The organism is Streptomyces sp. NPDC047049, from assembly GCF_040643995.1.
GTDB lineage: Bacteria > Actinomycetota > Actinomycetes > Streptomycetales > Streptomycetaceae > Streptomyces > Streptomyces mooreae.
In genome coordinates this window covers 113,692-171,362 of the sequence record NZ_JBEYVM010000004.1, presented here as the reverse complement: position 1 = coordinate 171,362, position 57,671 = coordinate 113,692, and the positions used below count along the sequence as shown (strand labels likewise).

Annotated in this window: 47 protein-coding genes and 1 pseudogene (2 of these 48 only partly in view); 26 read left to right on the top strand and 22 right to left on the bottom strand. The window is 70.9% G+C overall.

Translation table 11 applies throughout. From position 1 onward, the window contains the following. Positions 1–482, bottom strand: partial view of an endonuclease gene (locus ABZ851_RS12160; protein WP_361125230.1) — the 5' portion only. Its footprint begins 415 nt before the window's first position; the window shows 482 of its 897 coding nt (coding positions 1–482); it begins with the start codon at positions 480–482; its stop codon lies beyond the left edge, outside the window. 459 nt (positions 483–941) lie between these two features. Here ABZ851_RS12160 and ABZ851_RS12155 point away from each other — a divergent pair, with 459 nt between their 5' ends. Further along, entirely contained in the window at positions 942–1,373 is a 432-nt protein-coding gene (locus ABZ851_RS12155; RefSeq protein ID WP_361125228.1) for a hypothetical protein, read from the top strand. A 106-nt stretch (positions 1,374–1,479) separates the two neighbouring features. Here ABZ851_RS12155 and murJ read toward each other — a convergent pair whose 3' ends face one another. Beyond that, a complete protein-coding gene (gene murJ, locus ABZ851_RS12150; RefSeq protein WP_361126207.1) occupies positions 1,480–3,048 on the bottom strand; it encodes a murein biosynthesis integral membrane protein MurJ in 1,569 nt (522 codons plus the stop codon). A 252-nt stretch (positions 3,049–3,300) separates the two neighbouring features. Further along, positions 3,301–4,248 (bottom strand): non-homologous end-joining DNA ligase, encoded by a 948-nt coding sequence (gene ligD / locus ABZ851_RS12145; protein ID WP_361125226.1) that lies wholly within the window; start codon positions 4,246–4,248, stop codon positions 3,301–3,303. A 30-nt stretch (positions 4,249–4,278) separates the two neighbouring features. Here ligD and ABZ851_RS12140 point away from each other — a divergent pair, with 30 nt between their 5' ends. Both ABZ851_RS12140 and ABZ851_RS12135 read left to right on the top strand, forming a co-directional pair. Next, complete coding sequence (locus ABZ851_RS12140) at positions 4,279–5,415, top strand: Ku protein (RefSeq protein ID WP_361125224.1); 1,137 nt, start codon at positions 4,279–4,281, stop codon at positions 5,413–5,415. A gap of 185 nt (positions 5,416–5,600) precedes the next feature. Beyond that, the gene (locus ABZ851_RS12135) at positions 5,601–5,975 is read left to right on the top strand and encodes a S4 domain-containing protein (protein WP_088801349.1); all 375 of its coding nucleotides are present in this window, start codon (positions 5,601–5,603) and stop codon (positions 5,973–5,975) included. Between the two features lie 12 nt (positions 5,976–5,987). On the opposite strand, the gene ABZ851_RS12130 is transcribed toward ABZ851_RS12135, so the two are convergent. Beyond that, positions 5,988–6,419 carry a YchJ family metal-binding protein gene (locus tag ABZ851_RS12130; RefSeq protein WP_361126204.1) on the bottom strand — a complete coding sequence of 144 codons (432 nt, stop codon included), beginning with the start codon at positions 6,417–6,419 and terminating at the stop codon, positions 5,988–5,990. Between the two features lie 249 nt (positions 6,420–6,668). On the opposite strand from ABZ851_RS12130, the gene ABZ851_RS12125 reads away from it, so the two are divergent. Next, positions 6,669–6,863 (top strand): hypothetical protein, encoded by a 195-nt coding sequence (locus tag ABZ851_RS12125; RefSeq protein WP_018092434.1) that lies wholly within the window; start codon positions 6,669–6,671, stop codon positions 6,861–6,863. Between the two features lie 241 nt (positions 6,864–7,104). Then, on the top strand, positions 7,105–8,985 hold the full coding sequence (locus tag ABZ851_RS12120; RefSeq protein ID WP_361125221.1) for a hypothetical protein: 1,881 nt from the start codon (positions 7,105–7,107) through the stop codon (positions 8,983–8,985). A 51-nt stretch (positions 8,986–9,036) separates the two neighbouring features. Here ABZ851_RS12120 and ABZ851_RS12115 read toward each other — a convergent pair whose 3' ends face one another. Further along, entirely contained in the window at positions 9,037–10,542 is a 1,506-nt protein-coding gene (locus ABZ851_RS12115; RefSeq protein ID WP_361125219.1) for a PLP-dependent aminotransferase family protein, read from the bottom strand. Between the two features lie 100 nt (positions 10,543–10,642). Between ABZ851_RS12115 and ABZ851_RS12110 the strand changes: the two genes are divergently transcribed. The 4 genes from ABZ851_RS12110 (at position 10,643) to ABZ851_RS12095 (ending at position 14,341) form a co-directional block, all read left to right on the top strand. Next, positions 10,643–11,326 (top strand): hypothetical protein, encoded by a 684-nt coding sequence (locus ABZ851_RS12110; RefSeq protein ID WP_361125217.1) that lies wholly within the window; start codon positions 10,643–10,645, stop codon positions 11,324–11,326. Then, positions 11,323–12,123 (top strand): glycerophosphodiester phosphodiesterase family protein, encoded by an 801-nt coding sequence (locus ABZ851_RS12105; protein ID WP_361125215.1) that lies wholly within the window; start codon positions 11,323–11,325, stop codon positions 12,121–12,123. The genes ABZ851_RS12110 and ABZ851_RS12105 overlap by 4 nt, the downstream gene beginning before the upstream one ends. A gap of 145 nt (positions 12,124–12,268) precedes the next feature. Then, positions 12,269–13,651 carry an MFS transporter gene (locus ABZ851_RS12100; RefSeq protein WP_361125213.1) on the top strand — a complete coding sequence of 461 codons (1,383 nt, stop codon included), beginning with the start codon at positions 12,269–12,271 and terminating at the stop codon, positions 13,649–13,651. A 312-nt stretch (positions 13,652–13,963) separates the two neighbouring features. Then, positions 13,964–14,341, top strand: coding sequence for an RNA polymerase-binding protein RbpA (locus ABZ851_RS12095; RefSeq protein WP_026170122.1), 378 nt, complete (start codon positions 13,964–13,966; stop codon positions 14,339–14,341). Positions 14,342–14,516: 175 nt separating this feature from the next. Here the strand turns inward: ABZ851_RS12095 and fxsA are convergent, their stop codons facing one another. The 5 genes from fxsA to ABZ851_RS12070 form a co-directional block, all read right to left on the bottom strand. Continuing rightward, on the bottom strand, positions 14,517–15,134 hold the full coding sequence (fxsA, locus tag ABZ851_RS12090) for an FxsA family membrane protein (RefSeq protein WP_361125211.1): 618 nt from the start codon (positions 15,132–15,134) through the stop codon (positions 14,517–14,519). Positions 15,135–15,253: 119 nt separating this feature from the next. Continuing rightward, a complete protein-coding gene (locus ABZ851_RS12085; RefSeq protein ID WP_361125209.1) occupies positions 15,254–16,009 on the bottom strand; it encodes a polyprenol monophosphomannose synthase in 756 nt (251 codons plus the stop codon). Next, the gene (gene lnt, locus ABZ851_RS12080; protein WP_361125207.1) at positions 16,006–17,679 is read right to left on the bottom strand and encodes an apolipoprotein N-acyltransferase; all 1,674 of its coding nucleotides are present in this window, start codon (positions 17,677–17,679) and stop codon (positions 16,006–16,008) included. Before lnt ends, ABZ851_RS12085 begins: the two co-directional genes overlap by 4 nt. 669 nt (positions 17,680–18,348) lie before the next feature. After that, positions 18,349–20,004, bottom strand: a complete 1,656-nt coding sequence (locus ABZ851_RS12075; protein WP_361125205.1) for an amidohydrolase — start codon at positions 20,002–20,004, stop codon at positions 18,349–18,351. Positions 20,005–20,061: 57 nt separating this feature from the next. Continuing rightward, positions 20,062–20,502: an Lrp/AsnC family transcriptional regulator gene (locus ABZ851_RS12070; RefSeq protein WP_026170119.1), complete on the bottom strand. Its 441-nt coding sequence runs from the start codon at positions 20,500–20,502 to the stop codon at positions 20,062–20,064. Between the two features lie 209 nt (positions 20,503–20,711). Between ABZ851_RS12070 and ABZ851_RS12065 the strand changes: the two genes are divergently transcribed. Next, entirely contained in the window at positions 20,712–21,140 is a 429-nt protein-coding gene (locus ABZ851_RS12065) for a hypothetical protein (protein ID WP_361125203.1), read from the top strand. Positions 21,141–21,185: 45 nt separating this feature from the next. On the opposite strand, the gene ABZ851_RS12060 is transcribed toward ABZ851_RS12065, so the two are convergent. Both ABZ851_RS12060 and ABZ851_RS12055 read right to left on the bottom strand, forming a co-directional pair. After that, a complete protein-coding gene (locus ABZ851_RS12060; RefSeq protein WP_361125201.1) occupies positions 21,186–22,295 on the bottom strand; it encodes a phosphotransferase family protein in 1,110 nt (369 codons plus the stop codon). Continuing rightward, complete coding sequence (locus tag ABZ851_RS12055) at positions 22,292–23,431, bottom strand: hypothetical protein (protein WP_361125199.1); 1,140 nt, start codon at positions 23,429–23,431, stop codon at positions 22,292–22,294. Before ABZ851_RS12055 ends, ABZ851_RS12060 begins: the two co-directional genes overlap by 4 nt. Before the next feature lie 251 nt (positions 23,432–23,682). Here ABZ851_RS12055 and ABZ851_RS12050 point away from each other — a divergent pair. Both ABZ851_RS12050 and ABZ851_RS12045 read left to right on the top strand, forming a co-directional pair. Continuing rightward, positions 23,683–24,033 (top strand): annotated as a pseudogene (locus ABZ851_RS12050) (pyridoxal-phosphate dependent enzyme); the annotation flags it as partial. Between the two features lie 25 nt (positions 24,034–24,058). Then, positions 24,059–24,226, top strand: a complete 168-nt coding sequence (locus ABZ851_RS12045; RefSeq protein ID WP_361126268.1) for a hypothetical protein — start codon at positions 24,059–24,061, stop codon at positions 24,224–24,226. A gap of 151 nt (positions 24,227–24,377) precedes the next feature. On the opposite strand, the gene ABZ851_RS12040 is transcribed toward ABZ851_RS12045, so the two are convergent. Beyond that, positions 24,378–25,550: an acyl-CoA dehydrogenase family protein gene (locus ABZ851_RS12040; protein WP_361125197.1), complete on the bottom strand. Its 1,173-nt coding sequence runs from the start codon at positions 25,548–25,550 to the stop codon at positions 24,378–24,380. Between the two features lie 336 nt (positions 25,551–25,886). Between ABZ851_RS12040 and ABZ851_RS12035 the strand changes: the two genes are divergently transcribed. From ABZ851_RS12035 to adh, 3 genes are all read left to right on the top strand, one after another. After that, positions 25,887–27,167 carry a glycoside hydrolase family 18 protein gene (locus ABZ851_RS12035; protein WP_361125195.1) on the top strand — a complete coding sequence of 427 codons (1,281 nt, stop codon included), beginning with the start codon at positions 25,887–25,889 and terminating at the stop codon, positions 27,165–27,167. A gap of 272 nt (positions 27,168–27,439) precedes the next feature. After that, positions 27,440–28,765, top strand: coding sequence for a GAF domain-containing protein (locus ABZ851_RS12030; RefSeq protein ID WP_361125193.1), 1,326 nt, complete (start codon positions 27,440–27,442; stop codon positions 28,763–28,765). Positions 28,766–28,832: 67 nt separating this feature from the next. Then, positions 28,833–30,356 (top strand): aldehyde dehydrogenase, encoded by a 1,524-nt coding sequence (gene adh, locus ABZ851_RS12025; RefSeq protein WP_361125191.1) that lies wholly within the window; start codon positions 28,833–28,835, stop codon positions 30,354–30,356. Positions 30,357–30,434: 78 nt separating this feature from the next. Here the strand turns inward: adh and ABZ851_RS12020 are convergent, their stop codons facing one another. Then, complete coding sequence (locus tag ABZ851_RS12020; protein WP_361125189.1) at positions 30,435–31,802, bottom strand: MFS transporter; 1,368 nt, start codon at positions 31,800–31,802, stop codon at positions 30,435–30,437. 1,061 nt (positions 31,803–32,863) lie between these two features. On the opposite strand from ABZ851_RS12020, the gene ABZ851_RS12015 reads away from it, so the two are divergent. The 6 genes from ABZ851_RS12015 to ABZ851_RS11990 are packed head-to-tail and all read left to right on the top strand — an operon-like array spanning position 32,864 to position 44,702. Next, positions 32,864–38,959, top strand: a complete 6,096-nt coding sequence (locus ABZ851_RS12015; RefSeq protein WP_361125187.1) for an acyltransferase domain-containing protein — start codon at positions 32,864–32,866, stop codon at positions 38,957–38,959. Further along, positions 38,956–40,776, top strand: coding sequence for a non-ribosomal peptide synthetase (locus tag ABZ851_RS12010; protein ID WP_361125185.1), 1,821 nt, complete (start codon positions 38,956–38,958; stop codon positions 40,774–40,776). Before ABZ851_RS12015 ends, ABZ851_RS12010 begins: the two co-directional genes overlap by 4 nt. A 33-nt stretch (positions 40,777–40,809) precedes the next feature. After that, the gene (locus ABZ851_RS12005) at positions 40,810–42,594 is read left to right on the top strand and encodes a type I polyketide synthase (protein ID WP_361125183.1); all 1,785 of its coding nucleotides are present in this window, start codon (positions 40,810–40,812) and stop codon (positions 42,592–42,594) included. Next, positions 42,591–43,832, top strand: a complete 1,242-nt coding sequence (locus ABZ851_RS12000) for a cytochrome P450 (protein WP_361125181.1) — start codon at positions 42,591–42,593, stop codon at positions 43,830–43,832. The genes ABZ851_RS12005 and ABZ851_RS12000 overlap by 4 nt, the downstream gene beginning before the upstream one ends. Continuing rightward, positions 43,829–43,969, top strand: a complete 141-nt coding sequence (locus ABZ851_RS11995; RefSeq protein ID WP_361125179.1) for a hypothetical protein — start codon at positions 43,829–43,831, stop codon at positions 43,967–43,969. The genes ABZ851_RS12000 and ABZ851_RS11995 overlap by 4 nt, the downstream gene beginning before the upstream one ends. 37 nt (positions 43,970–44,006) lie before the next feature. Beyond that, positions 44,007–44,702, top strand: a complete 696-nt coding sequence (locus ABZ851_RS11990) for a formyltransferase family protein (protein ID WP_361125177.1) — start codon at positions 44,007–44,009, stop codon at positions 44,700–44,702. Positions 44,703–44,817: 115 nt separating this feature from the next. Here ABZ851_RS11990 and ABZ851_RS11985 read toward each other — a convergent pair whose 3' ends face one another. The 4 genes from ABZ851_RS11985 to ABZ851_RS11970 all read right to left on the bottom strand — a co-directional run bounded on the left by ABZ851_RS11985 (position 44,818) and on the right by ABZ851_RS11970 (position 49,719). Next, positions 44,818–45,477, bottom strand: coding sequence for a YceI family protein (locus ABZ851_RS11985; protein ID WP_361125175.1), 660 nt, complete (start codon positions 45,475–45,477; stop codon positions 44,818–44,820). Between the two features lie 574 nt (positions 45,478–46,051). Continuing rightward, positions 46,052–47,242: an acyltransferase gene (locus ABZ851_RS11980; RefSeq protein WP_361125173.1), complete on the bottom strand. Its 1,191-nt coding sequence runs from the start codon at positions 47,240–47,242 to the stop codon at positions 46,052–46,054. 968 nt (positions 47,243–48,210) lie between these two features. Beyond that, positions 48,211–48,546 carry a hypothetical protein gene (locus ABZ851_RS11975; RefSeq protein WP_361125171.1) on the bottom strand — a complete coding sequence of 112 codons (336 nt, stop codon included), beginning with the start codon at positions 48,544–48,546 and terminating at the stop codon, positions 48,211–48,213. A 30-nt stretch (positions 48,547–48,576) separates the two neighbouring features. After that, positions 48,577–49,719 carry an FAD-dependent monooxygenase gene (locus ABZ851_RS11970; RefSeq protein ID WP_361125169.1) on the bottom strand — a complete coding sequence of 381 codons (1,143 nt, stop codon included), beginning with the start codon at positions 49,717–49,719 and terminating at the stop codon, positions 48,577–48,579. Between the two features lie 171 nt (positions 49,720–49,890). Here ABZ851_RS11970 and ABZ851_RS11965 point away from each other — a divergent pair, with 171 nt between their 5' ends. Next, the gene (locus tag ABZ851_RS11965; RefSeq protein WP_361125167.1) at positions 49,891–50,226 is read left to right on the top strand and encodes a winged helix-turn-helix domain-containing protein; all 336 of its coding nucleotides are present in this window, start codon (positions 49,891–49,893) and stop codon (positions 50,224–50,226) included. A 320-nt stretch (positions 50,227–50,546) separates the two neighbouring features. Then, positions 50,547–51,311: an IS5 family transposase gene (locus ABZ851_RS11960; RefSeq protein ID WP_361125165.1), complete on the top strand. Its 765-nt coding sequence runs from the start codon at positions 50,547–50,549 to the stop codon at positions 51,309–51,311. A gap of 51 nt (positions 51,312–51,362) precedes the next feature. On the opposite strand, the gene ABZ851_RS11955 is transcribed toward ABZ851_RS11960, so the two are convergent. Then, a complete protein-coding gene (locus ABZ851_RS11955) occupies positions 51,363–52,046 on the bottom strand; it encodes an HdeD family acid-resistance protein (RefSeq protein ID WP_361125163.1) in 684 nt (227 codons plus the stop codon). A 355-nt stretch (positions 52,047–52,401) separates the two neighbouring features. On the opposite strand from ABZ851_RS11955, the gene ABZ851_RS11950 reads away from it, so the two are divergent. Beyond that, complete coding sequence (locus tag ABZ851_RS11950; protein WP_336049227.1) at positions 52,402–52,854, top strand: VOC family protein; 453 nt, start codon at positions 52,402–52,404, stop codon at positions 52,852–52,854. A gap of 225 nt (positions 52,855–53,079) precedes the next feature. Here ABZ851_RS11950 and ABZ851_RS11945 read toward each other — a convergent pair whose 3' ends face one another. Beyond that, positions 53,080–53,886 (bottom strand): alpha/beta hydrolase, encoded by an 807-nt coding sequence (locus ABZ851_RS11945; RefSeq protein WP_361125161.1) that lies wholly within the window; start codon positions 53,884–53,886, stop codon positions 53,080–53,082. A gap of 135 nt (positions 53,887–54,021) precedes the next feature. Between ABZ851_RS11945 and ABZ851_RS11940 the strand changes: the two genes are divergently transcribed. Then, positions 54,022–54,975, top strand: coding sequence for a helix-turn-helix transcriptional regulator (locus ABZ851_RS11940; RefSeq protein ID WP_361125159.1), 954 nt, complete (start codon positions 54,022–54,024; stop codon positions 54,973–54,975). 84 nt (positions 54,976–55,059) lie between these two features. On the opposite strand, the gene ABZ851_RS11935 is transcribed toward ABZ851_RS11940, so the two are convergent. Both ABZ851_RS11935 and ABZ851_RS11930 read right to left on the bottom strand, forming a co-directional pair. Continuing rightward, positions 55,060–55,668 (bottom strand): YdcF family protein, encoded by a 609-nt coding sequence (locus tag ABZ851_RS11935; protein ID WP_361125157.1) that lies wholly within the window; start codon positions 55,666–55,668, stop codon positions 55,060–55,062. A 19-nt stretch (positions 55,669–55,687) separates the two neighbouring features. Next, positions 55,688–56,992, bottom strand: coding sequence for an erythromycin esterase family protein (locus tag ABZ851_RS11930; RefSeq protein WP_361125155.1), 1,305 nt, complete (start codon positions 56,990–56,992; stop codon positions 55,688–55,690). A gap of 278 nt (positions 56,993–57,270) precedes the next feature. On the opposite strand from ABZ851_RS11930, the gene ABZ851_RS11925 reads away from it, so the two are divergent. Further along, on the top strand, positions 57,271–57,671 hold the start of the coding sequence (locus ABZ851_RS11925; RefSeq protein WP_361125153.1) for a helix-turn-helix transcriptional regulator. The gene runs 466 nt beyond the window's last position; the window shows 401 of its 867 coding nt (coding positions 1–401); it begins with the start codon at positions 57,271–57,273; its stop codon lies beyond the right edge, outside the window.

Below are 57,671 nucleotides of genomic sequence, written 5' to 3'. Positions count from 1 at the left end.
GTGTCGGTACCGAAGTCGCCATGGGACTTCGCCCAGACGTGCTCGCGGTTCCAGTCGTCGGGATTTCCGCCGTGGGCTTCCTTGCTCTGCGACCGGCCGCTGTACAGCAGAATGACGTTCGCGCTGTTGTCGGGGTCCTGGTCGGTGTCCTTGAGGGCGTCCCAGACCTGGTCGTATGTCAGTTTTCCGGTCTGGGTGGTGCTGATGATCCGGTGCAGCGACTCCTTCAGTGCCTGGCCGGTCTTGCCGTCGGCGTCTTTGTAGTAGTCGTCGGCATCGGACGCGTCGTCATACGACGCGGCATCAGATGTGCCGGTGGATATGGACGCGTGCTGGGTGACGGACGCGGCAGCGGCACGGTGGGGGGCAGCCGGAGCGGCCGTCGCACCGGCCGGGAGCTGTCCGATCGTCACCGTCAATACCGTTCCGGCGGCGAGGGCCAGCGCGGTCCGGGCGCGGCGGTTCACGCGGGTGTTGTCCACGAAGGGTGTCCTTTCCCCGAATTGTGGCACCGGGTCGCGAAAGTGTGGGGCACGACCGGCACCGGCCGTTGGGAAATACGGCCGCAGGAAGCCTTCCATCGCGGTAATCACCACGGTGTGCACATCAGCGGAGAGTTATTTTTCCCACATCGTGAGAACCGAAGAATTCCGCCGAAACTGCCATTCCGTCGCCAATGGCCGATTCCTCGTCAGAAGTGCCGCACGGGGGCTGTTTTCCGTTCGGCGGCGTGGCGGGGTGAGGGTGGCAGCGAAGTCCAGGTGGTGGACGACGGCCACCGCGGCGATGACCGTGCGGCGAGCGGACTGCGCTCCTTGGGCCCATCGGGTGAACCCTCGTCCCGCCCGCAACCGGACGGGCACCTTCCGGCTTCCGGAGTACTGACACCATCTTCGCCGAAAGCCGGTGAACCCTTCGGACCGCGAGTTGTGGAGGCCGCCATGTCGCCTTTCCGCCCCACTCCCCCGCCGTACGGCGCGACGCCGGACTATGTGCTCGCTCCCCCGCGTCCCGAGGAGCGCCTCGGCGCGCCCGCGTCCCCGCACGAACCGTCGCGCCCGTCCGCCTCCGCCGCGCACCCCTTCCTCCCGCCGCCCCGCCCGGAGGACCGGCTGCCCTTCGAGCCGCCGCAGCCGTACGGTCTGTCCGCTCCCCCGCTTTCCGCGGAGCAGCGGCAGGGGCCGGTGGCGATGCCCGATTACCGGCGGCTGGACCTCCACGCCGCCTTGACCGCGGCCGGCGTCGCCCCGGCGGACGGGGACCTGGCCGCCCTGGCGGAGATCGCGAGCCTGGGTGACACCACCGTCGGTGCCGTCATCGGCTGGCTGGCGGCCGCCGCGCAGACGCCCTGGCCGCGGTCGCGCGCGGTGTGAGGGAGCCCGCCGACCGGGGCACCACCGACCGGGTCATCGCAGACCGGGGCGCCACCTACCGGGCCGCCGGGACCCGGTACGGAAATCCTGGTCACTGCGGACCTGCTCACCGCAGTCCGGGCAGGCTGCGCAGCTCACCGATCTTCAGGGCACGGGCCAGGGCCAGGAAGATCAGCGCCATGCCGGTACCGCCGGCGGCCAGGCCCAGGACGGGCGTCCAGGCCGCCGGGACGGGCACGCCCAAGCAGGCACGGGCCACGAGCCAGCCGGCCGCCGCGGCTGTGGCCGCGGCCCCGGTCAGCTTGCCGTAGGTGCGGCACAGGCGCCGGCCGTCGAGGCGGCCGGCGAGCCGCCGGCGCAGCAGCAGCGCGGTGACCAGCAGCCCGACGCCGTACGCGACGGCGTAGGCCGCGGCCATACCGGTCACCGCCCAGCGGGCGGGCAGCAGCAGATGACACGCGGTGGCCAGGGCGATGTTGACGGCCGCGATCCAGACGGCCATCCAGAACGGCGTGCGGGTGTCCTCGAAGGCGTAGAAGCCGCGCAGCAGCAGGTACTGGGCGGAGTACGGGATCAGGCCGAGCCCGAAGGCCTGCAGCATGTGCCCGGCAGGCACGGCCGACGCGGAGTCCACGGTGCCGTGCGCGAACAGGAACTGGGCGGTCTGCGGGCCGAGCGCGAGGAAGAAGAAGGCGGCCGGAACGATCACGACGCCGCTGATGCGCAGCGCACGGGAGAGGTCGGCACGCAGGTCGTCGAGACGGCTTTCGGCGACCGCCCGGCTCATCCGCGGCAGCAGCGCCGTCACCAGCGAGACGGTGACGATCGACTGCGGCAGCGTCCAGATGAGCTGGGCATAGCTGTAGACGCTGTATCCGACGCCCGCGGTGGGGAGTTGCTGGTCGGCGGCGACGGCGTAGTGCGTGACGACGACCATCGCGGCCAGGTTGGCGAGCACGAACAGCAGGGTCCAGCGGGCGGCCGTGAGGCTCTTGCGCAGACCGGTGCCGCGCCAGTCGAAGCGCGGCCGGAAGCGGAAGCCGGCGGCGCGGACGAAGGGGATCAGGGCCAGGCCCTGTACCGCGATGCCACCGGTGGTGACGATGCCGAGGAAGTCGATCTGGCCGGGGCTGATGTCCTCGATGCGGTCGGGGCCCGCCAGCAGGCCGAGGTAGATCCCGAACATCGTGATCAGCACGATGTTGTTGAGGACCGGCGTCCACATCATCGCGCCGAACTTGTTCCTGGCGTTGAGGACTTGACCGAGGATGAAGAACAAGCCGTAGAAGAAGAGCTGTGGCAGCAGGAACCGGGCGAACACCACGGTGAGCTCGAAGGCGGCGTGGTGGCCCGGTGTGTCCGGTGTGAAGACGGCGACGATCTGCGGCGCCGCCCAGAGCGACAGCACGGTGCCCACCGCCAGCACGCTCAGGACGAGGGTGACCAGGCGCTGTTCATGGGCCCGTCCGCCGTCCGCGTGCTCGGCCCTGGCGCGTACCAGCTGCGGCACCAGTACCGAGTTCAGCGCGCCGCCGATCAGCAGGGTGTAGATGCTCATCGGGACCATGTTGGCGGTGTTGTACGTCGTGGCGAGCAGGCCGGTGCCGAGTGCGGCCGCCTGGAGCACCTGGCGGATCATCCCCGTGCCACGGGAGATCACGGTCCCCAGCGCCATCAGGAGTGAGGAGCGCTGCAGGCCTTTGCCCTCGCCGTCCTGATGGCCCTCGTCATCCTGGTTGCTCGCGCCGCCCCGGGTGCCCGCGGCGGGCCGGCGCCGCCCCGGGTGCGGCGCCCGACCGACCGGTTCCCCCGCGTTGCCGGGCTCCGGTCCGTCGCCGGCGGCCTCGTCATCCGCCCACCGGTCCGGAAGACGGAGCGGCAGTGTGTCGTGTGGCGCGTGTGGTGTCCCCTCCAGCATGCCGCCAATCTACGTCGAACCCCGGCCGGACCCGGGCCTGTTGGGTGCCGCGGGCGCACGCGGGGGTGCGGCGCGCGGAAGCGGCCGGGCCCGGCCGGGGTCGAGGAGCGGGCCGAGCAGGTCGCCGTGGTGCGCGAGGCGGGGTGCGATCTCGCCGAAGAGGAAGCTGAGTTGCCGTGGATCGGTGCACTCGGCGATCTCGTCCCGCGTGACGGGGGTCGAGACGGTGGGGGTGGGGCGGGCACGCAGCGTGTAGGCGACGGCGGTGGTCTTGGCTGCGGCGTTCTGGGAGAAGTCGAGGAAGACCTTGCCGGGGCGAAGGGCCTTGGTCATCTTGGGCACGACAAGGTCCGGGAGGGCCGCCGCGGCCTCGGTGGCGAGGGTCTTGGCGTATGCGGTGGCCCGCTCGGAGGGGGTGGGTTCGATGGGCACGATGAGGTGCAGGCCCTTGGATCCGCTGGTCTTCGCGCAGACCTCCAGGCCGTCGGCTGCCAGCCGGTCGTACAGCCACTGTGCCGCGGCGCAGCACTCCACGATGGTGGCCGGAGCGCCGGGATCGAGATCGAGGACGAGGCGGTCCGCGAGGCCGGGAGCCTGGCACTTCCACTGCGGAGTGTGCAGTTCGACGACCAGGTTCGCCGCCCAGACCAGCGAGGGCAGGTCCTGCAGCAGAACCTGCCGGGCGGGCCCGGAGGTCGAGTGCGGGACCTCGCAGGTCTTCACCCAGGAGGGTGCCCCGGGCGGCACGTTCTTGGTGAAGAAGCACTGGCCTTCCGGCCCGTCGGGGTAGCGCAGGAAGGAGAGCGGACGGTCGTGGAGGTGGGCGAGCAGCGGGCCCGCGACGGTGGTGCAGTAGTGCAGCACCTCGCCCTTGGTGGTGGCGGTCTCGGCGTAGAGGACCTTGTCCAGGTTGGTCAGCGGGAGGCGCCGCCCCTCCACGTCGGTGATCGGCGACATACGATGAGAATCCCACATAAGGGATAAACGATGCGATCTATCTGGAATGGCTCCATCTCGTTCGGTCTGGTCACCATCCCCGTGAAGACCTACAGCGCCACCGACCGCACCTCGTCGGTCTCTTTCGTGCGCATTCACGAGAAGGACGGCGCGCAGATCCACTACCGGAAGATCTGCGAGCTGGACGGCGAGGAGGTCCCGAACGAGGAGGTCGGCAAGGGCTATCAGGCGCCGGGCGACGAGACCGTCGTACCGATCACCGACGACGATCTGTCCCAGCTGCCGATGCCGACCGCCAAGACGCTGTCGATCCTGTCCTTCGTCGACCCCGCCGAGATCGATCCGCTCCAGATGGACAAGGCCTACTACCTGGGCCCCAATGGAACCTCCGCCACCAAGCCGTACACCCTGCTGCGGGAGGCGCTGGAGCACCACCGGAAGGTCGCGGTCGGCAAGGTGGCGATGCGGGGGCGGGAGTCGCTGGCGATGCTGCGGGCGTACGACCGGGCGATCGTGATGCATACGCTGCTGTGGCCGGATCAGATCCGGCCCGCCACCGGGGTGGCACCCGACGATGTCGAGCTGCGCGAGAACGAGCTGACGCTGGCCGAGACGCTGATGGACTCCCTGGGCGAGCTGGACCCCGCCGAACTCCACGACGACTACCGCGAGGCCGTCGAGGAGCTGGTGGCCGCCAAGGTGGAGGGCGAGGAGCCGGCCGCCCCCGCCGCGTCGGGCAGCTCCGGCGCCCAGGTCATCGATCTCACGGCGGCCCTGGAGAAGAGCGTGCGGGCGGCGCGGGGCGGCGGGCCGCCCGACACCCGGGCAAAGTCGGCGCCCGTGACCTCCCTGCGGGGGCGGAAGCCGGCGAAGAAGAGCGAGGCCGGGCCGCGCGCCTCCGGACGGAGCGGCACTCCGGCGAAGAAGACGGCGAAGAAGACCGGCTCCGGCTCGGCCACCGCGAAGAAGACCCCCGGCAAGAAGACGGCGGCCGCGGCGAAGACCTCCGGCGGACGGGCCAGGGCCGCTTCGCCGGCCAAGAAGACCGGCACGAGCACCCGCGCCTCGACCGCCCGCACCTCGACCGCCGGCACCTCCGCGAAGAAGGCATCGAAGAGCACCGCCAAGAAGGCGACGGGCGGGAAGTCGGGCCGGAAGACGGGGTGACGGCCGTCGGCGGCGGACGGGTACGACGATCGCGCACGGCGCACGCGCAGGGCGGACGCGCAGGGCAGACGCGCAGGGCAGACGCGCAGGGCAGCCGCGTACGACGCACGCGTACGGCGAGCCGGAGCGACCAGGGGCCCGGCCGTCGGCCACCGCTCACCGGGCGGCCGTTCTAGAGTCTTGGTATGGCTTCAGACGAGGGGACCACCCGCATCGACAGCTGGATCTGGTCGGTACGGCTCACCAAGACGCGGTCGCTGGCCGCGGCGGCCTGTCGCGCGGGCCACGTACGGGTCAACGGCGAGCGGGTGAAACCGGCCCATGCGGTGCGCAACGGCGACGAGGTGCGGCTGCGGCACGCGGGCCGGGAGCGGATCGTGGTCGTCTCGCGCCTGGTGCGCAAGCGGGTGGGCGCGGCCGTTGCCGCCGAGTGCTTCATCGACAACAGTCCGCCGGTCCCGCCGCGCGAGGAGGTTCCGGTGATCGCAGTGCGCGAACGCGGCACCGGTCGGCCCACCAAGCGCGACCGCCGCGAGATCGACCAGTTGCGCGGGCTCTGAACCGGGCAGCGCCTACACCGACGGCAGGGCGTCGAGATAGACCCACTGGCCGCTCTCGCGGACGAAGCGGCTGTGCTCGTACTGGCTGTCGGCGTGGCCGTGCAGGGTGAAGTGGGCACGGAATTCCACGGTGCCCTCGGTGTGGAAGGCGCTGCCGCCGGTGGTGCCGAGGATGTCCAGGCCACTCCAGCGCAGGTCCGGGTCGAGTTCGAGGCCGCCGGGGCGGGTCGTCGGGTGCCAGGTGCGCAGCAGGTATCCGGTGTCACCGGCGGCGAAGGCGCTGTAGCGCGAGCGCATCAGGCGCTCCGCGGTCGGGGCGGTGGCGCGCCCCTGGTGGAAGGGGGCGCAGCAGTCGCCGTAGGTCTCGGTGCGCCCGCACGGGCACGGTGAGGCGGCGGTGACAGTGGCGGGCGGGCGGCGCGGCTCGCCCTTCGGCCTGCTCAGCTCGCTCGGCTTCTTCGGCTTGCCCGGCTTCTTCGGCTTGTTCGGCTTCGACACCCCACGATTGTGCCGGGTCGGCGGACCGGGGCCGCGACACGCCCAGCACACCCCGGAGCGGCACGCCCTGGAGCTGCACCCATTTGGGGAATTCCCACGACAAATCACCCATTTGCGGCTTTTCCTGGCTTGATACGTGCTGTGAGGCTGGAAGAACTCATGGTGTCCGTCCCCACCACCCAGGAGAGAACCCCCATGATTCTGTCCATTTCCGGCGTCGTCCTGCTCGGTGTCATCGTCTTCCTCTTCTTCCGCAAAGACGGCCTGAAGTTGTCGCATGCACTGGTCTCCGCGCTCTTCGGGTTCTATCTCGCCAGCTCCGCCATCGCCCCCAGCATCAAGGCCGGCGGGGCGAGCCTGGCGAGCCTCCTCGGGGGGATCAAGATCTAGCGCCTGCCCGCACAGTCCCGTCGTTCGCCGTCCGGAGTCGTCATCCGGTGTTCCGGCGTTGTCCGGAGCCGTCATCCACGGTCCGGAGTCGTCATCCGGTGCCACTCCACGGGTCCCGCCCGAACGGACCGCACCACCTCCCGTCCGGGCGGCTCCGTATGCAGCACGCTCCCGGCCGCCGCCCACACCGAGCCGCCCCCGAGCCCTCCCACGACCACCGCCACGAGCAACAGGAGACGATGTGGCCCGTCGACCCCTGCCCCGCATCCTGACCGACAGCGCACCGCTCGCCCGTATGACCCAGAGCACCTCGCTCGCCCGCGGCCGGGAACTCGCGCGGACCGCCGCCGACAGCGCCTGTGACGTGCTCCATCCGCTGATCACCATCGGCCGGGGGCTGCGCCGGCTGGGCGCGGCGGGCCGCGGACGCTGGGTCGACACGCCGCGGGAGAACCGCGGTCCGCTGGCCTTCTTCGTCGGCGCGTGTGTGCTGGTCATGTGCCTGGTCCCGTACGGTCCGCTGCTCGCCCTGATCGCGGTGATGGGCGCGGGCGCCTGGGCGGGCCGGGAGCGTACGCCCGTCGAGACCGGTCCCGGGGAGGCCGAGCGGGAGCGGCTGCAGGCGCTGTACGAGGCGCTGGTCCCGTACTTCTCCGTCGAGGGCGACCCCAGCCCCCTGTACGCGCACGACGGCGGCTGGGAGCGGGTCTTCACCGAGCACGCCTTCGACGACAGCGGGCGGATCGAACGGCTGCAGTTGAAGTATCCGGCGTACTTCACCGACGGTGAGGACCAGTCCCGGGTCCGTATCGAGCAGGTGCTGTACGCCAAGGCGGGCCGGGGCCGCGAGTACCACTTCGGATGGGACGAGCTGGCCAATCAGCTCACCGTGACCGTGCTCGGCGCGCTGCCCGCCGACATCGGAGCGCAGCGCTTCGTCACCTCACCGGGCGAGACGGTGCTCGGGTTCACGGACGCGGACGCCGTGCAGCGGACCCTGCCGGTCACCGCCGGGATGGAGACGCGGGATGCGCCGCCGGTGGTCTGGCGTACCGGGCCGCGCTCCACCGAACCGCATCTGCTCGTCCTGGGGCAGCCGGGGACGGGCGCCACGACCCTGCTGCGCTCGATCGCGCTGCAGGCGCTGCAGCACGGGGATGTGCTGGTCATCGACGGCGGCGGCACCGGTGAGTACGGCGCGCTGTCCGGACGCCGGGGGGTACTGGGCGTGGAGAGCGGCCTGGCGGGGGCGCTGGCGACCCTGGAGTGGGCGTCCCACGAGACCGAGCGGCGGCTGATCGCGGCGAACCGGGCCCGGCAGGCCGGCCGGCCTGCGCCGGAGGACACCCGGCGGCCCCTGTGGATCCTCGCGGACCGTCCGACGGCGCTGGCCCATGTGGCGGTCGCGGAGGGCCGGGACGATCCGCAGCGGTGGCTGCAGACGCCGCTGCGGCACGGCCGGGCCGCCCACGTCACGGTGGTCGTGGCCGACCAGTTCGAGAGCGCCGAGCTGCTGAGCGAGCCCGTACGGGCGCACACCAAGGCGCGGGTGGTACTCGGCCCCGCCACGGCGGAGGAGGTTCGGGCGGTGCTCGGGGCGCCGCCGCACACCACGCCGGCCGCGAGCGTCCCGCCGGGCCGCGGCTATGTGCGCCTGGGGTCCGCTCCGGTACTGCGACTCCAGGTGCCGGCCACGCCCGATCCGCTCGACGAGACCACCGGGCAGGCGCTGCGGCAGGCCGTTCTGTCGCTGCTGCCGGAGCGTACGGTCCCGGCCGACGGGGCAGGGGCGGCCACGACGGCGACCGACGGCAGGCCGGGTGACGAGGGCACGTCCGCGGATACCGGCCGACGGGTGAACATGAGCAAGTCCGCAGGCTCCGGGACCGGGGGCTCCGGAACCGGGGCCGCCGACACGGCGGAGCCGCACCGCGAGACCGTGGCGGCCGGCGGGTCCACAGGGGCCGGCGACACCGCGATGACCGGAGCGGCACGGAACGCCGGAAACGCCGTTCCCCCCGCCGAGCCGGTGGGCGCGGCGGGGCTCCGGGCGCGGGCCGTCAAGGGTGGCGAATCCCGCGTGGTCAACGGGTCGGCGGAGGCCGTCCCCACGGAGGGGTGAGGCCGCCGCGCCCCGAGGGCCCACCCGAGGGGCCGGCCCGCTGATCAGCCGTCAGGCCACGAACGCATGCCGCAGCTCCGTGTCCACGGGTGCGCCCGTCGCCACCAGTCGCGCGGCGCCGGCCAGCCGGACCGCGGCCTCTTCGGCGACGGCTCCGCTGACCGTGAAGGGCAGCCGTACGAATCCCTCGAAGGCACCGTCGACGCCGAACCTCGGGCCGGAGGGCACCCGCACCCCGAGCCGTTCCCCGGCCTCCGCGATCCGGGAGCCGGAGAGTCCGCCCGTACGCGCCCAGAGGGTGAGGCCGCCGCGGGGAACGCTGAATTCCCAGTCGGGGAGGTGCCGGCGCAGCGCCTCGACGATCGCGTCGCGGTTCTCACGGGCCTGCTCACGGCGGATGCCGACGGCCGCCTCCCAGCCGCCGCCCTCCAGGAGCGAGGCGATGGCGAGCTGTTCGAGCACCGGTGAGCCCAGGTCGGAGTAGGCGCGGGCGGCGACCAGACTGCGGATGATGTCGGGGGCGGCACGCACCCAGCCGATCCGCATCCCGGCCCAGAACGCCTTGCTCGCCGAGCCGACCGTGATCACGGCGCTGCCGGCGGGGTCGAACGCGCACACCTGACGGGGCGGTGCGGTGTCCTCGTCCAGCTGGAGTTCGGTCATGGTCTCGTCGACGACGAGCAGGGTGCCGGCCGACCGGGCGGCATCGACGAGGCGCCGGCGCTGGTCCTCGGTGGCAAGGGTGCCGGTGGGGTTGTGGAAATCGGCGACGACATACGCCATACGGGGCGCGGCATCACGCATCACCTGGCGCCAGACGGGGATGTCCCAGCCGGCCAGCTTGTCGGCGAGCGCGACCGGAACGAGCCGGGCGCCGGCGTCCCGCATCAGCTGGAGGATGTTGGCGTACGACGGGGAGTCGACGGCCACCCGCTCGCCGGGGCTCGTACACAGCCGGCAGATCGCGGCCACCGCGCCCATCGCGCCCGTGGTCACCATGATCTGCTCCGGCATGGTGGGGATACCGCGGGCGGTGTAGCGGTCGGCGAGGGCCTGGCGGAGGACCGGCAGACCGGCGGGGTAGTCGCCGTGGGTGTGGGCGTAGAGCGGAAGGTCGGCCATCGCGCCCTGGAAGGCGCGGGTGAGCCACGGCTCGGGAGCCGGGAGGGCGGCGCAGCCCAGGTCGATCATGGAGCCGGCGGCCTCCGGGGGCAGCGGTTCCAGACCGCGGGTGGGCAGCGGGTTGCCGGCCGGGACGGCGGTCCAACTGCCCGAGCCGCGCCGGGACTCCAGGAATCCCTCGGCGCGCAGCGCTTCATAGGCGGCGGCGACGGTGGTGCGGCTGACGCCGACGGCCGTGGCCAGCTCGCGCTCGGCGGGCAGGCGCGCCGCGACCGGCACCCGGCCCTCCAGCACGAGTCGGCGGACGCCGTCGGCAAGGCTGCGATAGGCCGGCAAACGGCGTCCGGCGGCGGTGAGTTGAGCCTCGGACGGGTCCTGCGACCGGAGCAGCCGGGCGAGTTGGGGTGCACCCACCGCTGAAGTCCACTGAGCCATGAAGATCAGTCCACCTTCCCCGAATTGGCTCTACTTCACGAGCCCGGACCTGCCACATGGTGTCATGCGTCGGTCCAATCCTGCCAGGAGGGGAAAATTCATGTCCATATTCAGGAAAACCGGACCGGGGAGGGGGCTGCCGGCGCGCCGCCTGATCCAGCTCTTCACGGGGCTGACGCTGTACGGCGTGAGCATGGGGCTGATGCTGCGGGCCGGGCTCGGCCTGGAGCCGTGGAGCGTGCTGAACCAGGGCATATCCCGCCATACGGGACTGTCGATCGGCACGGTCACCATCGTCGCCGGTGCGCTGATCCTGCTGCTGTGGATCCCGCTGCGCCAGCGTCCCGGCCTCGGCACGGTGGCCAATGTGGTGATCCTCGGGCTGGTGATGGACGCGACGCTGGCCTGGATGCCGCAGCTGCACTCGCTGGCCGCGCGCATCCCGCTGCTGGCGGGCGCCGTCCTGCTCAACGGTGTCGCGACCGGCCTGTACATCTCCGCCGACTTCGGTCCGGGCCCCCGGGACGGGCTGATGACCGGGCTGCATCTGCGGACCGGCCGTCCGGTGCGGCTGGTGCGGACCTGCATCGAGGTGACGGTACTGGCCACCGGCTTCCTGCTGGGCGGGTCCGCCGGGGTCGGCACGGTGGTCTATGCGCTGGCCATCGGGCCGCTGGCGCAGTTCTTCCTGCGGCGCTTCGCGATCAAGGACCGGCCCGTGAAGCCCTCACCGGTGGTGGCCCGCGGAGGTGCTTCACCCGAGCACGCAATACTGCCGGAGTGACCCCAGCGATACGCACCCGCCACGTCTATCTCGACCACCCCGTGCCGCTCCCCTTCGCCCACCGGGGCGGGGCGGCCGAGGGCCTGGAGAACACCGCCGCCGCCTTCCGCCGCGCGGTCGGCCTCGGCTACCGCTATCTGGAAACCGATGTGCATGCCACCTCGGACGGAGAGCTCGTCGCCTTCCATGACGCGACGCTCGACCGCGTCACCGACTCCCGTGGCGCGATCGGGCAGCTCCCCTGGCGCGCGGTGCGACAGGCCCGCGTCGGCGGCCACGAGCCGCTGCCACTGTTCGAGGAGCTGCTGGAGGAGTTCCCCGGGGCGCGCTGGAACGTCGACCTCAAGGCCGATGCCGCGCTCGCTCCGCTGCTCGCCCTGCTGCGCCGCACGAACGCCTGGGACCGGGTGTGCGTCGGCTCGTTCTCGGAGGCCCGGGTGGCCCGCGCCCAGCGGCTGGCCGGACGCCGGATGGCGACCTCGCTCGGCACCCGCGGCGTGGCCGGCCTGCGGCTGCGGTCGTACGGGCACGGGGTGCTGCCGCTGGACCGGCTGCTGGGTGCGGCGGTGCGGCGCAGCGCGGTCTGCGTCCAGGTTCCCGAGCGGCAGTCCGGCCTCCCCGTCGTCGATCCGCTCTTCCTGCGCGCCGCGCACGCGCTGGGCATGCAGGTCCACGTCTGGACGGTCAATGACGCGGACCGGATGGCGGCGCTCCTGGACCTCGGCGTGGATGGCATCATGACGGACCACATCGAGACGCTGCGGGCGGTGCTGACCGAGCGGGGGTGCTGGGTCTGACCGGGCGGGGATGCCGGTGCCGACCGAGCGGGGATGCGGGATCCGGGGGGCGTCGCGAACCGACGGCAGATGCGGACCCACGCGGCTCCGGGTCCGCCGGCCGTCGTCCGCCGCCGTGAACGGGGACAGGAAGACGGGGGTCGGCGTGGAGAGCACACGAGCCGTGGCCAAAGGCGTGGACGAGGGCGGGGACGAGACGGCCGCCCGGCGCCGGGAACAACGCGGCTGGTACTGGTACGACTGGGCCAACAGCGTCTATTCGACGACCGTGCTGACCGTGTTCCTGGGGCCGTATCTGACCTCGGTGGCGAAAGCCGCGGCGGACGCGGACGGCTTTGTGCACCCCCTGGGCGTTCCGGTGCGCGCGGGCTCCTTCTATGCCTATGCGGTGTCCGCGTCACTGTTGCTGTCGGTGCTGGCGATGCCGCTGGCCGGAGCGCTGGCCGACCGGACCGGCCGGAAGAAGCCGCTGCTGGGCTGGTGCGCCTACGTGGGGGCCGCGGCGACGACGGGGATGTTCTTCCTGGGCGGCGACCGCTACCTGCTGGGCGGGGCGCTGCTGATCCTCGCGAATGTCGCCTTCGTGGTGTCGATGATGCTCTACAACTCCTTCCTGCCGCAGATCGCCCGGCCCGAGGAGCGGGACGCGGTCTCCTCCCGCGGCTGGGCGTTCGGCTACGCGGCCGGAGCGCTGGTCCTGGTCGCCAACCTGGTGCTCTACGGCGCACACGGCTCCTTCGGCCTGTCCACGGGCGCCGCGGTGCGCATCTGCCTGGCGTCGGCGGGGCTGTGGTGGGGCGCGTTCTCGGTGATTCCGCTGCGCCGGCTGCGCGACCGGGGGGCAGCCGTCGCCAAGCAGCCCGCCGGGCCCGGCTCCGCCGCGCCCGGCCAGGGGTGGCGGCAGTTGCGGGGGACGCTGCGCCACATGCGCCGCCATCCCCTCACCCTCTCCTTCCTCCTCGCCTACCTCGTCTACAACGACGGCGTACAGACGGTGATCACCCAGGCCTCCGTGTACGGGTCCGAGGAGCTGGGCCTGGATCAGACGACGCTGATCGTGGCGGTCCTGCTGGTCCAGGTGCTGGCCGCGGCGGGCGCCCTGCTCATGGGGCGCCTGGCCGGACGGTACGGCGCACAGCGGACGATCCTGGGCTCCCTGGTGGCGTGGGTGCTGACGCTCGCGGCGGGATACTTCCTGCCCGCGAAGGCGCCCGGGTGGTTCTTCGGGCTGGCCGCCGGCATCGGTCTGGTCCTGGGCGGAAGCCAGGCGCTGTCCCGTTCGCTGTTCTCCCATCTGGTGCCGCACGGCAAAGAAGCGGAATATTTTTCCGCGTACGAGATGAGCGACCGGGGCGTGAGCTGGCTGGGGCCGCTGGTGTTCGGGGTGGCCTACCAGCTCACCGGGAGCTACCGGGACGCGATCGTGTCCCTGGTGGCGTTCTTTGTGATCGGTTTTGTCCTGTTGGCGAGGGTGCCGGTGGGACGGGCGATCGCCGCGGCGGGAAATCCTGTACCTGACCGGATTTAGCTCCAGGGCGTGCGGGCCGGTAGTGTACGCCTTTGGCTCACCAGGCGGACCGTTACTGCGCGCTTCACTCTCGATGGCGCTGGGTGACATCTGCTGCCAGATGTGACAAACCGGGCGCTGGTGGGTACAACAAGGGGCGGCACGAAGGAAGGCAGCGGCGCACAGCGCCTCCATCATGGGCGGTGGTGGGCGACGGGTGGGCGCATGTCCCGAATTTCGAATACGGGAATCTTCACCGCCGACCGGACGTTGACCGGATGACGACGACAGCGACACCTGTCCTGTGGGCGACAAGCCCGGGAGGCACGATTCATGAGTGAGCGAGCTCTCCGCGGCACGCGACTCGTGGTGACCAGCTACGAGACCGACCGCGGCATCGACCTGGCCCCGCGCCAGGCGGTGGAGTACGCATGCCAGAACGGACATCGATTCGAGATGCCGTTCTCGGTTGAGGCCGAGATTCCGCCGGAGTGGGAGTGCAAGGTATGCGGTGCACCTTCGCTTCTGGTGGATGGCGATGGCCCTGAGGAAAAGAAGGGTAAGCCCGCGCGTACGCACTGGGACATGCTCATGGAGCGGCGCACCCGCGAGGAGCTGGAGGAGGTGCTGGCCGAACGGCTGGCCGTCCTGCGCTCCGGCACCATGAACATTGCCGTGCATCCGCGCGACAGCAACCGCAAGTCCGCCTGACAACGGACCTGCGCCAAGCAGCACAAAGGGCCGGGCCACTGCACTGCGCAGTGGCCCGGCCCTTGCTGCGTCCGTGCCCGCACACACCTGGCGTGCGCACGCGCCGGGCACCGGCACATGCCAGGTGCCCGCACGCGCCGGGTGTCGTCCGCACGCATCGGGCGCCCGCCCGCGCTCAGCCGGTCAGCGGCGGGTCCTGGCGGCGCGGGGGAGAAGGCTCGTCCTCGTGGATGACCTCGCCCTGGACGACCTTGCCGTCGGGCCGGTGCATCCGCGCCTGCTGGAAGGCATCGCCGAACGAGCCCGGGGCGTAGCCCGCCCGCCGGTTCAGCAGCTTTTCGGCGCGGCGCTGGATCAGCTTCCCGGTCGGCGGGAAGAGGCAGAGCAGCCCCAGGGCGTCGGACACCAGCCCGGGGATCATCAGCAACAGCCCGCCGGCCATCGGGAGCGTATTGCCGCTGCCGGTTTTGCCGTCGCCGGATTTGGCCGGGCCCGAGGTGCCGTTACCGGAGGAGCCGGAGTTGCCGGGAGCCGCCGGGCCGCCGGTGGTCTGCAAGCTCTCGGTGAGGTTGCGCCAGGCACGACGGCCGGCCCGTTTGACCACATAGCCGCCGATGATCACTCCGGCGACCAGCAGGAGAAAGACCGTCAGGCCGTTGGCGGCCCCGGCGACCACGGTCAGCAGCCAGATCTCCAGCACCAGCCAGGCGGCGATGCCCAGGGGGACGAACCGGCGGGCGCGCGAGCGCTGGGGCGGGCGGGAACTCGGCGGTGGCGTGGCTCCGAACGTCATGCCTCAAGTGTGCCTGGCCCCTGCCGCCCCCCTTCCCGAGGGTCACGCGGGACGGATCGTCTCCGGGCGGCCCGGCGCAGCGGTCCCGGCCTCAGCGGGCCCGGTGCAGCGCCCCGGCGTCAGCGGCCGCGGATCTTGTCCACCCGGGAGCCGAGGCCCCAGGCCGTGACCCGCCACAGGGCCTCCACGACGATGTCACGGCTCATCTTGCTGTCGCCCAGCTCCCGCTCGACGAAGGTGATCGGCACCTCGACGACGTGATAGCCGGCCTGCACGGCACGGCGGGCGAGGTCGACCTGGAAGCAGTACCCCTGGGAGGCCACGTCATCCAGGCCCAGTCCTTTGAGCGCGTCCGCGCGAAAGGCCCGGAAACCACCGGTGAGGTCGCGCAGCGGGAGGTCCAGCACCAGCCGGGAGTACGTGCTGCCCCCGCGGGAGATGAGCCGGCGGTACGCCGGCCAGTTGACGGTGCGGCCGCCGGGCACCCAGCGCGATCCGAGGACGAGATCGGCGCTCTTGAGGGCGGTGAGCAGCCGCGGCAGCTCCTCGGGCTGGTGCGAGCCGTCGGCGTCCATCTCGACCAGCACGTCGTAGCCGTGGTCGATCCCCCAGCGGAAGCCCGCGAGGTAGGCGGCGCCGAGGCCTTCCTTGCCCTGGCGGTGCAGGACGTGGACCTGCTCGTCGGCGGCGGCCAGCTCGTCGGCGAACTTGCCGGTGCCGTCAGGGCTGTTGTCGTCCGCGACGAGGACGTGTGCCGTGGGTACGGCGGACCGCACCCGCGAGACGATCGGCTTGATGTTCTCCGCCTCGTTGTACGTCGGAATGATCACCAACGTGGTGCCGAGCGGACCGTACTGCCGCTGCCCGTCTGTCACTGCTGCCCCTTCTCGTCCTTCGTTCGCCCGCGCCGGCCGGCAACTACCCCAGCGGCACAGGACAGAAGCCCCACGATAGCGAGCAGCCACTCGGGAGCGGCGCCGACGCGGTCGGCGAGCGTCGTTTCGTCCCGCAGCGGGATCCGCGCGGAGACCACGCCCTGGGTGAACTCGGGGATCCGGTGGGTGATCTTGCCGTCCGGGGCGACCACGGCGCTGATCCCGCTGGTGGCCGCGGTGACCACGGCCCGGCCGTGTTCGACGGCGCGCAGCTTGGACATCGCCAGCTGCTGCTCGGGCTGGCCGGAGCGGCCGTAGGTGGCGTTGTTGGTCTGGATGACCAGGGCACGGGCGCCCGCATCGACGGTGTCGTGCACGATCTGGTCGTAGGCGACCTCGAAGCAGATGACGTCGCCGAGCCGGGCGGGGCCGACGTGGAGCACACCGGTGTGGTCACCGGGGTAGAAGTCACGGGGCACCCGCTGGAAACGCGTAATGATCTTGCTGAGCTGTTCCCGGAACGGCACGTACTCGCCGAACGGCACCGGGTGCTGCTTGGTGTAGGAAGCGCCCGGCCCCTTCTTCGGGTCCCAGACGATGCCCTCGTTGAAGACATACCCCTTCTTGGAGGGGTGGTCGATCAGGGCGCCGACGAGGACGGGCACGCCGATGGCCTTCACGGCCTCGTCGATCCGGTCATAGGCCTGCGGGTACTTGTACGGGTCGAGGTCGGAGGAGTTCTCCGGCCAGATGACCAGGTCCGGCTTCCTGGCCCGGCCGGCCTTGACGTCGGCGGCGAGCTTTTCGGTGGCCGTGGCGTGGTTGTCGGTGATCATCATGGGGCGGCCCAGGAAGTCCATGCCGGGCTGCTGGACGTTGCCCTGCACGACAGCGATGTCAGCGGTGTCGTCGGCCTTCGTGGGAACGGGCACCACGGCGCCGGCCAGGGTGACCGCCGCGGCGAGCCCGAAGGCTTCCAGGGCCGGGACGGCGCGGCGCAGCGAGCCGTTGCCGCGCAGCTGCCAGAGGGCGGCGGCGCATACGGCGAGCAGCGCGCCGGCCAGCGCCACGGCGAAGGTCACCAGCGGGGCGCCGCCGAGCGCGGCGAGCGGGGTGAAGGGCGAGCCGGTGTTGGCGAAGGCGAGCCGGCCCCACGGGAAGCCGCCGAACGGCAGCCGGTCGCGGGCCCATTCCTCGGCGACCCACAGGCAGGCGGCCCACAGCGGCCCGCCCGGCAGCCGGGAGGTCACGGCGAGCGCCGCGCCCAGCAGCGTCAGGAAGAGTGCTTCGGCGACCGAGAGGCCGAACACGGCGTCCCACCCGACCACGTGCAGCCACTTCAGCAGGATCAGGAAGAACGGCAGCCCGAAGACGAAGCCCGTCCAGGCGCCCTGGCGGGCGGTGCGGCCACGGGTCAGCAGCGACAGCGCGGCGACGGCCACCACGGACAGCGGCCACAGGTCGTACGGCGGGAAGGCCAGGCCGAGCGCGATGCCGAAGACGGCCGCAAGGCCGGTACGCAGCGCCTCCCGGCGGACCAGGGCGGCGAGCCGCCGCGCCCGCCCGGGGCGCGCGGGCTCAGCGGTGGAGCCCGTCCCGGCGTGCGGCACCGGGCCGTCGGGCGAGGTGTCGCTGACGGCTTCTTCGGTGGTGTCGGAACCCGATGGCACGGTCGCGGGCCTTCCTGCAGGTCGTGCGGTGGTGAGCTGACCGTACATCGGGAAGCCGGGATGACGGATATGGGGTGCACAAAAGGTGAAGGGGCACCGGGCGGGGCCGCGGTGCGGAGAGCGGGGCCGCGGGCGGGGCCGCGGTGCGGAGAGCGGGGCGCGGTGCAGAGAGCCGGGGCACCGGGCGAGGCCGCGAGCGGGGCCGCGGCGCGGAGAGCGGGGCCGCGGTGCGGTGCGGATAGGGGCCCGGCGCCCTTCGGGCCGGCCTGGGATCCGCTGGCTGCGGGTCGACCGAAAGCCGTTGTCTACTGAGCGTCCGGGCCCCACCCGGGTCGCACCTTCCCCCAAGCTCCCACGGAGCAGGGAGGGACCCCCATCCGGCCGAAACGCTCCGTTGTCCCGTGCCGCTGGTGCTGGACCTGGCTCCCAGTGGTGGTGTGCCCCAGTGGCGCACCACCCCATGGCCCAGCTGCGTTCGACGACTGCGCGGAGGTCTCCCGGTCGGACGTCCTGGTGGTGGACTCGGCCGAACCTACCGGCCGCCGACCGTCTGCTGTCAACAGGTGCTGCACCTGCGTCGTTTCGCGTCGCCCCAGGTCAGCCGCGAGCGCCCCCAAGTGAGGCAAGGAGCGGCAAGCGCAGCCCGCACCGGCACCTGCCCGCGCGATGTCACTCGTTCGGCGGCCCGAAGACGGTTCGCCCGCCGACGACCGTGGTCAGGCACACCGGGAGGTCGTTGCCGGGGGTGAGATCGGGCAGGCCGGGGGTGCCGGAGCGGGGGTCGGTGGACCAGCGCTGCACCCGCTCGTCGGGGGCCTGGACGATCAGGTCCCCGGTGCGCCAGACCGCGTAGTCGGCGGGGGCGCCGGGCACCAGGACGCCCGCGTCGTCCCGGCCGATGGCGCGCCAGCCGCCACGGGTGTGGGCGGTGAACGCGGCGCGGGCGGAGATGCCGTGGGCACGGGTGCGGTGGAAGACGGCGGCGCGCACCGTGCCCCAGGGGTCGAGCGGGGTGACCGGGCTGTCCGACCCGAGCGCGAGCGGGACACCGGCCTTGAGCAGCGCGGCGTAGGGGTTGAGCGTGCGGGCCCGCTCGGCGCCCAGGCGGGCGGCGTACATGCCGTCCTCGCCGCCCCATGCCGCGTCGAAGGCGGGCTGGACGGAGGCGGTCAGGGCCAGGTCGGCGAAGCCGGCGAGGGTGTCCTCGGTGAGCATTTCGGCGTGCTCGACGCGGTGCCGGGCGGCGCGGACCCGGTCGAGGCCGACCCGGTCGGCGGCGGCGCGTACTCCGGTGACGACGCTGGTCAGGGCGGCGTCGCCGATGGCGTGGAAGCCCGCCTGGAGCCCGGCCTCGGTGCAGGCGGCGACATGGGCGGCGACGGCCTCGGCGTCGAGCTGGGCGGTTCCGGTGTGGCCGGCGTCGGCGTAGGGGGCGTGCAGATGGGCGGTGTGGGAGCCGAGCGAGCCGTCGGCGAACAGATCGCCCGCGGCGCCGAGCGCCCCGAGTTCCCTGATCCGCTCCGCATCCTTTGCGGATGCGATCAGCTCGGCCCAGTAGCCGATGACCCGGGGGCCGTTGCCTTCCCGGGCCAGGGCGAGCAGCCCCGTGAAGTCGTCCTCGCCGGAGATGTCCGGACCGGCGCACTCGTGGACGCTGCCGATACCGAGCGAGGCGGCGCGGGCGAGCGCCGCGGCCTGGGCCTCGGCCCGCTGGGCGGGGGTGACGGTGGCGTAGGCGGCCTTGCGCGCGGCGTGATGGGCGGCACCGGTCAGCGGGGCACCGTCGTGGAACCCGTCCCGGTCGCGGATGCCGGGGACCAGATCCAGCAGGGCCGTGGTCACGACGGCGGAGTGCACGTCGACCCGGGTGAGGTAGAGCGGGCGGCCACCGGTGGCCTCGTCCAGTTCCGTGCGGGACGGCGGGCGCCCCTCCGGCCAGACGCCGGCGTCCCAGCCGTGCCCGAGCAGGATGCGGTCCGCCGGGCGCGCGTCCGCGTAGGCACGGATCCGGGCGAGCGCGTCGGACAGGGTGCCTGCCCCGACCAGATCGAGGCCGGTGAGCGCGAGACCGGTTGCCGTGGTGTGCACATGTGCGTCCGTGAAGGCCGGCGTGACGAGCGCACCGTCGAGCGGGATGACCTCGTCCACGCCCTCGGCGAAGGAGTCGGCCGCGCCCTCCTCCCCTACCCAGGCGATGCGGTCGCCTTCGACGACCATGGCGGTGGCGAAGGGGTCCGCGGGGCTGTGCACCTCACCGCCGCGCAGCAGGACGGTGCGCGGCCGGGAAGGGTGCTTCCGGGCCGGGTGGGAAAGGGGCTCGCTCATACCGGACAGTTTGGCCCCTGCGGACGGACGGGCCGCGCGCAGGGGGGCGCTCGCCGGTCAGATGCGCGGCGGCCGGGCCTCGTAGGGGGTGGAGAGCACGACCGTGGTGCGGGTCGACACACCGGCGAGGGTCCGGATGCGGGTGAGCAGGTGCTCCAGCTCCAGCGGGGTGGCGACCCGGACCTTGAGGATGTAGTTCTCGTCGCCGGCGACGCTGTGGCAGGCCTCCAGCTCGGGGACCTCGGCCAGGCGGTCGGCGATGTCGTCCGGGGCGCTGGGGTCGAAGGGTTTGACCGAGATGAAGGCCGTGAGCGGCAGGCCCACGGCTTCGGGGTCCACGATGGCGGCATAGCCCCGGATGACACCGCGCTGTTCCAGGCGGCGCACCCGCTGGTGCACCGCCGAGGTGGACAGGCCGGTGGCCTTGCCCAGGTCGGTGTAGCTCATCCGCCCGTCCTTGACGAGCAGATCCACGATTTGTCGGTCCAACTCCTCCACCCGCTCAACCTACTGCGCGCGGGGGCGTATGCGCACCGTGCGCCGGATCGTGGACACCCCCACGCCGGCTCATGTGACCAATGCCACACATGCGATCCGGTGTCGGGGGGGTGCCCGCGATTATGCGTGCGGCACGAAGGGAATTGCTGCTGGTGGCCGGGACCGCCCGTCACAGGAAGTCAGCGGTACGACCGACCCACCCGAGGGGGATGGACATCATGCGACGCCTTGAGCAGGACTCCGCTGCCGCGAACACCGGCGCCCAGGAGGGCGACGGTCCCGGCGGCCCGGGCGACGACGGTGCGGACGTCGACTCTTTCGACACCTACGAGATCTACCGCGTGACCTGCCCGGACTGCCTGCAGCCGATCGCACTGCTGGCGGACGAGGACGCGCTTCCCGAGCACGCCCTGTGCGCCTCTCCGTGGAACCCCTTCGGCCTGACGGTGTGCCAGGGCTCCGGGCGGACGGTCTCCGAGGCCGCCAGGACCGCCGACACCCTGGACGCCCAGGAGCAGGACGCGGCCGTGCTGCTGACGCTCCCGGAGAGCCTGGACTGGCGCCGCCAGCCGTTCTCGCACCTCGGCGGGCCCGGCACCCGGCCGGTCCGGGTGCCGCGGATGCGCCCGCTCAGCTGAGTGCGCCTGCCGGCCCCGGCCGGCAGGCCCGTACGCCGCCCGGTCTCACCAGTAGCGGCGCTCGATCATCGCTTCCAGGGTCCCGCGGTGCAGGATCAGCGCATCGGCATCGGCCGGGACCGGGATTTCCCCGAAGTGGACCTGGCGGTAGGCCACTCGCAGCATGACGATGGCGTGCCGCAGGGCCGCGTAGAGGGTGTGGAACTCCATGGCGCGGGGCCGGTGTCCGGTGAGCCGGGCATAGCGGTCCTCGACGCGGTCACGGCGCAGGAATCCGGGCAGCCCCCGCTGGCCGCCGCTCTCGGTGAGGTCCTGGAAGAAGCGGTGGAGAAAGACCATCCAGCCCAGGTCGAGTTCGCGGGGGCCGAGGGCGGCCATCTCCCAGTCGAGTACGGCCGCCGGCTCGAATCCGTCGTAGACGATATTGCCGATCCGGGCGTCACCCCAGGTCAGAACGGTCTCCCCGGGGTCCGCCGGCCAGAGGTCGGCCAGCCGGGCAAAGCCGCGCTCGATCAGCGGGGAGCGGGGGCGCCCGTCAACCACCCAGCGGTAGTAGGCCTGTTGCGCCTCCATATGACGCCGCAGCGCGTCTCCCGTGCCGGGGGTGGCGAGGAAGCCGGCGGCGCCGGAGGGGACTTGGTCGTGCAGGCGGGCGAGGACCGACACGCTGGCGGCCTCCAGCCGGGCGCGCTGGGCGTCGGTGGCGTCGTACAGCCAATTCCCCTCGTACGTATAGGGCATGACGTCCGGTGGGACGCGGCCGGCGGCGCGCGCCATGACGAAGAACGGCGCGCCGAGGTACGCCGGATCCTCTTCGAGCCAGAGGGTACGGGGTACGGGCAGGTCGGTGTGCGCGGCGACCAGGCGCATGGTGCGGTACTGCCGGGCCATGTCGTAGCGCGGGAAGACGGTGTACGCGGCGGGGTCGGCGGCGAGGCGCAGTGCGCAGGAGCGGGGGGTGCCCTCCGGCCCGGACGGCGGCCGGGGGTGGTCGATGTCGAAGAGCAGGGTCTCGCTGGACATGCCGTTGGAGTCCGGTACGGACGGGGAGACGGCGCGGGCGCCGGGGAGCCGGGTGCCGAGCCAGGCGGTGAGCCGGCGGGCCAGCGCTTCCGGGTCGCGGGTGGTGGTGCGGGGCCGGGGCGCCGTGCTCACTTTCCGGCCTCCTGGGCGACTGAGTCATAGCCGGTGAAGCCGCTCGGGTCGTGCCGGCCGAAGCTGCCGTGCTCGAAGATGCCGTAGCCGGTCCGGCCGTCGAGGGTGAAGCGGGCGGCGTGGTCGGTGACTCCGTAGGCGGCGAGGGGGTGGGCTGCCGGGTCGGAGAGGTCGTAGCTGCGGCGGTCGGTCCAGCCGCGGCCGCGCCAGGTGCCGTGCTGCCAGTCGTCGGCGCTCGCCGGAGGGTAGCCGGCGCCCACGGCGAGGGGCGAGGAGGTGAGGATCTCGGCGGTGAGGTCGAGGGGTCTGCGGGCCGGGTCGGTGAGATGGATGACGGCGCGTTCGGGGTGGCGGGTGCCGGGGCGGTAGCTGATGTCCGTGTGCGGCCAGCCGAGTTGGGTGTCGTGGACACCCTCGCGGACCATGGTGGCCTCGTTCAGGGTGCGGTGGCCGTCGGCGTCCTCCTGGACGATGACCATCACGAAGCGGTCGTCGAAGCGCACCGGGCACCAGATCCAGTGGAAGCCCTCGGGCCGCAGCTCCTCAGCCGCCCGTCCGCCGTCCTCACCCGCGATCGGGCGTACGCCCCAACTGCGGTCGCGGGTGCCGGTCCACTCCCCCGCCGTGACGGCGAGCTCCTGCCCGGCCACGCGGATGCTGCCGCTGCAGGTGCCCGCCTGGACGAACCGCCGGCCTTCGAGCAGCAGCCGGTCGCCGCGGTACTGGGTGTGGTGCGGCTCCCAGGTGGCGGGGAACGCCGCGGTCCAGGTCAGGTCGTACGCCAGGCCGTCCGGGTCGTCGGGGTCCGCGGCGCAGGTCAGCCGCAGGCGGGTCAGTGGCTCCTCGACGGTGATGGCGAGCGGGCCGACGGTGAGGGTGAGGCGGTCGTCGGTGAGCGCGTCGGAGGCCCGTACGGCGTGCAGCCGGTCGCCGAGGCGGAGGGTGGCAAAGGCGTCGATGACACCGGTGTTGGGGTAGACACCGAGGCCGGCGATCAGCAGGGCGCGGCCGGAGTGGTCCATGACGTGGAAGATGCACCGGTCGTAGGCGTTGCGGTCGCCGGTGGCGACATGCCGCATGGACAGCGGGACCTGGTGGATCGGGTACTCGTCGAGCGCGATCGGGCGGTCGGGCACGGTCTCCTCCTGGGCGCGCGGGCGTCGGTGCGTGGGCCCGGTCCGGGCCTCCACAGCGGGAGTTGACGGTACGTCAGCTCAAGACGGACGACCAGACCCGCGAAATGCGTAGCGGGCAAACATCTACTTCACCTGTTACCTTTCGGGGTCGATGCCCGACCGGCCCCGTTGCGCCACGGTGACCTCACGACCTCCTCTGCACTGCCTGCGCTGCGCCCGCGTCGCGGAGGGCTTCGCCGGGTGCCGGACCTGTGCCGCGGAGGGCATCGGCGGCAACACGGTGCCGCCGCTCGCGGACCTGGCCGGCGTGGACCTCACCGGGTTCCGGGCGCGCCGTGGGGTCTGCCGACGGCGCTGCCGGTCTGTGGACCGCCGGTCACACCGGGAGAGGGCACACCCCCCGCATCCGACTGGGGACGAGCCCGGAGCGGACCCGGCACGGCGCGCCCGCCGGGGAGTTGTGGCTGAAATACGAGGGTGGGAATCCGACCGGCTCCCACGAGGACCGGGCAATGGCCGTCGGGGTGGCCGCGGCGGTGGCAGCCGGTGCCGGCACCGTGGTGGCCGCGTCCTCCGGCAATGCCGGGGCGGCGGCCGCGGCGTATGCAGCGCGGGCCGGGGTGCGCTGTGTGGTGTTCACCCACGAGAAGGGGCCGGCCCCACGGTGGCTCCCTCGGGGAGGAGCGGCCCTGCCGGCAGGGGCTCGGCGCGCTGTGGCACACCGCGGGGACGGCCGTGGCGCTGGACGACGAGGCGATCGGGGCGGCCACGGGGCTCAAGGGGCTGATGGGCTGAGGCCGGGAGGCCCCAGGGTCGGGCGAGCGGACCGACGGGGCGGCACGGACGCAGGCGAGGAGCGTGCGGGGCGCGGGGGCGGCGGGCGAGGCCGGGCCGGCGGGCGGACCCGCCCCGGAACCGTCCGGGCCCGCCTCCGCCCCGCCTCCGCTCAGCGCGTCTCGGGGCCCGCGAGATGGCGGGCGATGACCATCCGCTGGATCTGGTTGGTGCCCTCGACGATCTGCAGGACCTTGGCCTCGCGCATATAGCGCTCGGCCGGGAAGTCGAGGGTGTAGCCGTAGCCGCCGAGGAGCTGGACGGCGTCGGTGGTCACCCGCATCGCGGCGTCCGTGCAGAACAGCTTGGCCATCGCCGCTTCCTTGGAGAACGGCAGACCGGCGTCGCGCAGCCGGGCGGCGGTGAGATACAGGGCGCGGCCGGCCTCGATCTGGGTGGCCATGTCGGCGAGCATGAACCGCAGGCCCTGGAAGTCGACGATCGGGCGGCCGAATTGCTGCCGCTCGGCGGTGTAGGCAAGCGCCTCGTCCAGCGCGGCCTGGGCGACGCCGACGGCACAGGCCGCGATGCCCAGGCGCCCGGAGTCCAGGGCGGACAGGGCGATGGCGAAGCCCTGCCCCTCGTCCCCGAGGCGGCGGGAGTCGGGGACGCGGACGGCGTCGAAGTGCAGCTGGGCCGTCGGGGAGCCCTTCATGCCCATCTTGCGCTCGGGCGCCGCTGCGCTGAGGCCTTCGGCGTCGCCGGGCACGAGGAAGGCCGTGATGCCGTGGGCGCCGCTGCCGCCCGTACGGGCCAGCACGGTGTAGAAGTCGGCCACGCCTCCGTGGGTGGTCCAGGCCTTGGTGCCCTCCAGGCGCCAGGTGTCGCCCTCCCGGGTCGCCCGGGTGGTCAGGGAGGCGGCGTCGGAGCCCGAGGAGGGCTCGGAGAGGCAGTACGCGCCGATGAGTCCGCCGCCGAGCATGTCCGGGAGGTGTTCGGCGCGCTGCTCCTTGGTGCCGTATCCGGCGAGCGCGTGGCAGGCGAGGGTGTGCACGCTGACGCCGAGGCCGACGGTGAGCCGGGCGGCGGCGAGCTCTTCCAGGACCTGGAGGTAGACCTCGTAGGGCTGGCCGCCACCGCCGAATTCCTCGTCGTAGGGCAGCGAAAGCAGTCCGGATTCCGACAGCAGGGTGAAGGTCTCACGCGGGAAGTGGCCGGCGTCCTCCTCCTCGGCGGCCGTTGGCCTGATCTCGCGCTCGGCGAGCTCGCGTACGAGGGTCAACAGGTCGCGGGCTTCCTCCGTGGGCAGCCTGCGGTCCACCGGCCGGGGGCCGTACTCGGTCATGGCGGCGCTCTCCTCCCTGTCGGGCGCTGCGGCGACACGCGCAGGGTGGGCGGCGGCGCCGGTTTCGTCGTGCCAGGCCGATGATCGCTTTCCGGGTCGCGGAAGGCGATGACCTGCGGCGGTGGCGCTAGGAGTATGCCCGATCGGCGGCCCCGCGTCACGGGTTGATCATCACGGCCTGCGGGAAACGGCCCTCGCACCTCGCGGTCACCGTATTGGTCCGAACCATTGACGCACTGGTCTAGTCCTTCTACCTTCTCCCCCAACGTTCAACGCGTTCATGCCAATTCGGACGCAGGTCAGGCTCCACCCCTCGCCCCCCTCCGAGGAGACAGCATGCTCAGACCGCACCGGATGCGTTCACCACGCACAGTGATCGCCGCTGCCACCGCGCTGTGCACGGCGGCACTGGCCGGCACCCTGCTCGCCGGACCGGCCGCCGCCGACCCGGCCGGCGCCCCCGCCGCACCCCGCCCGTCGGCCGCCGCGCCCGCCCCGAAGCCCGCCGCGGCGGGCAGCAAGGTCGTCGGATACTTCACCAACTGGGGTGTCTACGACCGCAATTACCACGTCAAGAACGTCGAGACCTCCGGCTCGGCGGCCAAGCTGACCCACATCAACTACGCCTTCGGCAACGTCCAGGGCGGCAGGTGCGCCATCGGCGACTCCTACGCCGACTACGACAAGGCCTACACCGCCGACCAGAGCGTCGACGGCAAGGCGGACACCTGGGACAACGGGGCACTGCGCGGCAACTTCAACCAGCTGCGCAAGCTCAAGAAGCTGCACCCGGACCTCAAGGTGATCTGGTCGTTCGGCGGCTGGACCTGGTCGGGCGGCTTCGGTGAGGCCGCCAAGAATCCCGACGCGTTCGCCCGGTCCTGCCTCGACCTGGTCGAGGACAAGCGCTGGGCGGATGTCTTCGACGGCATCGACATCGACTGGGAGTACCCCAACGCCTGCGGCCTGACCTGCGACACCAGCGGCCGGGACGCCTTCACCAAGGTGATGCGGGCCCTGCGGTCGGCGTTCGGCCGGAGTGGTCTGGTAACCGCGGCGATCACCGCGGACGCCTCGGCCGGCGGCAAGATCGACGCGGCCGACTACGCCGGCGCGGCGCAGTACGTCGACTGGTACAACCCGATGACGTACGACTACTTCGGGGCCTGGGACGCCAAGGGCCCGACGGCGCCGCACTCCCCGCTCACGGCGTACAGCGGCATCCCGAGGGCCGGTTTCAACAGCACCGACACCATCGCCAAGCTCAAGGGCCTCGGTGTTCCGGCGGGCAAGCTGCTGCTGGGGATCGGCTTCTACGGCCGTGGCTGGTCGGGAGTCACCCAGGATGCGCCGGGCGGCAGCGCGACCGGCGCGGCACCGGGCACGTACGAGGCCGGTATCGACGACTACAAGGTGCTCAAGGGCCGCTGCCCGGCCACCGGCAAGGTCGGCGGCACCGCCTACGCCAAGTGCGGCGACCAGTGGTGGAGCTATGACACCCCGCAGACCATCGGCACGAAGATGGCCTACAAGGACGCACAGGGCCTGGGCGGCACGTTCTTCTGGGAGCTGAGCGGTGACACCGCGGGCGGTGAGCTGATCAAGGCGATCAGGTAGACGGCAGGAGCGGAACCGGGCGGGTGGGAGGCGGCGGCCTCCCACCCGCCTGCCCGTCGTACGGCAGCGGCCGGACCCGGCGGCCGCGCCCGTCGCCGGCACGGCCGCGCTCGCCGATGACGGCTGCGCGCACGGTGACCACGGTGACGGCTGCGCACGCGGTGACCGTGGTGACGCCCGTGGGTGACCCGGCGCGCCCGCGGGGTTTACGCTCCCGTCCCGTACGAGCACCATCGCCCGTAAGGGACGAGCCGCAGGTGAAGAGGTGACACGTGGTCAACCCTTGGCTGGCGATGGAGACCGGTACCGATCCGGTGGAGCGCACTCGCACGGTGCGCCGGGCCCATGCCGCCTTCCTCAGCGACGGGACCGTGGCGCCACCGGTCCGCCGGGTGGTCGCCGACTCCTGGCGCCGCTCCGCCGACGCCCGGGCCGCGGCGGACGGCGCCGCGCCCATCGAGCTGGACGAGGCCGCCCTGGGCGCCTACCGGAACGGGCATCCGCTGGCCCGCGCGATGCCCGTCTTCCGGGAGCTGCTGGGCAGTTTCGCGCAGGACGGCGCGCATCTGCTGGCCGTCTGCGATCCGCAGGGACGGCTGCTGTGGGTGGAAGGGCACCGCGGGGTGCGGCGCAGTGCCGAGCGGATGAACTTCGTGGCCGGCGCCCGCTGGGACGAACGGCACGCCGGCACCAATGCCCCGGGCACCGCGCTCGCCGCCGATCACGCCGTGCAGATCTTCGCCGCCGAGCACTACAACCGGCAGGTGCAGCGCTGGACCTGCGCCGCCGCCCCACTGCACGATCCGCGGACCGGACGGCTGCTGGGCGCGGTCGACATCACCGGCGGCGATCATCTGGCGAGCCCCCACAGCCTGGCTCTCGTCCAGGCCACCGCACGCGCCGCGGAAGCCCATCTCGCCTCCGATGTATACGAGTTGGGCGTCTGCCTGTCGGCGCTCGGCCGGGACGAGGCGCTGCTGGTGGTGGACGGGCAGCGGCTGCGGCTCGGCCGGCGGCACAGCGAGATCATGGTGCTGCTGGCCCGGCACCCCGACGGGCTGACGGGTGATCAGCTCTCGGTGCTGCTGTACGGCGAGCGCGAGATGCACCCGGTGACGCTGCGGGCCGAGCTGTCCCGGCTGCGCCATCTCGTCGGCACGCTGCTGCGTTCGCGTCCCTACCGGCTGAGCCGGCCCGTCGAGACCGATCTGTCCGCCGTCGGGGAGGCCTTGGACGCCGGGGAGGTGCGCTCCGCGCTGGGCGCGTACCGCGGCCCGCTGCTGCCGCTGTCGGAGGCGCCCGGTGTGCAGCGGCTGCGCGGCGCGCTGGAGGACCGGCTCCGGCGTACGCTGCTCGCCGCCCGCGACCCCGCGCTGCTGCGCGAGTGGTCGCGCACCCCCTGGGGCGAGGACGACCTGGAGGTCTGGGAAACCCTGGTGGACACCCTCCCGGAACGCTCCCCGGCCCGCAGCGCACCGATGGCGACCGCGGACCGGCTGCGCGCGGCGTACGGCCTGACGACCGGCGCCTCCTCGCGTGCCGTGCCCGCGCCCGCCGCCGCGCGCGTCGCAACCTTCACGCAACCTCCCCCGCCATAGCCTGCGCACAACGCCCGTCACACGGGAGTGGCGGGCACCGCGCCGAGAGCGATTGGGAGGCCGCACCATGGCCCGTTACGCCAGCCCGGGTTCCGCCGATGCCGTCATGAGCTACCTGCCCCGCTACGACCACTGGATCGGCGGCGAGTTCGTGGCGCCCGCACTGGGCCGGTACTTCGAGAACCCGACCCCGGTCAACGGTCAGCCGTTCACCGAGGTGGCGCGGGGCACCGCCGAGGACGTCGAGCGCGCCCTGGACGCGGCGCACGCGGCCGCGCCCGGCTGGGCCCGTACGGCCGCCGCCGAACGCGCCACCGTCCTCAACAAGATCGCCGACCGGATGGAACAGAACCTTCAGGCGCTGGCGGTCGCGGAGAGCTGGGAGAACGGCAAACCCGTACGGGAGACGCTGGCGGCCGACATCCCGCTCGCCATCGACCACTTCCGCTACTTCGCGGGCGCCATCCGCGCCCAGGAAGGCTCCCTGTCGGAGATCGACGAGGACACCGTCGCGTACCACTTCCACGAACCGCTCGGGGTCGTCGCCCAGATCATCCCCTGGAACTTCCCCCTCCTGATGGCGACCTGGAAGCTCGCCCCGGCACTGGCCGCGGGCAACGCCGTGGTCCTCAAGCCGGCCGAACAGACCCCCGCGTCCGTGCACTACTGGATGAGCCTGGTCGCGGACCTGCTGCCGCCCGGTGTGGTCAACATCGTCAACGGCTTCGGTGCCGAGGCCGGCAAGCCGCTGGCGTCCAGCCCCCGGGTCGCCAAGGTCGCCTTCACCGGCGAGACCACCACCGGCCGCCTGATCATGCAGTACGCCTCCGAACACCTGCGGCCGGTGACCCTCGAACTGGGCGGCAAGAGCCCCAACATCTTCTTCGACGACGTCTCGTCCGCGGTGGACGACTTCCACGACAAGGCGCTGGAAGGCTTCACCATGTTCGCCCTCAACCAGGGCGAGGTGTGCACCTGCCCGTCCAGGGCGCTGATCCAGCGCGGTCACTACCAGGACTTCCTGGAAGCAGGCGTGGCACGCACGGAGAAGATCGTCCAGGGTCATCCGCTGGACACCGACACCATGATCGGCGCGCAGGCCTCCAACGACCAGCTGGAGAAGATCCTCTCCTACCTGGACATCGGCCAGAAGGAGGGCGCCCGCGTCCTGACCGGCGGCTCCCGCGCCGAGCTCGGCGGCGAACTGGAGGGCGGCTACTACGTCCGCCCGACGATCTTCGAGGGCAACAACGAGATGCGGGTCTTCCAGGAGGAGATCTTCGGCCCGGTGGTCGCCGTGGCCCCGTTCAGCGACTTCGACGACGCGATCGGCATCGCCAACGACACGCTCTACGGCCTCGGCGCGGGCGTCTGGACCCGCGACGGCTCCACCGCCTACCGCGCGGGCCGCGCCATCCAGGCCGGCCGGGTGTGGACCAACTGCTACCACGCCTACCCGGCCCATGCGGCCTTCGGCGGCTACAAGCAGTCCGGGATCGGCAGGGAGAACCACAAGATGATGCTGGATCACTACCAGCAGACGAAGAACCTGCTGGTGAGCTACTCGCCGAAGAAGCTGGGGTTCTTCTAGAGACAGCAGAGCAGGCGCCTGACCCGGGCTGTTGCCCGGCAGGCGCCTTCGCTCGGTCCGCTCAGGCCAGGGCCCGGTTCAGGTGGTGGCTCCGTGCTGGTCTTGACGGCCTGTCAGGGCGATGAACACCGCTCCGAGCACACAGGCGATGCCGGCCGTGAGGTAGGCGAGGTGGTAGCCGGTGAGCTGGTCGCCGGCGGTGGCCGCGACCAGGACCATGACCGCCACTCCGACGCTGGCGCCGATCTGCTGTGCCACGACGTTCACCGCCCCGGCGACCGCGTGCCGGTCCGGCTCGACGCCGGTGAGCCCGGAGGACGTCATCGAGGGGAAGTTCAGTCCCTGGCCGATGCCGCTGATCACCAGGCCGGGCAGCACGTGCAGCAGGTAGTTGCCGTCGTGCGGAGTGGTCATCCACAGCGCTGTTCCTCCGCCGATCAGGACGAGCCCGACGACCATCAGCGTGCGCGGCGTGTACGTGGCCAGCAGGCGTCCGGTGACGAAGTTGGCGGTGAGGAACACACCCGCCGACATCGGTACCAGTGCGAGACCGGACTGGAGCGGGGAGTACTTCAGCATCTCCTGGAGATACAGGGGCGCGAAGAACAGCATCCCGACCGAGGCCGTGTACTGCAGGAACGCTGCCAGGCTCGCGGCCCGTACCGAGGCGATCCGGAAGAGGCCGAGGGGAAGCACCGGGTCGGCGGTGCGGTGTTCACGCACGACGAAGAACACCAGGGCGGCCACTGCCACGCAGAGTGCGCTCCAGGCCGGCGTGCCGGTACTGCTCGCGCCGACGACCACCAGGGTGAGGCCGAGAGTGCCCGAGATCGCACCGGGCAGGTCCAGCCGGCCGCCGCGCCCGACACCACCGGGCAGCCCGGCGCGCGTCACGGACAGCACGGCCAGCCCCAGGATCACCGAGAACCACAGCACCGACCGCCAGCCGAGGAACTGGGTCAGTACACCGCCCAGCAGCACCCCGCCGCTGAAGCTCGCCGCGCCGACCGCGGCGTACACGCTGAGGGCTCGGTTACGCGCCGGGCCGGCCGGAAACACCTCGGTGAGCAGGGCCAGTGCGGCCGGACCCGACAGGGCCGCGCCGATGCCCTGGACCGCCCGCGCACCGAGCAGAACGCCGGTGTCCGGCGCCGCGGCCCCGGCCAAGGCGGCCACCGTGAACAGGGCGACACCGCATTCGAAGACCCGCCGTCGGCCGAAGACATCGGCCAGTCGGCCGCCCACCAGGAGGAAGCCGGCGAACGTGACGGCGTAAGCAATCATGACCCACTGGAGGGTGGCTTCGTCCAGAGCGAAGCGTGCTCCGACGGACGGCAGGGCGGCATTGAGCACCCCGAGACCACTCACGTCCAGTGCGAGCGCCCCGGCCAGCGCCCCAAGTGCCAGGCCCGGCCTGTGCCGTGGCATCACCGCGGTACTGGTCATGCGGGCCTCCCGGGGAACTCGCCGTCACGGATCGGGCCGACGGCTGTCCGAAAGGGGTGGCTGAGCCGTAATCGGGCGGACACGTCACCCACCACCGCTCTGGGCGTACCGGGTCGTGCGGTCACCGGTTTCATGATTTTCATGCCGAGCAGCTTGCAGCGCCGCCCGACCGCTGTCCAGCCCGGCCCGACGCGTATGCCACCGGAGCATCGCTCACGAAGCCGGCCCCGCCTCCCGTCGGCTGAGGCACGGTGACAGGCGCGCAGCGCACTTCCGCACCGGGCATCCTTCTGCGCTTTCGCCACAGCCGGCTCCACGCGCCACGAGAAAGACGATTGCGCGGCAAGAGGGCGAACCAGTCACCCGGGGGCCAAATCAGGCCAGTGCACCTTCTGACCCACAGACCACACTTGTTTCACCATTCACAGGGTGGCAGTCTGAAGTTCGCCGGGCTGGCGAGCACCTTGCGATGCGGTTCACGCCAGTCCGCATCATTCTTCACCCGGGAAATGGATCTTGACGCTGATCTGGCAGTGATTGTGGAGAAGGAGAGTTCCGCGTGCACGTCCCCGAAGGCCGTGCAGTCGCGGATCGAATTGACCAGGAAATGGACGATGCAGGCCGGTAGCCGGGCTGCCGGGCAGCGGTCCTGAATCAGATCGCGATCTGATTCAGCCACGACGATTTAACGGGGGAACGGGTCGGGTGCAGGTATCAGCTTTTCTCCAGCCATACGTTCCTGTCCGGAACGGGACAGCCTGCCCAGCAGGCCACGGATCCCCTTGCCCCTGACCGGGATTCCTCGTATTCGGCTGCACTGCGGCACCCGACACGTCGAAGCAACGCTTCCGTGGCATGAGCCATCCCCGTGACCAGCTGTTCGGGTACCGACTCACCCTTTCGAGAAGCATCGGCCCCGGCCATGCCATCGGCACGGCCGCAGGTGCGCCGCAACCACTCCCCGCCCGCTGCCGGCACAGCGCAGACGGAGTTCCTGAGCACCTTTTCCTCCGGCCGAAAGCTTCATCAGTCCCTTCCCTCCGCCCCGCTGAGGAGCCGTAATGCCCCAAGAGCACGCAGCACGAGATGTGCATGCCATATCAGAGTTTCTGCTCTCTCGCGTTGTTGAGCTGTTGGACTTGCCCGAGGGCGCGGTGGATCGCTGGGCACCGATGCACCAGTACGGCCTGGACTCGCTGAAGTTGACGACTCTTGCCGCCTCGTTATCCGAATTCCTCGGATGGAAAGTTCCGGTCACCTGGATGTGGCAGTACCCGACGCTCGACGAGCTGTCCCGTGCGCTCGTCGAGGGTCCCCGTGCCGCGGAGACCACCACCGCGGGCAACGACCGTCGTACGGCCTCACACGAACCCATCGCGATCGTGGGTATCGGCTGCAGGTTCCCCGGCGGACCGGACCCGTCCGCGTTCTGGCAGCTCCTTGTCGAGGGCGGCGACGCCGTCGGCCCGGTGCCGGCCGCGCGACGCGACCTCCTGAACGACACGGTGCGGTGGGGCGGGTTCATCGACGGCATCGACCGTTTCGATCCGCTGTTCTTCGGCATCTCCCCCCGCGAAGCCGTCCAGATGGACCCGCAGCAGCGTCTGATTCTGGAGCTGGCCTGGGAGGCGCTGGAGGACGCGGGGGTGGCGCCCCACAGCCTCGTCGGCAGCGACACCGGCGTGTTCATGGCCTCCTGCTGGGGCGACTACGCCGCGCTGGCGCACTATCGCGGTCCTGACAGCCAGATCACCCCGCACACCGCGACCGGCATGCACGACGGCATCATCGCCAACCGCGTCTCCTACCTCCTCGGCCTGCAGGGCCCGAGCATGGCCATCGACGCCGCCTGCGCCGGATCGCTGGTCTCGGTGCACGTGGGATGCCAGTCGATCTGGATGGGCGAGAGCGAGCTGGTGCTGGCCGGCGGCGTGAACCTGAGCTTCGTCTCCGACTACTACACCGCCATGGACCAGATGGGCGCCCTCGCTCCGGACGGCCGCTGCAAGTCGTTCGACGCCCGGGCCAACGGCTACGTCCGCGGGGAGGGGGCCGGCGTCGTCGTGCTCGCCCCGCTCAGCGTGGCGCTCGAGCGCGACCTGCCGGTGTACTGCGTGATCAAGGGCAGCTCGTCGAACAACGACGGGCTGAGCAACGGCATGACCGCGCCGAACCCCCAGGCGCAGGAGAAGATGCTCCGCACCGCGTACCGGCGGGCCGGCATCAAACCGTCCCTCGTGGACTACATCGAGTGCCACGGCTCCGCGACGCCCCTCGGCGATCCGATCGAGGCCAATGCCATCGGCGCGGTCCTGGGCGGTGACCGCGCGGAGCCCCTGCGGCTCGGTTCCGTCAAGTCCAACGTCGGGCATCTGGAAGCGGCGGCGGGCATCGTCGGCCTGGTCAAACTCGCCCTGTCGATGCGCAACGGCGTGCTGCCGCCGAGCCTGCACTACGCCTCGCCGAACCCGCAGATCATGTTCGACGAGTACCGCCTCACCGTCCAGGACCGGCTGACGCCGTGGCCGAGACGGTCCGACGCGCGCCGAGGAGGCGTCAGCTCGTTCGGATTCGGCGGCGCGATCTGTCACGTCGTCGTCGAGGAGCTGCCGCGCCCCGAGAGGTCACTCCTCCTGCTGGCCGGGGACTCCCGGGAGGCGCTGGCCGAGCAGGCCCTGGCGCTGCGCGAGGAGACGGACCTGCGGGCACTGTGCAGCCGGGCACCCGGCGAGGGCAGGTTCCGGCTCGCGGCCACCGCCCACGACATGACCGAACTCAGGGCGCAGCTGCATGCCTTCGGTACCGGTGCGACGGCCGCCGGGGTGAGCGTCGGTGAGATCACCGAACGCCGGCCGCGGGTGGCGTTCCTCTTCTCGGGCAACGGTTCGCAGTGGGTGGGCATGGGCAGACAGCTGCTCGCCGGTATGCCCGTGTTCCGACGGTCCATGATGCGCTCCGACAAGCGGATGCGCGAGCTGCTGGGCTTCTCGCTCGTCGACGAGTTGCTGTCCCCCGACGGCCGCATCGACGACATGGACGTGTTCCAGCCGCTGCTGTTCTCCCTGCAGGTCGCGCTGGCCGACGCCTGGCGCTCGCTGGGGGTGGAGCCGGACGTCGTCGTGGGGCAGAGCGTCGGAGAGTTCGCCGCCTCCCACATCGCCGGCGCGCTCGGCTTCGAGGACGCCTCCCGCCTGGCCGCCCACCACGGCCGGCTCCTCCAGCAGCTGGCCGTCGGACGGGGCGACGGCATCGTGGTCATGACCGGTGCGGACGACGTCAAGCAGTACCTGAGCGGCGGGCTCACCGTTTCCGGCTACAACGGGCTGAACTCCACCCTGGTCACCGGCACCCCGCAGGAGATCGACGAGCTGAGCCGGCGGCTCACCGACGACGGCGTCACGAACCACCGGGTGCGAATGGGTCACGCACCGCACTCGCCGCTGGTCGACCACGTCCTCGCCCCGCTGAGGACCGAACTCGACGGCATCACGCCCCGGAGCACGCGCATCCCGATGATCTCGACGGTCACCGGGAAGCTCGTCGACGGCGCGGAGCTCGGGCCTGACTACTGGGCGGACAACCTGCGCCAGGAGATCCGGGTGGTGGACGCCCTGACGAACCTGCGCGACCACGACATCGACGCGGTGATCGAACTCAGTCCGCACCCCGTCCTGCTCAAGTCCGTGTCGGAGATCCTGACGGCGACCACCCTGCCCTCGCTCCGGCGTGGCGCCGACGAGGCCTCGACCCTGCTCGGCTCGCTCGGCGTGCTCTACACCGCCGGCCTCCCGGTCACCCCCGGCCCGTTCACCGCGGGCGACCGGAGACGGCACGTCACCCCGGGACGGGGCGAGGCCGCGGCCGACGAGCAGGTGCATCTCGTGCCCGTCACGGCGCGTACGGCGGCCGCGCTGACCGACACCTGCCGTGAGCTGTCCAACCATGTCGAACGCGACACGGGCCTGCGGGTTTCCGACCTCGCCTACACACTGGCGGCAAGGCGTACCCACCACAGCCACCGGATAGCGCTGTTCGCCCGCAACCGTCAGGACGTCCTGGACGGACTCGCCCGGGTCGCCGCCGGTCAGCCGCACACCGACATCGTCACGGGCACGGTCGCCGGCAACGGTGACCGGCGGGTGGCGCTGGTGTTCTCCGGCGGCGGGACGCAATGGGTCGGCATGGGCCGGGAGCTCATGCGCCGGCACGCCGGCTTCCGTACGTGGATGCACGCCTGCGACGCCGCCGTGCGCGCGGCCGGCGGCTGCTCGGTGCTCGACGAGCTCGCCGCCCCGGCCGACCGGTCCAGGTTCGAGGAGATGGACTTCCAGCAGCCTGTGCTGTTCGCCTTGCAGGTCTCGCTGGCGAAGGTCTGGCTCGAACTCGGCATCCAGCCGACCGCCGTGGTCGGGCACAGCCTGGGCGAGGTCGCGGCCGCCCATATCGCCGGCACGTTGTCGTTGGACGACGCCGCTCGCGTCGTCGTCGCCCGGTCGCACCTGCTCGAACGGGAGGCGGCCGCGGGCGCCATGATCTCGGTCGACCTGCCCGAGCAGGAGCTGCTGCCGAGGATCGCCCCGTACGCCGAGCAGGTGGCCATCGCCGTGGTGAACAGCCCCACCAGCGCGGCGGTGTCGGGCTCGCCCGACGCCATCGGCGCCCTGGAGGCCGACCTCCTGCGAGCCGGGATCTCGACCCGCAGGATCCGGGTCGAAAGGCCGGTGCACAGCCCCGGCATGGATCCGCTGATCCAGCCGCTGCGCGAACGCATCGACGGCATCACCCCGCTGACGCCCACCCTCGCCTTCCGCTCCACGGCACTGGCCGACACGGTGAACCCGGTCACCGACGTCGACTACTGGGTGCACAACCTGCGCAACCAGGTCCGGTTCGCCGAGACGATCGGTGCCCTGGTCGAGGACGGCGTCGGCACCTTCATCGAGATCGGCCCGCACGAGACCTTGCGCGGCGCGGTCGAGGAGATCGCGCTGTCCCGTGGTGCCCAGGTGCACGCGGTCAACTCCCTGCGCCGCGGCGAAAGTGACATCCGCTGTCTGCTGGGGGCCGCCGCGTCCTTGTACGTCAGGGGCCTCCCGTTGACCTTCGACTCGTTGTTCGCCGACGACGTCGAGGTCGTGGAGACCCCGCTCGTGCAGTGGCAGAAGGACCGGTACTGGCTGGACACGGCCCCACACCCCCGCGTCGGGCCGGCGCCGGTCGCCGCGACCGTGGCCGAGCCGGTGGCCGCAACAGTGACCGATTCCGTGGTCGCGACGGTGGCCGAGCCCGCCGTCGAGAGCGTGGCGAACAGGCCTCTGGAGGAGGTCGTCCTCGGTGAGATCGCCGACGCGGTGGGCGTGCCGGCGAGCACGTTCGGCGAGGGCGCGAGCCTGCGCGACTTCGGTCTTGACTCGATGCTGGCGCTCCGCCTCGTCAACAGGCTGCAAGCGCTGTTCGGGCAGCGGGTGTCGCCGGTGGTGTTCCTGGACGGCCGGACCATATCCGAGGTCGTCGACCACCTCATCGAGGTGATCGGCCGGCCGACGGTGACCGCGGCGGTCGACCGGGCACCGGCCGGGGAGGTGGAGCCGGCCCGGGCGCCGGAGCCGGCGCCGGAGGAGGTCGTGCCGACGGCCGTGGTCGTGCCGACGCCGGAGCCGGCGGCCGAGCCGGCCATGACGTTCCTCGACGAGCTGTCCGAGTTGGACGCCGAGGAGCTGGTGGAGGAGCTGGCCGCGCGCGGGTTGCTGGACCCCACCGACGCACCGGCGATCGATCAGTTGCGGGCCGGCGGCCTCGGTCTCGAACTGGCACCGGCCTCGCACGGCCAGGCATCGCTGTGGTTCATGCAGATGGTCGCGCCGGACGCGGTGCCGTACAACTTCATGGTGGCCGCCCGGATCCGGACGGCGGTCGACGAGAAGGCACTCGACCGCGCCGTGCGGGCCGTGATGGAGCGGCATCCCGCGCTGCGCACGCTCTTCGTCGAGGCGGGCGGCAGCCCGTACCAGGTCATCCTGGACGAGCCGGTGTACGAGTTCGTCGTGGTGGACAGCACCGGCCGGGACGACGAACAAGCCCGCGAGGAACTGGCCGAGTACGGGCACCTGCCGCTCGACATGGACAACGGGCCGCTGGTGCGGGTGGTGCTGATGACCCGTGGTCCGGCGGACCACTACCTGCTGGTGCTCGTCCACCACATCGCGTCGGACGCGGCATCGGCCGACGTGATGATCCGCGAACTCCAGCAGAACTACGAGGGCGTCGGCCCCGCCGCCGGCGGACCGGCCGCCCCCTACACGGAGTTCGTCGAGTGGGAGCGGCAGTGGCTGGCCGGCCCGGCGGCCGACGCGGCACTGAGCTGGTGGTCGGAGAAACTGGCCGATCCGCCCGCCCACCTCGACCTGTCCACCATGGAGCGGCCTCCCGGCGTCACCTACGAAGGCCGCGACCTCACGTTCCGCTGGAGCGCCGAAGAGACCCGGCTGCTGCGGGAGTTCGCGGTACGCGAGGGCGTGTCGATCAGCACCGTCGTGCTGGCCGGTTTCTTCGCCACGCTCAACCGCGCGGCCGGCACCGAGGACTCCGTACTGGCCACCGCCATCGCCCAGCGCGGCGAACCCGGCTGGGAATCCGCCATCGGCTACTACCTGAACACGGTGCTGGTGCGTGCGAAGCCCGCCGGTGACCGCAGCTTCCGCGACCTGCTGCGCGAGGTCCACGCCTTCTCGCTCGGCCTGCTGGAGCACATGAACTACCCCCTCGACCTGCTGGCCTCCCAGCTGAAGCCGCCGAGGGCCGAGGGCCGCTCCCCGTGGTTCGACGTGGTGGTGAACTGGCTGTCCTCGGACGCGTTTCCCCGGTCCGTCAAGCTCTTCCACGGCATCGGAGAGACCATCACGCCCGACGGCGCCCTGCCGCTCGAACCGCTCCAGGTACGCAGGCACCTCGCCAAATTCGACCTGGAGATCTCGATGGCCGACATCGACGGCGAGGTCGCCGGCCACATCCAGTACAAACCGAGCTACCTGGAAAGGCAGACCGTGACGGCATTGCTCGCGCTCTACCGCACCGTGCTCTTCGACTCGATCGCCCGCCCCGGCCTGGCACTCCAGGACATCGCCCCGAGCGGCTGCCCCGAGGAGACGGACCGGTGACCACAACCCTGCACTCCGAGTTCCTTGAGCAAGCGGTCAAGAACCCCGACGCGCCCGCCGTCTACTCCGACGCCGGCGTCGTGACCTACGGCGACCTGGACGAGCGGTCCCGCGTGCTGGCCGAACGGCTCGTCGCCGACGGCGCGGGACCGGGTGTCCCGGTCGGCATCTGCATCGAGCGCACCCCCGACCTCCTCGTCGGCATCCTGGCCATTCTGCGCGCCGGCTCCTGCTACGTCCCCCTGGACCCGAAGTATCCGTCCGAGCGACTGGCCTTCATGGTCCAGGACAGCGGGACCCACCTGCTGCTGACCACGCCCGCGTCCCGGGCCGGCTGCCCGGCCGGCCCGACCGTGGTCGTGCTGGGCGAGACCGTGACGACCGAACCCGGCGAGCAGCCCGTGCCGGTCGTGCCCGGCGACACCGCGTACCTCATCTACACCTCGGGATCCACCGGACGGCCGAAGGGCGTGGCCATCCACCACAGCGGCTGCGTTGCCATGCTGTCCGAACTGGACCGCATCCTCGAAGGCTGCGATCTGAGCGGCGTCTCGGCGGCGAGTTCGGTCTGCTTCGACATGTCCGTGATGGAGATCTTCGCCGCGCTGTGCCGCGGCGGCGCCGTCGTGCTCGTGGAGAGCGCCGTCCACCTGCCGGAGAGCCGGTACGCCGACAAGATCACCCACCTGAACGTCGTCCCGTCGGTGATGAACGGCCTGCTCGACGCCGGATGTCTGCCGCCGAACCTGCGCACCGTCGTGTTCGGCGGCGAGCCCCTGCGGCGCAAGCTGGTGGAACGGACGTACCGGGAGACCGGCGCCGACCGGGTCTTCAACGCCTACGGTCCCACCGAAGGAACCGTCTTCTGCTCCTTCGGGCCGGTGCCGGAGGGCGGGACCGGTGAGCCCTCGATCGGCACGCCGTCGGTCAGCGCCCGTGCGTACGTGCTCGACGAGAATCTGAAGCCGCTGCCGGCCGGCGTGCCCGGCGAGCTCTACATCGGTGGTGCCGGCCTGGCCCACGGCTACGTCAACCGGCCCCGCACCACGGCCGAACGGTTCGTGCCGGACCCGTTCCTGGACGGCGCACGCATGTACCGCACCGGTGACGTCGTCACGCTCACCGACGACGGTGAACTCCGGTTCAACGGCCGCACCGACCACCAGGTCAAGCTGCGCGGCCACCGCATCGAACTGGAAGAGGTCGAGGCCCGGCTGACCGGCTGCCCCGAGGTCCGGGAAGCCGCCGCCGTCGTCCGGGGCAACCGGCTCATCGGCTACGTCGTGCCCGAGGACGACCCCCGGGACAGCGTCCGGCTGGACGCCGTCCTGCAGGCCGCCCTCACCGACAAGCTCGCCACCCAGCTGCCCGATTACATGGTGCCCGGCACGATCGTGTTCCTGGGCGCACTGCCGCTGGCGCCGGGCGGGAAGCTCGACCGCACCGCGCTGCCCGAGCCGCCGGCCGCCGACACCGACGGGCCCCTGGCGGCCGCCGGCACGCCGACCGAGGTGGCGCTGGCGGAGATCTGGGGCCAGCTGCTCGACCTCGAACCGTCGAGCATCGACGTCCGGGCCGCCTTCTACGACCTCGGCGGCGACTCGCTGCTGCTCGTCCGGCTGGCCAGGCTGATGACCCGGCGGTTCGACCGGCGCGTCCGGGTGCCCGACCTCTTCAGCTTCCGTGACATCTCCTCCCTCGGCCGCTGGCTCGACGAGGAGAGCGGCGCCACCCCCGAGGTGGTCCAGTCGGCTCGCCTGCGCGCCCACACCCGGCGCGCCGCCCTGCGCGGCCGCGGCGCCGCCACCGGCCGCTGAGCCCCCCACTCGACTCGAAGCAGGAGCCTTTCCATGACCGACAGCCCCGAGCAGGACTACGACCCCGGTGATGTGGCCGTCATCGGCATGTCCCTGCGGGCGCCCGGCGCCCGTACCAAGGAACAGTTCTGGGACAACCTCGTACACGGCAGGGAGTCCGTGTCGTTCCTGGCCAAGGACGACATCCACGTCGACGAGACCCTGATCCACAGCCCGTTCTACGTGCGGGCCTGCGGCGTCCTCGACACGTACGACAAGTTCGACCCGTCGGTGTTCGGCATCAGCGACCGGATGGCGGCCGCGATGACCCCGGAGAACCGGCTGTTCCTGGAGAGCGCGTGGGAAACGCTCGAGGACGGCGGCTACGACCCGGACCGGGTCACCGCCGAAATAGGCATGTACGGCGCCAACAACCCGCAGACCGCGGCGCTCTACAGCTCCCCGCCGGACCGGGTGTCGGTCGGCCCCGAGGCGATCGAGGCCAGCCTCGCGTGGTCACCGGACACCATGACGTCCAACGCGCTGTACTACATGGGACTCACCGGCGAGGCCGTCACCGTTGCCGCCGTCTGCGCCGGGTTCCACTACGCGGTGCACCTGGCCTGCCAGTCGCTGCTGCTCGGCCAGACCGACATGGCGGTCGCCGGCGGTGCGATGGTCCGTCTGCCGCACCCCCGTGGTCATCTGTGGGAAGAGAACCGCATCCTGTCCAAGGACGGCCACTGCCGCCCGTTCGACGCCAACGGCACCGGCACCGCGCTGTCCAGCGGTGTCGTCACCGTGCTGCTCAAGCCGCTGGCGCAGGCCGTCGCCGACCGTGACCACGTCTACGCCGTGGTCAAGGGTTCGGCCGTCAACAACAACGGCGTCAGCGCGATGGCCTACGGTCTGGCCCAGCCCGAGCGGCTGAGCGCGTGCATCGCAGGCGCCATGGAGGTGGGCGGCGTCGCCCCGGACACGGTGTCCATGTACGAGGCCAACGGTCTCGGTATGCCGATGACCGACGAACTCGAAGTGCACGCGGCGAGCATGGCGTTCGGCAAGCAGAGCGGCACCACCTCGATCGGCGGGGTCAAGGGCAACGTGGGCCACGGCGGTGTGGTGTCGGGCGGCTTCGGTGCGGTGAAGGCCGCGATGGCCCTGTACCACAAGAAGCTGCCGGCGACGATCAACCTGACCGAGGTCAACGAGGACCTCGACCTCCCCAGCACCCCGTTCGTGCCGCAGCTGGAGACGGCGGACTGGGCGTCGGAGGCCGGTATCCGCCGTGCGGGCATCACCTCGATCGGCGGCGGTGGCTACAACGCGCACCTGGTGCTGGAAGAGGCACCGGCGGCCGCCGAACGCGCCCCCGAGGCCGGGGGCAGGCCCCGGCTGGCCACCCTGTCCGCCCTGGACGACGAAGCGCTGACGCGTCAGCGCGCCCGGCTGAAGGACTGGCTGGAGGCCGACCCCGGCCTGCGCCTGGACGACGTCTGCTTCAGCCTCAACCTGGGCCGCAAGGTGATGCCCCGCCGGTGGGCGGCCGTGGTCCGCAGCCGTGCGGAGCTGATCGCGGCGCTGTCCGGCGGCTCCCCCCGGGACCTGACCACCGAGACCGCTGCCGCGCCGCGGGTGGACGCCGGCTCCTTCCCCCGCGGCGACAGCGGGATCGTGCCGTCCGGGACGGACATCCAGGCCCTGTCCGAGCTGGCCGCCGCCTGGGTGACCGGCACACAGGTGGACTTCGACGCCCTGCACCGCGGGGAGGCCAGCCACCGCGTGCCGCTGCCCACCTACCCCTTCCAGCCGCGCCGGTTCTGGCGCACGGACTGGTGACCGTGCGCACACCGGCACCGGCCACCGTGGACCTGGGTGACCCCCACACCTTCGCGGACCACGACCTCGACGGGTTCTGGCGCACCCTGCGGGACACCGCCCCGGTGTACTGGAACCCGCCGGCCGCAGGCCGCCGGGGGTTCTGGGTCATCTCCCGCTACGACGACATCATGGCCACCTACCGGGACAACGTGAACTTCACGTCCGAGCGCGGCAATGTGCTCGTCACGTTGCTGGGCGGCGGTGACGCGGGGGCCGGCCGGATGCTGGCCGTCACCGACGGGCACCGCCACCACGAGTTGCGCAAGATCCTGCAGCGGGTGCTCTCGCCGAGGGTGCTCCACGAGGTCGCGCAGACGGTGCGGGTCAACACCCGGCAGTTGATCCGCGAGGCGGTCGAGTCGGGCGGCTGCGACGTCGCCGAGCGGATCGCCGGCCGGATCCCGATGACCACGATCTCGAACCTGCTCGGCGTGCCCGGGCAGGACCGGGACTTCCTCCTCTCGCTGACCAAGACCGCGCTGTCGGCCGACGACGAGGACGTCGACGAGGTCGACTCCGAGATGGCCCGCAACGAGATCCTGATGTACTTCATGGACCTCGTCGAGGAGCGGCGCGAGTCACCGGGCGAGGACGTGATCAGCATGCTGATCGGCAGCGCCATCGACGGTGTCCCCCTGTCCGACGAGGACGTCGTCCTCAACTGCTACAGCCTGATCATCGGGGGTGACGAGACCAGCCGGCTCACGATGATCGACTGCGTCCACACGCTCGCGGACCGGCCCGGGCAGTGGCGGCGGTTCAAGCACGGTGAGGTCGCCGTGGAGACCGCCGTGGACGAGGTGCTGCGCTGGGCGTCCCCCACGATGCACTTCGGGCGCAGTGTCGTCCACGAGAGCGAGCTGCACGGCGTACGGCTGCGGCCGGGCGAGATCGTCACGCTCTGGCACGCCTCCGGCAACCGGGACGAACGGGTCTTCGCACGGCCCGGGGAGTTCGATCTCGGCCGCACCCCCAACAAGCACCTGGCCTTCGGCTACGGCCCGCACTTCTGCGTCGGCTCGTACCTGGCCAAGGTGGAGATCTCCGAACTGCTGCTCGCGCTGCGGGACTTCACCACCGGTTTCGAGCAGACCGACGAGGCACTGCGCATCCGGTCCAACTTCCTGACCGGGTTCTCCACCCTGCCGGTGCGGTTCCGGCCCGATCACCGCGGGCTGAAGGAGGCCGGCCGATGAGCGGTACCCCCGCCGCCGGCGGCGGGGCCGGCCGGCGGGTGGTGGCGAACGCCGGCAGGCGGTACGCCCTGCCGCTCGGCACCGGAACCGCTGTCAACCGGCCCTGTGCCGTGACGGAGCGTTCTTACCTCTACTGAACCACCCCCCGACCAGCGACCGCACGGAGCGCGCGTGATGAACATCTACATCTCAGGACAAGGGGCATTCGCGGTGCAGGTCGCGGAGGCCCTGCTGGAGGAAGGGCACAAGATCGTCGGCGCGGCCGCCCCCCGGCTGCGCAAGGGGCATTCCGACGAGAGCAACGCGATGTCCTGGGACCGCCTGCGCTCCTGGGCGTTCCCCCGGGACATACCGTGGACGGACTCGGCCGAACTGCGCGCGAGGCATGTCCCGGACGGGGTGGACGTGATCGTCGCCGCGCATTCACACGCCTTCCTCGGCCGCCACACACGCGCCAGGGCCGCCGTCGCCACCATCGGCTACCACCCCAGCCTCCTTCCGCTGCACCGCGGCCGGGACGCGATCCGGTGGACGATCCGCGACGGTGACAAGGTGACGGGCGGAAGTGTCTACCACCTCACCGAGCGCACCGACGCCGGCCCGCTCGCCGCCCAGGAGCACCTGTTCGTACCTCCGGGCTCGACCGCGCAGAGCCTGTGGCGCGATCACCTGGCCCCGCTCGGTGTGCGGTTGCTGGTGAAGGTGGTCGCCGACCTGGCCCAGGACAGGCGGATCGAGGTCCCGCAGGACGAGAAGGTAGCGACCTGGGAGCCCGCGATGGACTCGCCACCACTGTTCAAGCCCGAACTGATCGCCCTCCCCGGAACGGCGTCCGTCGACGGCAGCAGCTGGGCACTGCACGCGCAGTGAAGGGGTGCGCCGGCACGTGTCGTCACACGCGTCATGCGCTGTCCTTCCCCGCCTGGACTCCCACCTGGAGTGAGGGTGCGGGCGACGGAACGCAGTGGACCTCCTCCCGGGACAGCTACGCCAGGGGCACGGACCGGATCGCGGAGATATCGAACTGCAGCCGGACCCTCTCGCTCACCATGGCGCCGCCCGCTTCCAGGCGTTGGTTGTAGACCAAGCCCCACTCGGTGCGGTCGATGGTGGTGGTGGCGTCAAAACCGGCCCGCTCATAGCCGAACGGGTCCAAGACGGAGCCGAGGTAGGCGAGTTGCAGCTCGACCGGCCGGGTGACGTCGCGGATGGTCAGGTCCCCTGTCATGCGGAAGTTCTCCGCGCCCTCGTGAGTCGTGGAGGTGCTGCGGAACGTCATCTCCGGGTAGCGGTTCGCGTCGAAGAAGTCGGTGCCGATGAGGTGTGCGTCCCGCTGTTCTACGCCCGTGTCGACACTGGCGATCCGGATGACGAGCTCGGCCCGGGACCGGGAAGGCTGAGCTCCGTCGAAATACAGCGCGCTGTCGTAATCGGTGAAGGCACCCCGCACCGTCGTCACCATCGCGTGTCGCACGGAGAATCCGATGCGACTGTGCGGGCGGTCGATGGTCCATTCTCCGGTCAGCGCACGGAGCGCGGGGTCGAGTTCGACCCCGCTGGTTTCGGCCGCCGGGAAAGGCGTACGCGGGCCAACAGCCTGCGTCGGCTCGATAGTCGCGCTCTGGCGACGGGTGAAGATGCCCATGCGGACGTAGCCTCCCTTGAATCGGATCACTCCGTGCTATCACGGCGTGGACAGGCCCTCCACGGCGAGATGGGTGGCCACGTCCGGATTCCATGCCCCCGACTGCAAAGCTGCACAGGATCGACACGAAGCGGGAATGCGCCGCCGGAGCGCCTGGTCCGCAGGGTGACCTCCCCACGCCGTGGTACGTGCCGCGTCACGGGTCGTGCTCACCACCCTGTGCCTGCAAGGGGGCAAGCCCGACTGGGTGGTGCTCGGCGCCCTCCTCGCCCTCTGCGGCCTCGCCCCCCCGGCCCCTCACCCACTGGGCCTTGCACACCCGGACGCTGCCCACGCCGGAAGAAGCGTTTCCTGTCGGGTGAGGTATCCGTCGTTGCCCTGCCCATCGCGTGCGAACACACCGTGACCAGCGGTGTCCTGTCAGTCAGCGGCAGGCTCCATGGCCCGCTCGCCGGGTGGCGTCGATCGCCGGATGCACCGATCACGCTTCGAGCAAGCCATCAGGCGCTCAGCAGGCAGCTCGCGGGACAGGCCTTATATGCGCGCGGGCGTACGCGTACGCCCCCGATCGCGCCTACGGAACATGAACTTTCCGGCGCTCGGTTCGAGCAGCGTGTGGACGGATATCCGATTCGACGCAAGCAGGAGTACACGGACGGCTGTGGTCCGTTGAGTTTGCCCGCATCTCCTTCATGCTTCTTTTCATCGCGTGCCGTAGTTTTCTGCCGATCGGGCGTTCCACATAGCGATGGATGATCCAGGAGATCGCCAGCATGAACGCAGTGACCGCCGGAAAGAGCAGCCCTGCTGGAACATGGTGGCGCAGGAGGGCAATAATCGTGAACCCCACATACATGTGTATCAGGTAGAGCGGGTAGGTGAGGTTCCCGGCGGTCGCCAGCCAACTCCATCGCAGCCGGTCGAAGAATCCCAGCGCGATGGCCCCCATCATCACGAAAGCTATCAGGATCACCAGACGTGCCGGCCATTCGTCCACCACATCCGCTTTCGCGCCGAGGTTTGTCACCAAGCGGCCGTGGACGTAGTGCTGGGCGAGCAGGAATGACACGGTCACGATGGCCCACAACAAGGCATTGGGCCGGAAGCGGTGCATGAGATAGAAGGCGATTCCGGCAATGAAGTACGGGGAGTACTGCGAGACCGCCCAGGAGGTGAGCAGTTCATTATGCGAACCCAGCGAAAAGATTCCGGCCACCGTCCACAGCCCGCAGAAGAGCACGCACCTTCGGTAGGTGACACCGCGGAAGATGACGATGGCGAACAGCAAGTAGAATTTCAGCTCGACGAACAGTGTCCAGTAGACGTCATCGAGGTCAGGTACCCCAACTCCTTCTTGGAGCATGGTGAGATTCGTGAGGATATTCTGCCAACTCCCGACACTGCGGACATCCGGGAACGCCGTCAAGACTGCCGCCGTCAGCAGAACCGCGACCCAGTAGGCGGGATAGAGTCGTGAAACCCGAGAGGTCACGAAGTCTCCGAGCGAGCGCCCCCAGCCGCTCATGCAGATGACGAATCCGCTGATCAGGAAGAACACTTCCACGCCGAGCCAGCCGTACTCCGAAAGATGGTACACGGACGACGATATGGCTTCTGGGTCTTTTCCCCAGCCATCCCGCAGCGTGATGTAGTGGTACGCCACCACCAGAAACGCGGCCACAAAGCGCAGCCCGTCCAGTGCGTACAGCCTCGGCGGTGGATTCCTCGGACGAGCGGAAGAATCCTTCGGCGCGGTGCAAGCCATTCCGGTCCTTACAACGGAGCATTGAGGTGCAGGGCAGAGTCGCGTCGGAATTTCGGGTTCGGTGCAGCCGTAAGATCTGGTCGTGCCACGGCGGTGGAGAGAAGTTCTGCCGCCGGACTGACGGCGCGTCGTCCGAGGCTGTACGGCGCTGCCTGCCGGAACAGGCGTGACCGGTGCCGCCAGATGGTCGGGGCAAAGCACAGCGCCGTTGCTGTCACTGCCAGGGCGGGAATCTTCTGGCCGGTGAGAGACATGGAGCACTTTCTGTGGGGGCGGCTATCCCTGCGCGGGCGAGCCGAGCCGCGGCAGATCGTCGTCCTCGCACCCGGCGACCGGAGACGCACGGGCACTCAGCGTTGCAACAGCCCCGCCCGGTGGAGGGGTTACGGGTGGGGGCGATTGCGTGAGGTAAGAGGGAAGGCGCCTGGCCGAGGTTGCTTCACCGCTGCAACCTCTCCGCTCCTTACATGGCAAAGCGTTGCCTCAAGCCCGCTGTCGGTGGAGGTCAGCAGCGGCGATCGAACCGCCTGGCAGCGGCAGGGCGCCTTGCGCCTTTCTTCGTCCTGGGCCTACTCCCCCGTGCCCGCACGTCGCCATCTCCCTTTGAGCGAGGCCGGCCGGCGGCTTTCATGACCGACTCCTGGACCGCGCCAGGCGTTGAGCCCTCGCCGGTGCTGTGGTGGAGCCGACCCGACGAGGTGAATTCGATCTGACGCCTCGTCACGACCGACGGCCACATGCCCCCGGCGTCGTCGCGGGGTGCTATTCCGGGGAGATGTGGTCGCCAGGTCCAGGTCGTCGGAGGCGTCACCGCCACGCCGTCTGTGTCTTGTGTCCGGCTGAGATGGCGGCGTGGATCAGACAATGAGCCTTTTCCAACCTCAGGTTGAGGCGTGACGAAGGGCGGGGGTGGTCTTCACGATGGCGGTGACCCGGTTAGTGCTACAGCGGAGTTTCCGCGGGAGGCGTCAGCCCTTCAGGGCGGCCATGGCTTGCTCGCCGAGGCAACGGATTCCGGCCTGGGTGCTGTTGTGCCGACGTTGCCGCAGCTTGAGACGCCGACCGCGGACGGGCGCCCGGGTGGTGCCGCCGGCGCCTCGATACGCCTTGTCCGTCCAGCACTTCGCCTCCGCGTCGCGGGGGGTGTAGTCACCGGCAGAGCCCTTCTTGTGGCGAGCGCCGGGAACGGTGGGTGGGGCCGACAGCAGTCGATCTGCCGCATCGGCGATGACCCGCCACGCCGAGCCGCGCTCGTCGGACATGGCGGCGCCGACCCGGCTGAGAGCTACCGCGGACCTGCGCACCGACCGGTGAGCGGACGGTACGGGCCCGGTCTACCGGTTCGCGGCTTCGCGAGAGTCGATCCGGTGCGTGCGACCGACCGCGCGGCCCACCGTATTGCGCACCGCGAGGCCCGGCCGGGTGCGGGGCACCATGAGCCTGGAGAGCAGGCCGACCCGTCGCTGCCGCGGACCTACCTCACGGCGGAGACGGGACTCGTAGGCGGCGAAGGCGCGGGCGTGGTCACCGGGTTGGGCGGCGAGCTCTTCTGCGAGGGCGTACGCGCCCGCCATCGCCATGCTGGACCCGTCGCCCAGCAGGGCTGTCGCCGCCGCTGCGTCCCCGAGCAGTACGACCCGTCCGCGGGACCACGAGGGCACCCGGACGGTGGTCAGGGGGTCGAAGAACGGAGCCGGGTGGTCGAGGAAGGCTGCCACGAGTTCCGGTGCCCGCCACCGCACGTCGGCGTAGGCGTCGGCCACGGTCTGCTTGTGAAGGGTGACGTTCTTGCGGTCGTGGGGCGCCGGCTGGGCGGCCCGGAAGGTGAAGATCGCGAGCGGGGTGGTCCGCGAGGGGTGGAGGACCAGCATCCGGTTCGGCACGGTCAGCATCGTCATCTCGGTCGGGTCCTCGATGGCGTCGGGTTCCAGCGGGACGGTCGCGCCGTACAGGCCCAGGTCGCTCGCGAACTGCCGCTCGGGGCCGAATACCAGGCGCCGTACGGTGGAGTGCATCCCGTCGGCACCGACTACCAAGTCGAAGCGCCGTGGCGCGGACCGCCGGAAGGTGACGTCCACCCCGCCTTCATCCTGGTCCAGAGCGGTGACCGTGTCGTCGAACACGAACTCGGCCTCGGTCTGCGCCGACCGGTGGAGCACCTCGGACAGGTCGGCTCGGGTCACCTCGACGGTCGGCGCCTTGTCCGAGGTGAGCGGGAGCTGCAGGATTCGCCTGCCGCCGGGGTCGAGCAGGGTCAGCGACCGATTGCGGGTGGCGAGCTCGCGGAGCTGCGGGAGGATGCCCATGCGCTCGGCGACCGGGATCGCGGGCCCCTTCACGACGATCGCGCTACCACCGGAGCGCAGCTGCCGGGCGTGTTCGACGACCGTCGGCCGGTATCCGTTCCGGGAGAGCCAGTAGGCGAGTGCGGGCCCTGCGATTCCGGCACCGACTATCAGCACCTCGGGTTTCTTCATGACGATGACCTCTCGGAGTGTCGATGACCAGGCCCCCGGTGAGTGCCGGGGCCGGGGCCCAGGGCGCGGCGGCACGGGGCAGCACAACCCGGGCAAGGTACGAAAGATTTCGTACCTCAGTGGAGCACGCCCTTCAGGTACGATGCAAGTCGTACTTGAAGGAGGTGCGGCGTGGCCGGGAGGAACCTGGTCGGCCCGGAGGCCGATGCGCTCGATCTGGGTGCGGTGTTTCGTGCCCTCGCCGACGAGCACCGTCGTGCGGTGTTGACGGAGTTGGCCGCCGACCGCAGCGGCAGCGAGCGGGGCTGCAACTCGTTCAATCTTCCGATCTCGAAGCAGACCCAGACCCACCACTTCCGGGTCCTGCGCGAGGCAGGTCTCATTGACGAGATCGACTACGGCAACCGCAAGGGCATCCGACTACGACGCGCGGACATCGAGAAGAGATTCCCCGGGCTGCTCACGCTCCTGGGCGCAGAGTCCCCGGGCGGTACTGCTCCTCGCTGAACACAGCTGAGCACACCGGAAGGAGTCCGAGTCGGCCCTGAGCCGCGAGCTCGGCCGAATCCAGCTCGCGCCCGGCTCGCAGATAGCCGAGCACGACGCGGACACGAATGGGAGCGGTGTCGCTTCAACCACCGTCCCGCGCTCGTGATCGGCGCCGAACTCTTCCGCACACTCCCTCCCCCACACCCACACCCACTGAGTTTTCCTCAACCTGCGTGCGGAGCAGGGCCACTGGGGGTAAGGGCGGGGTCCGGGCGTAGAGAAGCTCCTGGTAGACGGGTGCGTGTCGAGTCCAAGCCATCCTGCCAGGAGCTTTCCGCATGCTTGTCTACCCAGCCGGGGTCGATCTGTCCACCTCCGCTCTGCGCTTCCTCGCCCGTGAGTTGACCGCACGTCGTCTTGCGCAAGGGACACGATGGCGCCGGCTGGCCGCCGGACGACAGGCACTGCTCGTGCTGGCTCATCTACGATGCGGCCATACCTACGCCCAACTCGCCGCCGGATTCGGTGTGGGCACCACCACCGCCTACCGGTACATCGCCGAGGCCGTCGACATCCTGGCCGCTCTGGCTCCAACCCTCGCCGAGGCGGTGAGGACAGCCTCCGGCAAGGCGTTCGTGATCCTGGACGGCACGTTGCTGCCGATCGACCGGATCGCCGCCGACCGCCCCTTCTACTCCGGGAAACATAAGAAGCACGGCATGAACGTGCAGGTGATCGCCGACCCGGCAGGACGGTTGCTGTGGGCGTCGCCCGCGCCGCCGGGATCTGTCCACGACATCAAGGCCGCGCGAACCCACGGCATCATCGGTGCCCTGGCGGGGGCCGGGGTGGATTGCTGGGCCGACAAGGGCTACCGGGGCGCCGCCGGCACCGTGCGAGTTCCCTACTGGGGACGCTGGGAGACTCTCTCCCCTGGTCAGCGGGCCGTCAACTGCTCACACGCGAAGATCCGTGCACTCGTCGAACAGGCCATGGCCACTCTCAAGACCTGGCGGCTCATGCGCAAACTGCGATGCTCTACCAGCCGTATCACCAGCCTCGTCCAGGCCGTTCTCACCCTGCACCTGGCATGCACAAACTGAGGTTGGAAAAGGCTCAATGCCTCGCTACTGGGGTGGCCGGCGCGGCCGTGATCAGTGCTGGGGGTGGGGGCGGGAATGGAACATGGGGCGTCTCTTGGTGGCGGTGCCCTGGGTGAGGTGGCCGAGTTCGACGCGCATCTTGATGGCGTGGAAGACCTCGACAGCACCCACGACGATGGCCATGATGCCCACCACCAAGGTCAGAGCGGCGATCGAGCTGAACGGCATCACGATCAGCACGATGCCTGCCAGAGTGGTGATGATCCCCGAGAAGATCTGCCAGCCGCGAGCGGGGATCTCCTCGGCGGAGACCGCCGTGGCCGTCACCATGATGCCGCGCAGCAACCAGCCGAAGCCGATCCACAGCGCGAGCAGCAGAATCGATTCCAGGGTGCCCCGGAAGCAGACCAGGCCCAGCAGGATGAAGAGCGCACCCGCGACGAAATGCAGCACCCGCAGATGCCGGGGGACATGTGTGCCAAACGCACCGGCCAGCTGAAAGGCACCGGCGACCAACAGGTAGATGCCGAAGAGCACGCCGACGACGCGCAGGGTCTGGGCGGGCCAGGCCAGGGCGACGATGCCCAGGGCGATCGCGGCCAGGCCCATGACGAGCAGGAACTGCCAGCCCATGTTCGCCAGGGCGCTCAGGCCACCGGCTTGGGAGAGGTCTCCGGGCTCGGTGCCGTGCGGAGGGCTGGTGCCTGCGGAATCGGAATCCGAGGGGTGTGTCATGCCGTCTGCCTCCTCCAGGAAAGAGCACGGTCAGTGGGGTCCAATTCCATCGTCACCCGCCTGGCCCTGTCCCGCCTGGCAGGCGCTCAGCGGCCCGGGAAGCAGAAAGGCCCCTTGGGCTCCGGCCGCGCGCCCACGGGTTGCAGCGGGCACCGGCGCGCGATGACATGGAAGGTGGAGACCGTGGCGGCCGGCTATGAGGGAAGCGCCGCCGCGGGCTCCTGGCCATCGCGAAGCGTGTGTCACCTTCGGCTGGTCCCTCTACCGGTGGAGGGCGCGCGCCACCGGTCCGCTGCCCTAGTTGCCGGTGCACGGATTTCTCCGGTGTATCGCGGCCGGCGGAGAGAGGCTGAAGATGGGCGACGACGGTATTCCGGCCCCGAGTGAGGGGCTGCTGATGACGCATTTCTTGACGGTGCGCGATGTGGCGCGTTCGCGTCGCTTCTACAGCGAGGTGATGGGCGGGCAGGTCGTGCTGGACGAGAATCCTTGCATCGTGAAGCTCGCCAACAGCTGGATCATCATGAATCCAGGCGGTGGGCCCACCCCGGACAAGCCCGATGTGACACTGGTCCCGCCCGGCGAACCGCACACCGTCTCCAGCTTCATGAACCTGCGGGTCGCCGATATCGAGGCCTGCTACGCCGAGTGGAGCGCGAAAGGGGCGGAGTTCCTGACTCCGCCGATCGACCGGCGTGCCGAGGTTCGTTGTTACCTGCGCGATCCTGATGGCTACCTGATCGAGGTGGGGCAGGCCACCGGAATGCTGGAAGGCATTTTCGCCCGCACCGACACCAACTCCGGGTAGTTCGTCCTTCGTCGCTGCCCCGGACAACTGCCGTTCACAGCTGTGCCGTGAACGGCACGGGCCTTCCGCTGCCCGCGGTGGCCCGGTCGGCTCACGTCACGTAAGGCCGGGCCAGGGGCTGGGCAGTGTGCTCGACGTACTCGATGTCAGTGGCACCGTTCTGTAAGGACGGTTCTCCTCTGTAAGGGCGGTCCTCCGCTTGTAAGGACGGTCCCCCTCTCCGTATCAGCAGCCGAGACCACCGGTGAAGTCAGCCAGTGCCGCGGCGACTTCGGCGGGAGCCTCCAGGGGCAGCAGGTGACCGCTGGCCGGGACGATCTCGAACCGGGCCTGGGGGACGCTGGGCAGGAGGCAGCGGCGCAGGACGTCCGGCGGTTCGACCTGGTCGCGCTCGCCGGCCAGGACGAGAACGGGGGCCTCGATGGTCCTGGCGGCGTCCGTGACATCCGTGGCAATCCCCCGCAGGGGCCACTCCAGACGCGCGGCTTCGTCGCTGTTCAGACTGTCCCGCACGACGGCGCTGCGGACGGCCCCCGCCAGGGGCGTGGCGGTGAGGACGTGGTCGAGCGCCTGTCCGACGGACGGCGCCGAATCGTAGGCGTGGGAGAGGGAATCCCGGTACTCGGCAGTCACGCTCGCGGGCGGCTCCGGCGGCGCGGGAGCCAGCAGGGCCACCCCTGCCAGGCCCGCGGGCCGGCGGGCGGCGGCGAGCATGCTCACCTTGCCGCCCATCGAGTGCCCGACGAGGACGAAGGAGTCCAGGCCAAGGCCCCTGACGATGTCGATGAGATCGTCGGCGAGCTCGTCCAGCCGGTACGGTCCGGGCAGCGCCCGCGACGAGCCCCAGCCGCGCTGGTCGAAGCGGACCGTGTCCCGATCAGCCGGGAGCCGTTCCACCACTCCGTCCCACGTACCGGCGGACCCGCCCCAGTAGTGCACGAACACCAGGGTGGGCCCGCTTCCTCTCCGTCGGCGGACCTCTATCGAGCCGTCCGCCACGGGAACGTGGTGTGTTGTGGATACTGTCGTCATGGAGACCTCTGAGCTATATCGCGGAAGGGTACGAAGAACTGCTCCAGCCGGAGTTCACGTCGCTGAGCAGTGGATATGTCCCGAACGCTACAGAGGCAGCACAGCGCAGGCCCGGTCGAAAGGTGCGAGCTTCTTGTGAAAAGCGGTCAGCTTCCCGGAGTCAGGCAGCTGCGCTACACCCCTGCTCCGGGGGCGCAATTCGACGTCGAGATGCTCAGCTTCGCGCAACTGCGGCTCATGGACCGCAGCCGCCATCGAACCCGTCCTCAGCGTCCGGACTTCCATGTCATGGGCTTGGTGCAGTCGGGCGTGGGACGACACACCGCCGACTTCGTCGATCACCCCCTGCGGGAGCGGACCGTCGTGTGGATACGTCCGGGTGTGGTGCACCGCTGGACCGATGTCGACGATCTGGAAGGCCCCCTCCTGCTCTTCACGCAGGGCTTCCCGCCCGCCCCGGGGCCCGCGGCGCAAGCGGCGGCAGACGTCTTCGGCCCGGCCTGCTGGCAACTGGACGAGGACACCTGGGAACTGGCCATACGGGCCGCGGACCATCTGCGGCACGAGCACACGGCAGCGGTATCGAATCCGCGACTGGCCTCGGTGCCGCTGCTCGCCCATCTCCTGGCCGCCCTCGTGCTCCGGGTGCTGCCCACCGAGCCGGCCGGTCCCCCGACAGGCACCCCCCACACACACGAACCCGGACACGAACCCGGCCACGATTCCGGACACGCATCCGGGTTCGACCCCGGGCAGGACCCCGAGCACGCCGTCTTCCGTCGCTACCGGGCCGCGGTCGAGGAACGCTTCGCCCAGCACCACCACGTACGTGACTACGCCGCCGTCCTCGGCTACGACCCGCGCACCCTCACGCGTGCGACCCGCGCCGCAACGGGCCTGGGCGCCAAGCAGTTCCTCGACCAACGGATCCTGCTGGAGGCCAAACGGCTGCTCGCACACACCGGCCTGCCCGCAGCGCGCTGCGCAGAGCGCCTCGGCTTCCATGACGCCGCGAACTTCACCACGTTCTTCCAGCGCCAGGCCGGGCTGTCCCCCAGCCGCTGGCGCCGGCGGCACGACGGCCGCTGAGCCTTTCCCGCCCTCGGATGCAGCATCATCTGCCGGCGTCGGCACAGGATCCACCGTTGGTGACGCCGGCGCGACGGCGGCTGTCTACAGCGAGGCCTTCGCCTTCCGTTCGTCGGCCCTGAGACGGCGCAGCGTCCAAAGGCCGTAGAGAGCCAGCAGCGGTTTGCCGACCAGCCACTCGCCAGGGCGGTAGTCATCCGCGCGCACGAGCCTCTTGGCAAGATCAGGGCGCTGGCGCCGCAAGTACGCGCGGGCCTTGAGCGCTTGAGCCGGCTGGGAGACGATCTTGATGCGGTCGACGTCCTCAAGCAGCGGGATCACGTTCGTGATGTTCTCCCATGTCGTGCCGCTTTGGTCTTCGAGGAGCACGGTGCCGTCGAACCCGAGCACCGAGGTCGCGTAGTCGGCCATCAGCTGGGCCTCCGCGGCGACACCGCCGGCCGCACCGCCGCTGAAGATCACGCGAGTGGCACGCGCACCGTCGGCGGTGAGGGAACGGATTCCCGCACGGACGCGCCAGCGGTTGATGAAGTTCGCCGTCGCCTGAGGGTTCCGGTAACCCAGCACGACCACGGCCTCGGCAGCGCCCCCGCTGGTCCCCACGAGAGTGCGAGACCAGCGCCAGTTCCACCACTCGCCCCAGGCGATGGCTGCGGCGGCTCCAGCCATCGCCAGTCCTGTCCTTCGTCGCATGGGGCGACTTTAGAGCCTGTCAGAAGCGCACGGTGCGGTCCCGGGTGACCGTCGGGACGGCGATCACGGCATCGAAGGCGTCAGGAACCGGGGTGCTCAGGTGGGAGCTCTGGGCCCGGACTCCGTTGAGCAGGGGTGTTCCCTGGGCGTCGCGCGGTGAGTGGCGCAGGTCGGTCAGGGTGATCCGGTCGGCGAGTCCGGCGTCGGTGAGCGCGGCCTCGACGCTGCCGGGCCGGGCCGGCTCAAGGGGGGCTTCGGCGAGGGTGAACCCGACCGCGGCGCTCTGGTCGGGGTGCATCTCCGGCACATGGTCCGCGGTGTGGACGAGGGCCACGGTGCGGTAGTCCTGGCCGAGCATGCGCTGCAGGTGCTGACCCATCGGGAGTGCGGTGAGTCCGCCGGCGAACTCCAAGGAGAACGCCGTCTTGTGGATGTGGTTGTTGTGTGCCGCGAGGACGATCCGGGTCCCCGGTTCGGCGCGGTCCAGGTGCCAGCGTACGGATTCCGCCAGGTAGATCTCACGCACCGACAGGTCCGCTGTCAGGCCCCGGCCGGACAGCAGGGCGTGCATCGCCTGGAACATGTAGTCCGTGTGGCAGGCCGCTTCCACTCGGCGCCGGGCGATGTCGAAGCGGCTCTGGCCGCTGCGGGAGACGTAGAGCGGTTCGGCGGCGCGCAGCCGCAGCAACAGCCGTGCCAGTACGGCGGTCAGTTCGTTCTGCTCGGCCACCGGAAGGCCGGCCCAGGCCGGCCCGGCCGCAGCGCCGGAGCCGCAGCCCTTGAGGAACCGGTCGCTCACGTCCAGGATCGTCTCGACGAGGTGGAGCGCGTCGGGGTCCACCTCGCGCAAGTAGTCGGCCACCGGCTCCAGGGCAGGCCGTAGCGCCCCGCCGGCCTCGGGGACGTCGATACCGGCGAAGCGCAACGGGTGCTTGCTGGTGCGGTTGTGGCGGCGGAGCCAGTGCATGAGGTCCGCGGCGCCCCACTCGGCGGCGGCCCGGCTCACTGTCGCCAGGTCGCCGTCGTCCCCCTCGCCCTGCAGCCACCGGTCGAGCGGGAAGGCCTCGCTGAAGCCGAACTCCATGGCGAAAACGGTGAATCCGCAGCGCTCGGCGAGAAAGCGCAGGACGCGCCGGCGTACGCGGGAGAACTCTTCGACGAAGTGGGCACCCTCACCGATCGCGACGACGCGGGCATCTCCGATGATCTCCCGGAGCCCTTCGAGATCGTCGAGGGGCTGCTGCGGATCAAGGGTGGTCAGGAGGGTGGAGTGTGCGCGAAACCAGTCGGCGAGCACGGTGGGGGCGGAAGGCTCAACAGGCACAGCTATAGCTCATTTCTCAGGTTGGGGTTCAGGACACAGCGGCTCGTCGGCCCGCGGCGGACGAGCGACGTGACGATGCGCAGACGCAACCGGCGCCGGGCCACCGGGCCGAGGGCGCGCCGCATCTGTCGATGAACCCCGTCAGAGAAAGTTGCTGAAGATTGCCACGACCGAAAGCTAGCAGGCCTGTCGTACACCCGCATGCGAATAATCCGGCGCTGCGCACCACTCGACGTCCGACGAGCAGGCCGTAAGGAACGGCGTCTTAGCATGGCCGCATGGAGGTCTCAAAGCTTTCCGCCGAGGCGCGGCAGCGGCGTAGTGCGGAGATACGGGCGTTTCTGCGCTCCCGGCGGGCGCGGCTGACGCCCGCGGACGTGGGCATGGCGGCCGGGAACGGGCGCCGTACGCCGGGGCTGCGGCGCGAGGAGGTCGCGGTCCTCGCCGGGGTGGGGGTCTCCTGGTACACGTGGTTGGAGCAGGGGCGCGACATCAAGGTGTCGGCCGAGGTACTGGATGCCGTCTCCCGTGTGCTGCGGCTGGACGCCGCCGAGCGTGAGCACCTGTATCTGCTGGCCGGGCTGAATCCTCCGCAGGCCGCGCCCGCGGACCGCGCCGTACCGGTCGGGATCCGCCGGGTCATCGACGGCTGGCTGCCGCGACCCGCGTACGTCATCGA

Bases quoted from the DNA above. Each gene is read 5' to 3' on its own strand.
- ABZ851_RS12135 (WP_088801349.1), top strand. From the start codon at position 5,601: ATGGCTTCAGACGAGGGGACCACCCGCATCGACAGCTGGATCTGGTCG.
- ABZ851_RS12020 (WP_361125189.1), bottom strand. From the start codon at position 31,802: ATGACCAGTACCGCGGTGATGCCACGGCACAGGCCGGGCCTGGCACTT.
- ABZ851_RS12095 (WP_026170122.1), top strand. From the start codon at position 13,964: ATGAGTGAGCGAGCTCTCCGCGGCACGCGACTCGTGGTGACCAGCTAC.
- ABZ851_RS11955 (WP_361125163.1), bottom strand. From the start codon at position 52,046: ATGACACACCCCTCGGATTCCGATTCCGCAGGCACCAGCCCTCCGCAC.
- ABZ851_RS11985 (WP_361125175.1), bottom strand. From the start codon at position 45,477: ATGGGCATCTTCACCCGTCGCCAGAGCGCGACTATCGAGCCGACGCAG.
- ABZ851_RS12115 (WP_361125219.1), bottom strand. From the start codon at position 10,542: ATGGCTCAGTGGACTTCAGCGGTGGGTGCACCCCAACTCGCCCGGCTG.
- fxsA (WP_361125211.1), bottom strand. From the start codon at position 15,134: ATGACGTTCGGAGCCACGCCACCGCCGAGTTCCCGCCCGCCCCAGCGC.
- ABZ851_RS11950 (WP_336049227.1), top strand. From the start codon at position 52,402: ATGGGCGACGACGGTATTCCGGCCCCGAGTGAGGGGCTGCTGATGACG.
- ABZ851_RS12005 (WP_361125183.1), top strand. From the start codon at position 40,810: ATGACCGACAGCCCCGAGCAGGACTACGACCCCGGTGATGTGGCCGTC.
- ligD (WP_361125226.1), bottom strand. From the start codon at position 4,248: ATGTCGCCGATCACCGACGTGGAGGGGCGGCGCCTCCCGCTGACCAAC.
- ABZ851_RS11995 (WP_361125179.1), top strand. From the start codon at position 43,829: ATGAGCGGTACCCCCGCCGCCGGCGGCGGGGCCGGCCGGCGGGTGGTG.
- ABZ851_RS12110 (WP_361125217.1), top strand. From the start codon at position 10,643: ATGTCCATATTCAGGAAAACCGGACCGGGGAGGGGGCTGCCGGCGCGC.
- ABZ851_RS11980 (WP_361125173.1), bottom strand. From the start codon at position 47,242: ATGGCTTGCACCGCGCCGAAGGATTCTTCCGCTCGTCCGAGGAATCCA.
- ABZ851_RS11990 (WP_361125177.1), top strand. From the start codon at position 44,007: ATGAACATCTACATCTCAGGACAAGGGGCATTCGCGGTGCAGGTCGCG.
- ABZ851_RS12155 (WP_361125228.1), top strand. From the start codon at position 942: ATGTCGCCTTTCCGCCCCACTCCCCCGCCGTACGGCGCGACGCCGGAC.
- ABZ851_RS11935 (WP_361125157.1), bottom strand. From the start codon at position 55,668: ATGCGACGAAGGACAGGACTGGCGATGGCTGGAGCCGCCGCAGCCATC.
- ABZ851_RS11970 (WP_361125169.1), bottom strand. From the start codon at position 49,719: ATGAAGAAACCCGAGGTGCTGATAGTCGGTGCCGGAATCGCAGGGCCC.
- ABZ851_RS12140 (WP_361125224.1), top strand. From the start codon at position 4,279: ATGCGATCTATCTGGAATGGCTCCATCTCGTTCGGTCTGGTCACCATC.
- murJ (WP_361126207.1), bottom strand. From the start codon at position 3,048: ATGGCGCTGGGGACCGTGATCTCCCGTGGCACGGGGATGATCCGCCAG.
- ABZ851_RS12125 (WP_018092434.1), top strand. From the start codon at position 6,669: ATGATTCTGTCCATTTCCGGCGTCGTCCTGCTCGGTGTCATCGTCTTC.
- adh (WP_361125191.1), top strand. From the start codon at position 28,833: ATGGCCCGTTACGCCAGCCCGGGTTCCGCCGATGCCGTCATGAGCTAC.
- ABZ851_RS12040 (WP_361125197.1), bottom strand. From the start codon at position 25,550: ATGACCGAGTACGGCCCCCGGCCGGTGGACCGCAGGCTGCCCACGGAG.
- ABZ851_RS11960 (WP_361125165.1), top strand. From the start codon at position 50,547: ATGCTTGTCTACCCAGCCGGGGTCGATCTGTCCACCTCCGCTCTGCGC.
- ABZ851_RS11945 (WP_361125161.1), bottom strand. From the start codon at position 53,886: ATGACGACAGTATCCACAACACACCACGTTCCCGTGGCGGACGGCTCG.
- ABZ851_RS12035 (WP_361125195.1), top strand. From the start codon at position 25,887: ATGCTCAGACCGCACCGGATGCGTTCACCACGCACAGTGATCGCCGCT.
- ABZ851_RS12065 (WP_361125203.1), top strand. From the start codon at position 20,712: ATGGACATCATGCGACGCCTTGAGCAGGACTCCGCTGCCGCGAACACC.
- ABZ851_RS12075 (WP_361125205.1), bottom strand. From the start codon at position 20,004: ATGAGCGAGCCCCTTTCCCACCCGGCCCGGAAGCACCCTTCCCGGCCG.
- ABZ851_RS12015 (WP_361125187.1), top strand. From the start codon at position 32,864: ATGCCCCAAGAGCACGCAGCACGAGATGTGCATGCCATATCAGAGTTT.